56 protein-coding genes, 1 tRNA gene and 1 pseudogene (2 of these 58 cut by a window edge) are annotated in these 54,108 nt (G+C 67.8%); 28 read left to right on the top strand and 30 right to left on the bottom strand.

Annotated features, from left to right (window positions below):
• The 3 genes in view from ACW178_RS04630 to ACW178_RS04620 are tightly spaced (at most 31 nt apart) and all read left to right on the top strand, a layout consistent with a single transcriptional unit that may run on beyond the window.
• A protein-coding gene (locus ACW178_RS04630) for a tetratricopeptide repeat protein (RefSeq protein ID WP_492024908.1) crosses the window boundary here: on the top strand, positions 1-247 show its 3' end. It extends 1,328 nt beyond the left edge of the window; only the last 247 of its 1,575 coding nucleotides appear in the window; its start codon lies off the left edge, out of view; the stop codon is at positions 245-247.
• A 31-nt stretch (positions 248-278) separates the two neighbouring features.
• Positions 279-1,955 carry a peptide chain release factor 3 gene (locus ACW178_RS04625; RefSeq protein WP_492024907.1) on the top strand — a complete coding sequence of 559 codons (1,677 nt, stop codon included), beginning with the start codon at positions 279-281 and terminating at the stop codon, positions 1,953-1,955.
• Complete coding sequence (locus ACW178_RS04620) at positions 1,956-2,597, top strand: hypothetical protein (RefSeq protein WP_228185078.1); 642 nt, start codon at positions 1,956-1,958, stop codon at positions 2,595-2,597. It abuts the gene before it with no gap.
• A gap of 4 nt (positions 2,598-2,601) precedes the next feature.
• Here the strand turns inward: ACW178_RS04620 and ACW178_RS04615 are convergent, their stop codons facing one another.
• Entirely contained in the window at positions 2,602-3,222 is a 621-nt protein-coding gene (locus ACW178_RS04615; RefSeq protein WP_287105935.1) for an SCO family protein, read from the bottom strand.
• 44 nt (positions 3,223-3,266) lie between these two features.
• Here ACW178_RS04615 and ACW178_RS04610 point away from each other — a divergent pair, with 44 nt between their 5' ends.
• Together ACW178_RS04610 and ACW178_RS04605 are read left to right on the top strand one after the other, a co-directional pair.
• The gene (locus tag ACW178_RS04610; protein ID WP_224764455.1) at positions 3,267-4,757 is read left to right on the top strand and encodes an ActS/PrrB/RegB family redox-sensitive histidine kinase; all 1,491 of its coding nucleotides are present in this window, start codon (positions 3,267-3,269) and stop codon (positions 4,755-4,757) included.
• Positions 4,758-4,865: 108 nt separating this feature from the next.
• A complete protein-coding gene (locus ACW178_RS04605) occupies positions 4,866-5,423 on the top strand; it encodes an ActR/PrrA/RegA family redox response regulator transcription factor (protein ID WP_054764658.1) in 558 nt (185 codons plus the stop codon).
• 250 nt (positions 5,424-5,673) lie between these two features.
• Here ACW178_RS04605 and ACW178_RS04600 read toward each other — a convergent pair.
• Together ACW178_RS04600 and cpdR are read right to left on the bottom strand one after the other, a co-directional pair.
• Positions 5,674-5,748 (bottom strand) — tRNA-Val (locus tag ACW178_RS04600).
• A gap of 124 nt (positions 5,749-5,872) precedes the next feature.
• A complete protein-coding gene (gene cpdR, locus ACW178_RS04595; protein ID WP_054764657.1) occupies positions 5,873-6,229 on the bottom strand; it encodes a cell cycle two-component system response regulator CpdR in 357 nt (118 codons plus the stop codon).
• A 58-nt stretch (positions 6,230-6,287) separates the two neighbouring features.
• On the opposite strand from cpdR, the gene ACW178_RS04590 reads away from it, so the two are divergent.
• Entirely contained in the window at positions 6,288-7,169 is an 882-nt protein-coding gene (locus ACW178_RS04590; protein ID WP_152949442.1) for an N-formylglutamate amidohydrolase, read from the top strand.
• 261 nt (positions 7,170-7,430) lie between these two features.
• On the opposite strand, the gene ACW178_RS04585 is transcribed toward ACW178_RS04590, so the two are convergent.
• Entirely contained in the window at positions 7,431-8,117 is a 687-nt protein-coding gene (locus ACW178_RS04585; protein WP_054764656.1) for a DUF599 domain-containing protein, read from the bottom strand.
• Between the two features lie 127 nt (positions 8,118-8,244).
• On the opposite strand from ACW178_RS04585, the gene ppa reads away from it, so the two are divergent.
• On the top strand, positions 8,245-8,805 hold the full coding sequence (gene ppa, locus ACW178_RS04580) for an inorganic diphosphatase (protein ID WP_054764655.1): 561 nt from the start codon (positions 8,245-8,247) through the stop codon (positions 8,803-8,805).
• A 58-nt stretch (positions 8,806-8,863) separates the two neighbouring features.
• Here the strand turns inward: ppa and arsC are convergent, their stop codons facing one another.
• Together arsC and ACW178_RS04570 are read right to left on the bottom strand one after the other, a co-directional pair.
• A complete protein-coding gene (arsC, locus tag ACW178_RS04575) occupies positions 8,864-9,289 on the bottom strand; it encodes an arsenate reductase (glutaredoxin) (protein WP_191557921.1) in 426 nt (141 codons plus the stop codon).
• Between the two features lie 7 nt (positions 9,290-9,296).
• Positions 9,297-9,632, bottom strand: a complete 336-nt coding sequence (locus ACW178_RS04570) for an ArsR/SmtB family transcription factor (RefSeq protein ID WP_191557920.1) — start codon at positions 9,630-9,632, stop codon at positions 9,297-9,299.
• 78 nt (positions 9,633-9,710) lie between these two features.
• On the opposite strand from ACW178_RS04570, the gene ACW178_RS04565 reads away from it, so the two are divergent.
• Together ACW178_RS04565 and hslU are read left to right on the top strand one after the other, a co-directional pair.
• Positions 9,711-10,994 (top strand): arsenic transporter, encoded by a 1,284-nt coding sequence (locus ACW178_RS04565; protein WP_054764652.1) that lies wholly within the window; start codon positions 9,711-9,713, stop codon positions 10,992-10,994.
• A 63-nt stretch (positions 10,995-11,057) separates the two neighbouring features.
• Positions 11,058-12,359, top strand: a complete 1,302-nt coding sequence (gene hslU / locus ACW178_RS04560) for an ATP-dependent protease ATPase subunit HslU (RefSeq protein WP_287103493.1) — start codon at positions 11,058-11,060, stop codon at positions 12,357-12,359.
• On the opposite strand, the gene ACW178_RS04555 is transcribed toward hslU, so the two are convergent.
• Positions 12,349-13,680 carry a YihY/virulence factor BrkB family protein gene (locus ACW178_RS04555; RefSeq protein ID WP_492024906.1) on the bottom strand — a complete coding sequence of 444 codons (1,332 nt, stop codon included), beginning with the start codon at positions 13,678-13,680 and terminating at the stop codon, positions 12,349-12,351. The two genes, hslU and ACW178_RS04555, sit on opposite strands and share 11 nt — an antisense overlap.
• 9 nt (positions 13,681-13,689) lie before the next feature.
• Here ACW178_RS04555 and prmC point away from each other — a divergent pair, with 9 nt between their 5' ends.
• Positions 13,690-14,604: a peptide chain release factor N(5)-glutamine methyltransferase gene (gene prmC / locus ACW178_RS04550; protein ID WP_191554945.1), complete on the top strand. Its 915-nt coding sequence runs from the start codon at positions 13,690-13,692 to the stop codon at positions 14,602-14,604.
• A 17-nt stretch (positions 14,605-14,621) separates the two neighbouring features.
• On the opposite strand, the gene ACW178_RS04545 is transcribed toward prmC, so the two are convergent.
• Together ACW178_RS04545 and ACW178_RS04540 are read right to left on the bottom strand one after the other, a co-directional pair.
• Entirely contained in the window at positions 14,622-15,230 is a 609-nt protein-coding gene (locus ACW178_RS04545; RefSeq protein ID WP_183217575.1) for a DUF1134 domain-containing protein, read from the bottom strand.
• A 105-nt stretch (positions 15,231-15,335) separates the two neighbouring features.
• Positions 15,336-16,331: an alpha/beta fold hydrolase gene (locus ACW178_RS04540; protein WP_191554944.1), complete on the bottom strand. Its 996-nt coding sequence runs from the start codon at positions 16,329-16,331 to the stop codon at positions 15,336-15,338.
• 59 nt (positions 16,332-16,390) lie between these two features.
• Here ACW178_RS04540 and ACW178_RS04535 point away from each other — a divergent pair, with 59 nt between their 5' ends.
• Positions 16,391-17,227, top strand: a complete 837-nt coding sequence (locus tag ACW178_RS04535) for an aldo/keto reductase (protein WP_191554943.1) — start codon at positions 16,391-16,393, stop codon at positions 17,225-17,227.
• Positions 17,228-17,241: 14 nt separating this feature from the next.
• Here the strand turns inward: ACW178_RS04535 and ACW178_RS04530 are convergent, their stop codons facing one another.
• Positions 17,242-17,643, bottom strand: a complete 402-nt coding sequence (locus ACW178_RS04530) for an HIT domain-containing protein (RefSeq protein WP_191554942.1) — start codon at positions 17,641-17,643, stop codon at positions 17,242-17,244.
• A gap of 106 nt (positions 17,644-17,749) precedes the next feature.
• Here ACW178_RS04530 and mdh point away from each other — a divergent pair, with 106 nt between their 5' ends.
• Positions 17,750-18,712: a malate dehydrogenase gene (mdh, locus tag ACW178_RS04525; protein ID WP_191554941.1), complete on the top strand. Its 963-nt coding sequence runs from the start codon at positions 17,750-17,752 to the stop codon at positions 18,710-18,712.
• A 229-nt stretch (positions 18,713-18,941) separates the two neighbouring features.
• Here the strand turns inward: mdh and zapE are convergent, their stop codons facing one another.
• Positions 18,942-20,045 (bottom strand): cell division protein ZapE, encoded by a 1,104-nt coding sequence (gene zapE / locus ACW178_RS04520; protein WP_191557916.1) that lies wholly within the window; start codon positions 20,043-20,045, stop codon positions 18,942-18,944.
• A 147-nt stretch (positions 20,046-20,192) separates the two neighbouring features.
• Here zapE and ACW178_RS04515 point away from each other — a divergent pair, with 147 nt between their 5' ends.
• On the top strand, positions 20,193-21,239 hold the full coding sequence (locus tag ACW178_RS04515) for an aspartate-semialdehyde dehydrogenase (protein WP_191554939.1): 1,047 nt from the start codon (positions 20,193-20,195) through the stop codon (positions 21,237-21,239).
• 195 nt (positions 21,240-21,434) lie between these two features.
• Positions 21,435-22,358 (top strand): EamA family transporter RarD, encoded by a 924-nt coding sequence (gene rarD / locus ACW178_RS04510; RefSeq protein ID WP_191554938.1) that lies wholly within the window; start codon positions 21,435-21,437, stop codon positions 22,356-22,358.
• On the opposite strand, the gene ACW178_RS04505 is transcribed toward rarD, so the two are convergent.
• The 7 genes from ACW178_RS04505 to ACW178_RS04475 form a co-directional block, all read right to left on the bottom strand.
• Positions 22,355-23,488 (bottom strand): serine hydrolase domain-containing protein, encoded by a 1,134-nt coding sequence (locus ACW178_RS04505; protein WP_191557914.1) that lies wholly within the window; start codon positions 23,486-23,488, stop codon positions 22,355-22,357. The genes rarD and ACW178_RS04505 overlap by 4 nt on opposite strands.
• Positions 23,489-23,712: 224 nt before the next feature.
• A complete protein-coding gene (locus ACW178_RS04500) occupies positions 23,713-23,982 on the bottom strand; it encodes an ATP synthase F1 subunit epsilon (protein ID WP_054764641.1) in 270 nt (89 codons plus the stop codon).
• Positions 23,982-24,500, bottom strand: coding sequence for a hypothetical protein (locus tag ACW178_RS04495; RefSeq protein ID WP_191554937.1), 519 nt, complete (start codon positions 24,498-24,500; stop codon positions 23,982-23,984). The genes ACW178_RS04500 and ACW178_RS04495 overlap by 1 nt, the downstream gene beginning before the upstream one ends.
• Before the next feature lie 2 nt (positions 24,501-24,502).
• On the bottom strand, positions 24,503-26,038 hold the full coding sequence (gene atpD / locus ACW178_RS04490) for a F0F1 ATP synthase subunit beta (protein ID WP_191554936.1): 1,536 nt from the start codon (positions 26,036-26,038) through the stop codon (positions 24,503-24,505).
• Positions 26,039-26,075: 37 nt separating this feature from the next.
• Positions 26,076-26,954, bottom strand: coding sequence for a F0F1 ATP synthase subunit gamma (locus ACW178_RS04485; protein WP_191554935.1), 879 nt, complete (start codon positions 26,952-26,954; stop codon positions 26,076-26,078).
• Positions 26,955-26,987: 33 nt separating this feature from the next.
• Positions 26,988-28,520, bottom strand: a complete 1,533-nt coding sequence (gene atpA, locus ACW178_RS04480) for a F0F1 ATP synthase subunit alpha (protein ID WP_444581285.1) — start codon at positions 28,518-28,520, stop codon at positions 26,988-26,990.
• Between the two features lie 76 nt (positions 28,521-28,596).
• On the bottom strand, positions 28,597-29,151 hold the full coding sequence (locus ACW178_RS04475; RefSeq protein WP_409616667.1) for a F0F1 ATP synthase subunit delta: 555 nt from the start codon (positions 29,149-29,151) through the stop codon (positions 28,597-28,599).
• A 257-nt stretch (positions 29,152-29,408) separates the two neighbouring features.
• On the opposite strand from ACW178_RS04475, the gene ACW178_RS04470 reads away from it, so the two are divergent.
• The 3 genes from ACW178_RS04470 to ACW178_RS04460 all read left to right on the top strand — a co-directional run bounded on the left by ACW178_RS04470 (position 29,409) and on the right by ACW178_RS04460 (position 31,985).
• A complete protein-coding gene (locus ACW178_RS04470; protein WP_492024905.1) occupies positions 29,409-30,284 on the top strand; it encodes an endonuclease/exonuclease/phosphatase family protein in 876 nt (291 codons plus the stop codon).
• Positions 30,285-30,381: 97 nt separating this feature from the next.
• Positions 30,382-31,209, top strand: coding sequence for a TerC family protein (locus ACW178_RS04465; RefSeq protein ID WP_082382597.1), 828 nt, complete (start codon positions 30,382-30,384; stop codon positions 31,207-31,209).
• A gap of 2 nt (positions 31,210-31,211) precedes the next feature.
• Positions 31,212-31,985 (top strand): glutaminyl-peptide cyclotransferase, encoded by a 774-nt coding sequence (locus ACW178_RS04460; protein ID WP_464159764.1) that lies wholly within the window; start codon positions 31,212-31,214, stop codon positions 31,983-31,985.
• On the opposite strand, the gene ACW178_RS04455 is transcribed toward ACW178_RS04460, so the two are convergent.
• Both ACW178_RS04455 and katG read right to left on the bottom strand, forming a co-directional pair.
• Positions 31,972-32,553, bottom strand: coding sequence for a DJ-1/PfpI family protein (locus ACW178_RS04455; RefSeq protein WP_054764634.1), 582 nt, complete (start codon positions 32,551-32,553; stop codon positions 31,972-31,974). The two genes, ACW178_RS04460 and ACW178_RS04455, sit on opposite strands and share 14 nt — an antisense overlap.
• 116 nt (positions 32,554-32,669) lie before the next feature.
• Complete coding sequence (gene katG, locus ACW178_RS04450; protein WP_492024904.1) at positions 32,670-34,940, bottom strand: catalase/peroxidase HPI; 2,271 nt, start codon at positions 34,938-34,940, stop codon at positions 32,670-32,672.
• Between the two features lie 144 nt (positions 34,941-35,084).
• Here katG and ACW178_RS04445 point away from each other — a divergent pair, with 144 nt between their 5' ends.
• Positions 35,085-35,984 carry a hydrogen peroxide-inducible genes activator gene (locus ACW178_RS04445; RefSeq protein ID WP_191555127.1) on the top strand — a complete coding sequence of 300 codons (900 nt, stop codon included), beginning with the start codon at positions 35,085-35,087 and terminating at the stop codon, positions 35,982-35,984.
• Positions 35,985-35,989: 5 nt separating this feature from the next.
• Here the strand turns inward: ACW178_RS04445 and ACW178_RS04440 are convergent, their stop codons facing one another.
• From ACW178_RS04440 to acnA, 3 genes are all read right to left on the bottom strand, one after another.
• Positions 35,990-36,466: an RES family NAD+ phosphorylase gene (locus ACW178_RS04440; protein ID WP_191557912.1), complete on the bottom strand. Its 477-nt coding sequence runs from the start codon at positions 36,464-36,466 to the stop codon at positions 35,990-35,992.
• A gap of 2 nt (positions 36,467-36,468) precedes the next feature.
• On the bottom strand, positions 36,469-36,936 hold the full coding sequence (locus tag ACW178_RS04435; protein ID WP_191557911.1) for an antitoxin Xre/MbcA/ParS toxin-binding domain-containing protein: 468 nt from the start codon (positions 36,934-36,936) through the stop codon (positions 36,469-36,471).
• Between the two features lie 128 nt (positions 36,937-37,064).
• On the bottom strand, positions 37,065-39,791 hold the full coding sequence (gene acnA, locus ACW178_RS04430) for an aconitate hydratase AcnA (RefSeq protein ID WP_191557910.1): 2,727 nt from the start codon (positions 39,789-39,791) through the stop codon (positions 37,065-37,067).
• Positions 39,792-40,154: 363 nt separating this feature from the next.
• Here acnA and ccmA point away from each other — a divergent pair, with 363 nt between their 5' ends.
• The 6 genes from ccmA to ACW178_RS04400 all read left to right on the top strand — a co-directional run bounded on the left by ccmA (position 40,155) and on the right by ACW178_RS04400 (position 43,500).
• Positions 40,155-40,778 (top strand): heme ABC exporter ATP-binding protein CcmA, encoded by a 624-nt coding sequence (ccmA, locus tag ACW178_RS04425; protein WP_191557909.1) that lies wholly within the window; start codon positions 40,155-40,157, stop codon positions 40,776-40,778.
• Positions 40,775-41,482, top strand: coding sequence for a heme exporter protein CcmB (gene ccmB / locus ACW178_RS04420; RefSeq protein WP_191557908.1), 708 nt, complete (start codon positions 40,775-40,777; stop codon positions 41,480-41,482). The genes ccmA and ccmB overlap by 4 nt, the downstream gene beginning before the upstream one ends.
• A 191-nt stretch (positions 41,483-41,673) precedes the next feature.
• Positions 41,674-42,393, top strand: a complete 720-nt coding sequence (locus tag ACW178_RS04415) for a heme ABC transporter permease (protein ID WP_287106378.1) — start codon at positions 41,674-41,676, stop codon at positions 42,391-42,393.
• Between the two features lies 1 nt (position 42,394).
• Positions 42,395-42,613 (top strand): heme exporter protein CcmD, encoded by a 219-nt coding sequence (gene ccmD / locus ACW178_RS04410; protein WP_492024903.1) that lies wholly within the window; start codon positions 42,395-42,397, stop codon positions 42,611-42,613.
• Positions 42,610-43,176 (top strand): DsbE family thiol:disulfide interchange protein, encoded by a 567-nt coding sequence (locus ACW178_RS04405; protein WP_287106231.1) that lies wholly within the window; start codon positions 42,610-42,612, stop codon positions 43,174-43,176. The genes ccmD and ACW178_RS04405 overlap by 4 nt, the downstream gene beginning before the upstream one ends.
• 69 nt (positions 43,177-43,245) lie before the next feature.
• A complete protein-coding gene (locus ACW178_RS04400; protein ID WP_054764625.1) occupies positions 43,246-43,500 on the top strand; it encodes a hypothetical protein in 255 nt (84 codons plus the stop codon).
• On the opposite strand, the gene ACW178_RS04395 is transcribed toward ACW178_RS04400, so the two are convergent.
• The 3 genes from ACW178_RS04395 to ACW178_RS04385 all read right to left on the bottom strand — a co-directional run bounded on the left by ACW178_RS04395 (position 43,501) and on the right by ACW178_RS04385 (position 46,251).
• Positions 43,501-44,271 (bottom strand): M48 family metallopeptidase, encoded by a 771-nt coding sequence (locus tag ACW178_RS04395; protein ID WP_287106233.1) that lies wholly within the window; start codon positions 44,269-44,271, stop codon positions 43,501-43,503.
• 81 nt (positions 44,272-44,352) lie between these two features.
• Complete coding sequence (locus tag ACW178_RS04390; protein WP_287106235.1) at positions 44,353-45,891, bottom strand: cryptochrome/photolyase family protein; 1,539 nt, start codon at positions 45,889-45,891, stop codon at positions 44,353-44,355.
• Between the two features lie 3 nt (positions 45,892-45,894).
• Positions 45,895-46,251, bottom strand: a complete 357-nt coding sequence (locus ACW178_RS04385) for a thiol-disulfide oxidoreductase DCC family protein (protein WP_054764622.1) — start codon at positions 46,249-46,251, stop codon at positions 45,895-45,897.
• Positions 46,252-46,398: 147 nt separating this feature from the next.
• On the opposite strand from ACW178_RS04385, the gene ACW178_RS04380 reads away from it, so the two are divergent.
• The 4 genes from ACW178_RS04380 (at position 46,399) to ACW178_RS04365 (ending at position 50,326) form a co-directional block, all read left to right on the top strand.
• Positions 46,399-46,860, top strand: coding sequence for a DUF3429 family protein (locus ACW178_RS04380; protein WP_492024902.1), 462 nt, complete (start codon positions 46,399-46,401; stop codon positions 46,858-46,860).
• Positions 46,861-47,149: 289 nt separating this feature from the next.
• Positions 47,150-48,439, top strand: coding sequence for a tyrosine-type recombinase/integrase (locus ACW178_RS04375; protein ID WP_492024901.1), 1,290 nt, complete (start codon positions 47,150-47,152; stop codon positions 48,437-48,439).
• 143 nt (positions 48,440-48,582) lie between these two features.
• Positions 48,583-49,413 carry a type IV toxin-antitoxin system AbiEi family antitoxin domain-containing protein gene (locus tag ACW178_RS04370; protein WP_492024900.1) on the top strand — a complete coding sequence of 277 codons (831 nt, stop codon included), beginning with the start codon at positions 48,583-48,585 and terminating at the stop codon, positions 49,411-49,413.
• Positions 49,400-50,326, top strand: coding sequence for a nucleotidyl transferase AbiEii/AbiGii toxin family protein (locus ACW178_RS04365; protein ID WP_287103388.1), 927 nt, complete (start codon positions 49,400-49,402; stop codon positions 50,324-50,326). Before ACW178_RS04370 ends, ACW178_RS04365 begins: the two co-directional genes overlap by 14 nt.
• A gap of 31 nt (positions 50,327-50,357) precedes the next feature.
• Here the strand turns inward: ACW178_RS04365 and ACW178_RS04360 are convergent, their stop codons facing one another.
• The 4 genes and pseudogenes from ACW178_RS04360 to ACW178_RS04345 all read right to left on the bottom strand — a co-directional run.
• Positions 50,358-51,140 (bottom strand): hypothetical protein, encoded by a 783-nt coding sequence (locus tag ACW178_RS04360; RefSeq protein WP_492024899.1) that lies wholly within the window; start codon positions 51,138-51,140, stop codon positions 50,358-50,360.
• Positions 51,141-51,172: 32 nt separating this feature from the next.
• Positions 51,173-51,544, bottom strand: a pseudogene (locus tag ACW178_RS04355) (strawberry notch-like NTP hydrolase domain-containing protein); the annotation flags it as partial.
• A gap of 166 nt (positions 51,545-51,710) precedes the next feature.
• Positions 51,711-53,789, bottom strand: a complete 2,079-nt coding sequence (locus ACW178_RS04350; protein WP_112863196.1) for a ParB/RepB/Spo0J family partition protein — start codon at positions 53,787-53,789, stop codon at positions 51,711-51,713.
• Positions 53,786-54,108 carry the 3' end of a toprim domain-containing protein gene (locus ACW178_RS04345; protein ID WP_081836174.1) on the bottom strand. It continues 637 nt past the right edge of the window, so only the last 323 of its 960 coding nucleotides appear in the window; its start codon lies beyond the right edge, outside the window — the gene reads right to left on this strand; the stop codon is at positions 53,786-53,788. Before ACW178_RS04345 ends, ACW178_RS04350 begins: the two co-directional genes overlap by 4 nt.

Here is a 54,108-nt window from a genome sequence, read left to right as displayed (position 1 = left end):
TCTGAACTATGCCGACGCCCTGATCCAACGGGATCAAAAGGATGAAGCGATCGCCGTGCTGAAACCCCTGGCGAACAATCCCCACGGCGGGGCGGCGTCTGACCGGGCGGCGCAGATGATCGCGGCGCTCAACAACGGCGAGGCCGTGCCGACCCTCGACGGCCTTACGGAGGACGCCGCCGCCGTCGAGCCCGAGCCTTCGCCGGAAGACGAACCGGAATCGCCCCCGGCGCCCGCCGGCGAGTGACTTTCTGCGCCGGGCGCGCTAGTCGCGCGCCATGTCCACATTGACCCTGCCTGAAGAAGCGGCCAAATCTTCAAGAACCCTCGCCGCCGAGGCGGCGAGGCGGCGGACCTTCGCCATCATCGCCCACCCGGATGCGGGCAAGACGACCCTGACCGAACACATCCTGCTGGCCGGGGGCGCCATCCGGGCGGCCGGCGCCGTGCGGGCGCGGGGCGAGAACCGCCGCACCCGCTCTGACTGGATGAAGATCGAGAAGGAGCGGGGCATTTCCGTCAGCGCCTCGGTCATGACGTTCGAGCACGACGGCAAGATGTTCAACCTGCTCGATACGCCCGGGCACGAGGACTTCTCGGAAGACACCTATCGCACCCTGACCGCCGCCGACTGCGCCATCATGGTGCTGGACGCCGCCAAGGGGATCGAGCCGCAGACGCTGAAACTGTTCGAGGTCTGTCGTCTTCGGGACATTCCGATCATCACCTTCATCAACAAGCTGGACCGCGAGGCCCAGGACCCGATGGCCCTGCTGGACGACATCGCCTCGCGGCTGCAACTGGACCCGGCGCCCATCTGGTGGCCGGCCGAGAGCGGCAATCGTCTGCGCGGCATGGTCGAGGTCGGGACCGGCCGGTTCCAGCCCTATGCCCGCAAGGCCGCCGGCGCCGCCGAGGACCCCGACCATCCCCCGGCCCTGCCCCTGGACCAGGCGGCGCACTATTTCGAGGCGGGCGAGCAGGACGCGCTGAGCGAGGCGGTCGAACTGGTCGAGGGCGGCTATCCGGCCTTTGACCGCCAGGCCTTCCTGGAGGGCCATCTGACGCCGGTCCTGTGGGGCTCGGCCCTGCGCCATTTCGGCATAGACGAACTGCTGAAGGCCATCGGCGACTGGGCGCCGGCGCCCAAGGTCATGAAGGCCCGGAAGGAAGCCCCGCCTGAGACCCGCAACGCCCCGGCGCCCGTGGAGACGACGGTGGAGCCCGGCGCCGAAGAAGTCACCGGCTTCGTCTTCAAGGTCCAGGCCAATATGGACCCCAACCACCGCGACCGGATCGCCATGTTCCGCATGGCCTCGGGCGCCTTCAAGCGCGGCATGAGGCTGAAGGTCCAGAACACCGGCAAGTCCCTGTCGGTCAATGCGCCCATCATGTTCTTCGCCTCGGACCGCGAACTGGCCGAGGACGCCTTCGCCGGCGACGTGATCGGCATTCCCAACCACGGGGTGCTGCGGGTCGGCGACAGCCTGTCGGAAAGCGGGGTGGTGCGCTTCGCCGGCCTGCCGAACTTCGCGCCTGAAATCCTGCAACGGGTCCGGGTCAAGGATCCGCTGAAGGCCAAACACCTGAAGAAGGCGCTGGAGGGTCTGGCCGAGGAAGGCGTGACCCAGCTGTTCCGCCCGGAGATCGGTGCGGACTTCATCGTCGGCGCCGTGGGCCAGCTGCAGTTCGAGGTCATGGCCGACCGGCTGGGCGAGGAATACGGCCTGGACGTCGTCTTCGAACCCAGCCCCTATGCCGAGGCCCGCTGGATCGCCCCGACCTCCGACGCGTCCGACGCCGATCTGGAGGACTTCATGGGCAAATACCGCCCCCAGATGGCCCGCGACATCGACCAGGCCCCCGTCTTCCTGGCCAAGTCCAGCTGGGAGACCGGCTATGTCGGCGAACGCTTCCCCAAGGTGGCCTTCACCAAGACGAAGGAGCGGGGTTAGTTGAACGAAACATCGTCAGAGGCGGCTTCAGCAGCCCTCTCCGAAATGGAGCCTGCCCTTCGGACTTTGGCTCGCGAATGGGCCTTTTCGCCTCGACGACCCCGCCCCTCTGCCGAAGCGCTCAAGCGTTGGGATCTTGTGATCGAAGCTTGGGCTGAATCAGATTTGCCCCTGCTATGCCGCACGCCCAATTGGGGGCGCGGCGCTGAGGATGTCCATGATTCAGGTCGGCTCCTTACATGCGCCGATAACACTCCGGCGCACTGGGCCTTCGCCATGGCGCTGAAAGGCCAAACCCCCACGCTTGAGGAAATCTCAACGCTGTTCGACCGCGGGGAAATGCCTTTGGCTTTCGCGATCAAGGCCGCAGAGAAGCCTCGCCTGAAGTACGCGCGTGGAGGGCTTTCTTCCAAACTGAGGCTCAACAAGGACGGCTGGAAGGTCTGCCACGTTTCGCAAGCAGGTCTTCGCCTTCCCGGCCATCCGACCACTCACCCGTTGCCGATTATTAAGGCCCACTTCAAACGGTTCATGTCGCCCAGAAACATGTTTCTGGTGCCGCTCGCCCTTGGCGGTCTAGGAGAGACGCCGCAGATGATCGACGCGATCAGGGACGCCGACCAAACGCCGATCTACCTGTGAGGGCTCAGCCCCGCGCCATGGCGTCTTCGATGATCTTGGTCGCCTTGTCCGGGCCGAGGCCATAGGCGACGGCGGTGCGGAACTTGCCGTCCGGTCCCATCAGATAGACGGTCAGGGAGTGGTTCATCGTATAGCCCTCCCCCTCGCCGACCTTTTCGTAATAGGCGCGGTAGGCCTTGGCCGCCTGGGCCACCTGGTCCGGCGTTCCGGTCAGGCCGATGGTCCCCTTGGGGAAGCCGTCTGAGGACAGATAGTCCTTCAGCTGCTGAGGCGTGTCGCGTTCGGGGTCGATGCTGACGAAGACGATCTGGAGATCGTCGGCCTTGTCGCCCAGCCGCTGCTGCACCGCGGCCAGCTCGGCCAGGGTGGTGGGGCAGAACTCGGGGCAGTAGGTGAAGCCGAAGAAGACCAGGCTCCATTTGCCGTTCAGCATGGTCTGATCCACCGGACGCCCGTCCTGGTTCACCAGTTGGAAGTCGCCGCCGACCAGGGGCTGGCCGGTCGCGCCGATCTCGCCCCGGGTCGCGCTGGGCCGATTGCCGACCACCACCACGGTGACGATGGCCAGGGCGGCGGCGATGGCGAGACAGGCGCCGGCGAACAGCAGGATGGAACGACGCGGCATGACGACCTCTGACGAAAACCTCGGCCCCGGTCTATAGAAGGCCCGTGACCTCGACAGAAGACCACATCGCGCCGCACGGGCGGCCGTCCCTTTCAGAGGGGGCGGCCGTGGACAGCGCCCTGTCGCAGCCCGGCCCCGCCGACGGCGCCCGTAGGGGACGCGGCTTTTCCCTGCGGACTTTGATCGTCCTGCGCTGGCTGACCATACTGGGGCAGAGCGCGGCGATCCTGACGGCGTCTCAGGGGCTGCATTTCCCCCTGCCGCTGTGGCCCTGTCTGATCGTCATCGCCGTCAGCGCTGCGGTGAACGTGGGCGCCATGGCGCGGGTGCGGCGGCTGGAGGCCAGCCTGCCGGACGGACGCACCACGGCCCTGCACCTGGGGTTCGACATTTTTCAGCTCAGCCTTCTGCTGGGCCTGACCGGCGGGCTGGAGAACCCCTTCTGTCTGCTGCTGGTGGCCCCGGTGACGATCGCGGCCGCCGCCCTGCCCGCGCGCCAGGCCGTGGCGCTGGGCCTTCTGGCCCTGATCGCCGTGGGGGTGCTGTTCTTCTGGTCCGAGCCCCTGCCCTGGCGTCCGGGCGAGAATTTTCACCTGCCCCTGCTCTATCGGCTGGGGATGGCCATGGCCCTGGTGACCGGTGTGGTCTTCACCGCCGGCTACGCCTGGCGGGTGGCGGCCGACGCCGAGAAGCTGGAGCTGGCCCTGGCCACGACCCAGGACGTGCTGCAGCGCGAACAGAGACTGGCGGCCCTGGGCGGTCTGGCGGCGGCCGCGGCCCATGAGTTGGGCACGCCGCTGGCCACCATCCAGGTCGTAGCCAAGGAACTTCAGCGCGCCTCGGCGCCCGACAGCGACGCCGCCGAGGACGCGGCCCTGATCCTGCAACAGGCCGAACGGTGCCGGGGCATATTGGCCCAGCTGTCGCGCCGACCGGAGGGGGACGACGCCCTGTACGCCGACGTGGCCCTGAAGGCCCTGCTGGAGGAGGTGGTCGAGCCGCACCGGGGCTTCGACCTGGCCTTTGAGGTCCTGGTCAAGACCCCGCCCGGCCAGCCGGCCCCGCGCGTGCGCCGCCTGCCCGAGGTGGTGCACGGCCTGTCGACCCTGGTCGAGAACGCCGCCGACTTCGCCGCCTCCACCGTGCGGGTCCAGGCCCAGGTCGACGCCGGCTGGATCGAGATCGCCATTCTGGACGACGGGCCGGGCTTTCCCAGCGACATCCTGCCCCGGCTGGGCGAGCCCTATGTGACCAGCCGCCCGCACGGCAAGGCGCGCCTGGCCTTGGCGGCCCAGATCGCCGCTGCGGCCTCCGGCGCCGGGCGCGGCGGGCCGGAGACCACGGTCGCCCCCAGCCAGGGCGGCATGGGCCTGGGCTTCTTCATCGCCCGCACCCTGCTGGAGCGGACCGGCGGGGTGGTCAGCGTGGGCCAGGGCCTGCCGCGGCCGGGCGCCGCCCCCGACGGCCGCGCCCCCCTGCGCGGCGCGCGTGTGGCGGTGCGATGGGCCCGTCCGGCGCTGGAGGTGGCGGCCTGAGCGCGTCCAAACCCCGTCCCCGCCCGTATTGGGTCGAAGCGTCGCAGGCGGCCGCTCGCCCTTGACCGAACGACTTCCGGCCCCGACTTGATTCAGCAGGAGAACAGAATGCCCGAGCTTGAGACCCGCATCGCCGCCCTGCCCGACAAGTCCCTGCTGCTGCTGGACGACGACCAGGCCCTGCGCACCCGGATGGGACGGGCGCTGGAGGCGCGCGGCTTCGAGGTGACCACCGCCGCCTCGGTCGCCGAGGCTCAGCTGCGGCTGAACGAAAAGGCCCCGGCCTTCGCCGTCCTGGACATGCGGCTGGAGGACGGCAACGGGCTGAAGATCGTCGAGGCGGTGCGCGAGCGGCGCGAGGACGCCCGGATCGTGATGCTGACCGGCTACGGCGCCATCGCCACGGCGGTTGCGGCGGTCAAGGCCGGCGCCGTCGATTATCTGTCCAAGCCCGCCGACGCCGACGACGTGGTCAAGGCCCTGCTGGCGAGCGGCGACGCGGCCCCCGAGCCGCCCGAAAACCCGATGAGCGCCGACCGGGTGCGCTGGGAGCATATCCAGCGGGTCTATGAGCTGTGCGACCACAATGTCTCGGAAACCGCCCGCCGCCTTGGCATGCACCGCCGCACCCTGCAACGCATCCTGGCCAAGCGCGCGCCGCGGTAAGGGGCGGCGGGGCCGGGGGCTGAGAGCGGTCGAGCTCGCTTCCTGGCCGATCGGGGGCGAGCCTTCGGTCCGCCATCTGTAGCTGCTGTCGCGCACGCCCCAACCTTCGCCTCAGGTCCACGACGCCCTGATGAACCACGCCCGCGCGGCCTGGGCTACGACCTGACCCTGCTGCGACCGACACAACAGCCACAGCCCTGAACGGCGCATGCGCTGGGCTCGACAAGTCTTCGATTGTCTTGGGAAGGAATGGTGGACGCGACAGGGATTGAACCTGTGACCCCTACGATGTCAACGTAGTGCTCTCCCGCTGAGCTACGCGTCCGCCGTGGCGGCTCTCGATCGGTTCGAGAGCGGGAAGGGCGGTCGTATAGCGGCACGACCGGCCCGCATCAAGCGGCTTTGACCGCCGCAACGAGATTTCTGGAAAACCGTAGCGATTTCAACGCTCAGGCCGCCACCATCCGTTCGACCTCATTGACCAGGTCGCGCAGATGGACGGGTTTGGACAGGACCTTGGCCTGGGGCGAGGCCTGGGCGGCGGTCAGGGCGACGGCGGCGAAGCCGGTGATGAACATGATGCGCAGGCCGGGCTGGCGGGCGGCGGCGACGCGAGCCACCTCGATCCCGTCGGCGCCGGGCATGACGATGTCAGTCAGCAGCAGGTCGTAGGGGCCGTGCTCCAGGGCGTCGATGGCGTCGTCGCCGTTTTCGCAGTCGATGACCTGATGGCCCGCCCGCTCCAGGGCGCGGGTCAGGAACCCGCGCAGCGAACTGTCGTCTTCGGCCAGGAGGATGCGCGCCATTCGAAAAGGCCCCTTGAATTCAGAGGAGCGACGCTAGGCCCACAACGGTAAACCGGCGATGAAATTCGCCGGTCGCACGACTTCCTTCCACAGCGAAACGCGCTATGCGGTGGACATGACCCCGGCCGGCGCCAATTTCGCGATCACGACGCCGCCTGCGGACGCGCCCCAGACGGCCCTGGTCTTCGCCTCGCCCCATTCGGGCGATCTCTATCCGGCGGACATGGCGCCCGCCCCCGGCCTGGCGGACGCCAGTCTGAAGAGCGCGGAGGACGCCCGGGTCAACGCCCTGGTGCAGGCCGGGCCGGCGTGCGGCGCGCCCCTGATCGAGGGCCGGATCGGCCGCGCCTATGTGGATCTGAACCGTGACCCCGCCGAACTGGACCCCGAACTGATCGAAGGGGCTGACGGTGCGGTCGGGGCCAAGACCCGAGCCGGATACGGCGTCATCCCCCGCCGCAGCGGCGACGGCCTGCCGCTTTATGACCGGCGCCTGTCGCGGGCCGAGGCGGAGGCCCGGATCGCGGCGGTCCACCGGCCCTATCATCAGGCGCTGGAGGGCCTGATGCGTCAGACCCTGGCCCGCCAGGGGCGCGCACTGCTGATCGACTGGCATTCGATGCCGGCGCGGGCCGCCGGGGTGGAGGTGGTGCTGGGCGACCGACACGGCGCCGCCTGCGATCCGCGGCTGACGCGGCGGCTGCGCGACCTGTTCCAGGGGCTGGGCTGGCGGGTGGGCCTGAACCACCCCTACGCCGGGGGCTGGTCCACCCAGGTCTGGGGCCGGCCGAAGGAGGGGTTTCACGCCGTCCAGATCGAACTGAACCGCCGTCTGTATCTGGACGAGGGCCGCCAGGCGCCCAACGCCGCCTATCAGAAGACGCACAAGGCCCTGACCCGCGTCATCGCCGCCCTGTGCTCTGAGCCCTGGGGCGTTTAGGCCGGCGCGACTTATCGGCGATCAGCCAAAAAAAAAGCCGCGCCCGGAGGCGCGGCATGAAAGTCTATAGGGAGGAAACGCCCAGGAAGGGCAAGACGCCCGGAGGCGTCAGAGGAGAACTTAGGTTGCAACGCACAAACGGTCAAGGGCTCTGCGCGTCCTGACGGTCACAGGATGTTACGCAATTACGGCGGTTACGGTCCTAATTCGCCTCATAGGCGCCACACCGCGCGGGAAGCCCGTTGTGCGCCTGCACAATGATCAGCCTTCTCCCAGCAGACGGCGGGCGTTGCGAATGGCGCGCGCGGCCGGCGACGCCTCCTGGCGATAGATCAGAAGGCCGAAGGCCGAAGCCACGCCCAGGGCCAGCCACATCGGGCCGAACAGCCAGGCCGCCGCCGCCAGGGCGAAATAATAGCCCCTAACCCCCTGGCTGAAGGCGCTGAGCGCGGGGTTCAGCAACTCCCCCGCCGCCTGGCCATAGGCCTTGCGGTCCGTTTCGGACTGGATCTCGGGCGCCGCCCCGATCAGGGCCAGGGCGTAGTTCATCTGACGCAGGGCCCAGATGAAGTCCAAAAAGCCGCGCGCCAGGCACATCAGCACCAGGGCCAGCTTGGCCTCCAGAATGCGGATCGGCACGTTTTCGGCCCCCACGGCGGCGAAGCCTTCCAGCTTGCTCTCCCCGCCGAACAGAATCCCCCCCACCGCCGCGATCAGCAGCAGATTGGTCGAGGCGAAAAACGAGGCCGAATTGATCGAATGGCCCATCAGCTGGCTGTCCACCAGCCGGATCTCGCGGTGGGTCATGGCCGCCATCCACCGATTGCGGACATGGACCATGTCCTCGTTCAGGGCGCCGCCGTGCCGGGCGATGAATCTCAGGATCGGCCCATAGCCCAGCCAGCAGACGAAAAAGAGGGTCAGGGCGGTCCAGTCGATCCAGGTCATGGCGCCTAGTGAACCCGCTCCGACGCCGGGCGCAAGAGCCTGAACGCACGTCGCCCTTGCCCAGGCGGCCCGCCCGTCCTATCACCCCTCGCTTTCAAGATTTTCGCAGTCGCAGCAAAGACCCGCCATGAACCTCGACGCCATTCCGGTCGGCCCGAACGCTCCCTGGGACATCAATGTCATCATCGAGATCCCGCAAGGCGGTCTGCCGGTGAAGTATGAGATGGACAAGGAGTCCGGCGCCCTGTTCGTCGACCGCTTCCTGCACACGGCCATGTACTATCCCGGCAACTACGGCTTTGTTCCCCATACCCTGTCGGACGACGGCGACCCCTGCGACGTGATCGTGCTGAACCCGACGCCGGTGGTGCCGGGCTGCGTCATCCGCTCGCGCCCGATCGGCGTGCTGAAGATGGTGGACGAGGCCGGCGGCGACGAGAAGATCCTGGCCGTGCCGGTCGACAAGCTGAACCCCTATTACACCGAGATCGCCAGCTATCGTCAGCTGCCGGCCATCCTGATCGAACAGATCGAACACTTCTTCACCCGCTACAAGGACCTGGAGAAGGGCAAGTCGGTCACGGTCAAGGGCTGGGGCGACGCCGGCGAGGCCGCCGAACTGATCTCAGCCGGCATGAAGGCCCACCAGGACAAGCTGGCCGCCAAGAAGGCCGGCAAGGCCGCCTGAACCGGCGACGACGTCTGGCGCATTGAGACGTCCTCCGGTCCGGGGGACGTCTTTTTTGCTATCCGCCGACCCGGCGGCCGTCGGCGTCGATCACCACCTCGCCGTCCGCCTTGGTGAAGGGCTTCAGCCCCTCCTGGGGCAGCAGGTCCAGCACCGCCTCGGACGGCCGGCACAGTTTCACGCCGCGGGGCGAGACCACGATGGGCCGGTTCATCAGGATCGGATGGGCCTCGATCGCATCCAGCAGCTGATCGTCCGACAGGCCGGGGTCGCCCAGGCCCAGCTCCGCATAGGGCGTGCCCTTTTCGCGCAGGATATCGCGCACCGATCCGCCCATCCGTTCGACCATCTGCGCCACCAGGGCCCGGCTGGGCGGGGTCTTCAGATATTCGATCACATGGGGCTCGATCCCGACGTGGCGGATCAGGGCCAGGGTGTTGCGAGACGTCCCGCAGGCGGGATTGTGATAGATGACGACGTCCATGGGGGCCTCAGTCGCAGCAGGGGGCCAGTTCGGCCAGCAGGGGTCGGCAAAGTTCGGCGCGGCCCTGACAGCAGTCCTTCAGCAGGAACAGCACCAGGTCGCCCAGCCGATCCAGATCGGCGCGATAGACGATCGAGCGGCTGCGTCTCTGGGCGCGGATCAGCCCCGCCCGCGACAGCACGCCCAGATGGGCCGACATCGTATTGGCCGGCACCGCCAGCCGATCCGCCACCGCGCCGGCCGCCAGGCCCTCCGGCGCGCTGCGAACCAGCAGGCGAAAGGCCTCCAGCCGCGTGGGCTGGGCCAGGGCCGCGAGGGCGAGGATGGCGGGTTCGGATTCCATTATTCCAAGATACTAGAAATATGACGCGGCGCAAGCTACAGGTTCGCTGCGGACGCCGGTCCGCGCTAGGATCCGCCCATGATCGTCGCCCTTCTGATCTTCGCCGTCACCATCGTCCTGGTGCTGTGGCAGCCCAAGGGGCTGCAGATCGGCTGGAGCGCCCTGGGCGGGGCGGCGGCGGCCCTGCTGCTGGGGGTGGTGGCCCTGAACGACATCCCCGTGGTCTGGGGCATCGTCTGGAATGCGACGGCGGCCTTTGTCGCCATCATCGTCATCAGCCTGCTGCTGGACGAGGCCGGCTTCTTCGAATGGGCGGCCCTTCACATCGGTCGCTGGGGCGGGGGCCATGGGCGGCGGCTGTTCGGCCTGGTGGTCCTGCTGGGCGCGGCCGTCTCGGCCCTGTTCGCCAATGACGGGGCGGCCCTGATCCTGACGCCCATCGTCATCGCCATGCTGCTGGCGCTCGGCTACGGACCCAAGGCGACCCTGGCCTTCGTCATGGCGGCGGGCTTCATCGCCGACACGGCCAGCCTGCCGCTGGTGGTGTCCAACCTGGTCAATATCGTCTCGGCCGACTTCTTCGACATCGGCTTTGATCGCTATGCGGCGGTCATGGTTCCGGTGAACCTGGCCTCGGTCGCCGCCACCCTGGCGGTCCTGTTCGCCGTCTTCGGGCGCGACATCCCCAGGGCCTATGAGGTGGACCGCCTGCCCCGGCCGGAGACCGCGATCAAGGACCGGGCGACCTTTATCGCCGGCTGGCTGGTGCTGGGTCTGCTGCTGCTGGGCTTCTTCGTTCTGGAGCCCCGAGGCCTTCCCGTCTCGGCCATCGCCGCCGCCGGCGCCGTCGTGCTGCTGATCGTCGCCGGGCGCGGCTCCAAGATCAGCACGACCAAGGTCCTGCGCGAGGCGCCGTGGCAGGTCGTGATCTTCTCGCTGGGCATGTATCTGGTGGTCTATGGGTTGGGCAACGCCGGGCTGACGCGCCATCTGGCCCAGCTGATGGACGGCTTCGCCGAAGGCGGCGTCTGGGGCGCGACCTTCGGAACGGGCTTCCTGACCGCCGCCCTGTCGGCCGTCGCCAACAACCTGCCCACGGTCCTGATCGCCGCCCTGTCCATCGACGCCTCCTCGGCGACCGGTCCGGTGCGCGAGGCCATGATCTACGCCAATGTCATCGGCAGCGACCTGGGCCCCAAGATGACCCCCATCGGCTCCCTGGCCACCCTGTTATGGCTGCACGTCCTGGCCCGAAAGGGCGTCCGCATCGGCTGGGTCTATTACATCAAGATCGGCCTGATCCTGACCCTCCCCGTCCTCGCCGTCACCCTGACCGCCCTGGCGTTGAGGCTGGCGGTCTAGCGAAACAGCGCCGCGACGCCCTGCCCTCTCCCGCAACGGTTCTCGGCCTCCTATGTGAGCGCCATGACTGACCTCTCCCCCCGCGAAATCGTCTCCGAACTGGATCGCTATATCGTCGGCCAGGACGACGCCAAGCGCGCCGTGGCCGTGGCCCTGCGTAATCGCTGGCGCAGAAAGCGCGTGCCCGAGGATCTGCGTGACGAGGTGACGCCCAAGAATATTCTGATGATCGGCCCGACCGGCGTCGGCAAGACCGAGATCGCCCGGCGGCTGGCGCGGCTGGCGGGTTCGCCCTTTCTGAAGGTCGAGGCGACCAAGTTCACCGAGGTCGGCTATGTCGGCCGCGACGTCGATCAGATCATGCGCGACCTGGTCGAGAGCGCCCTGGTCATGGTGCGCGAGCGGCGGCGCGGCGAGGTGCGAGCCCGCGCCGAGGGGGCGGCCGAGGACCGGATTCTGGACGCCCTGGTCGGGCCCGGCGCGGGACCGGCGACCCGCGACAGCTTCAGGAAGAAGCTGCGGGCCGGCGAGCTGGACGACAAGGAGATCGAGATCGCCTTAGCCGACACCGCCTCGCCGATCCAGGGGCTGGACATCCCCGGCGGCGGGGCCGTGGGCCTGCTGAACCTTTCGGAGATGCTGGGCAAGATGGGCGGCGGCCGGACCAAGACGGTCAAGCTGACGGTGCGCGACGCCACCGCCCCCCTGATCGCCGAGGAGGGCGACAAGCTCTTGGATCAGGACAGCCTGACCAAGGAGGCCCTGATCCTGGCCGAGAACGAGGGCATCGTCTTCCTGGACGAGATCGACAAGGTCGCCGCCCGCCAGGGGGCCTCGGGCGCCGATGTGTCGCGCGAGGGGGTGCAGCGCGACCTCCTGCCCCTGATCGAGGGGACCACGGTCTCGACCAAATACGGGCCGGTGAAGACCGACCATGTGCTGTTCATCGCCTCGGGCGCCTTCCATGTGGCCAAGCCGTCGGACCTGCTGCCCGAACTTCAGGGGCGGCTGCCGATCCGGGTCGAGCTGAAGGCCCTGACGCGCGACGACTTCAAGCGGATCCTGACCGAGCCCGAGGCCAATCTGATCCGTCAGAACCAGGCCCTGCTGGCCACCGAGGACGTGACCCTGACCTTCACCGAGGACGCGATCGAGGCCCTGGCCGATGCGGCGGTGGCGGCCAATTCGGCGGTGGAGAACATCGGCGCCCGGCGGCTTCAGACCGTGCTGGAGCGGGTGCTGGAGGAGACCAGTTTCAAGGCCTCGGACCTGGCGGGCCAGACCGTCACCTTCGACGGGGCGGCGGTGCGCGACAAGTTGAGTCTGCTGACCAAGGACGTCGACCTGAGCCGCTTCATTCTGTAGCGGCCGCGTCCCGCTCGCGGCGGCTGCGGCGGCGCGTCAGCCGGTCGGCCATGGCCTCGGCGTGGCGCTGGGTGAAGGCCAGGGCGGCCGGATTGCCCCGGCGCGCGCCCACCGTATCGGCGACCTTGGCGCCCCGATCCCCGATCGGCTGAGGCTTGCCGGTCGTGGTGTCCATGGCCGTCTGGTGCTCGATCTCGGCGTTCAGCTCGGCCCCCATCAGGATCACCTGCACCGACAGCCAGGTCCACAGCAGAAAGCCCATAATGGCCGCCAGGGGGCCGTAGGAGTCGGTGCGGACGAAGTTGGTCAGATACCAGCTGAAGAGGAAGGAGACGGTCAGGCTGAGCAAGGCGGCGAAGAGGGCGCCCGGCGTCAGCCAGCGCCAGCGCGCCTTCTGCCGACAGGGGCCGAACCGATAGATCAGGGTCAGGGCCGCGACATAGCCGACCAGCAGCAGGGGCCAGCGCAAAAGGGCGAACAGGCCCCATTCCTCCTGAAGGCCGAACAGCCGGATCACCACCGGCGCCCCGACGACCAGGGCCGAGGTCAGCAACAGGGCCAGAATGGCCCCGATGGTGAAGCCCATGCACAGCAGATTATAGCGGACGATGTTACGCCGCTCGACCTCGTGATAGGCGACGTTCAGCCCGTAGAACAGCACCTTGACCGCCCCGTTGGCGGTCCACAGCGAGAGGGCCAGGGTCCAGATCAGGGTGAAGGTCAGCTGGCCGTTGGAGTTGGCGGCCAGCCGCTCCATCTCTCCGCCCAGGAACTGGGCGATGCTGTCGGGCATGACGGCGTAGAGGAACTGCAGCCGGCTCCAGGCGTCGGCCGGATCGGCGAACAGGCCGTAAAGGGTGACGAAACTCCCCAGCAGCGGAAACAGGGACAAGAGGGTGAAGAAGGTCACGCCCCCCGCGACGAAACCGACCCGGTCGCCGAAATAGGAGCCGCCCGTCCGCCACAGTATGTCGATCCAGCCCTTGTGCGGAATCTGTTCCGGCCGTCTGGCCAGCCGGCCCCGGCCCGGCTCCCTGGCCTCATAGTCTTCGGGCGTCGGCGGCTTGGGCGGCAGGGGTTCGGGGCGTTTGGGGCGCAGTTCCACCCCCACCTTATGCCCCTGGGTGTAGAGCAGATGGGCCGCGCCCGCCCCGGCGGTCAGGCCGCCCAGGGCGGCGGCGACGAACCTCCACCAGGGACGACGACGGGGCTGCGGCGAAGATCTGAACCTGAACATCAGCAGGCGAACGGCGAAGCCGCCCCCCGCGTTCCCAGGCCACGGCGCCCGGTCGCGCTTGAAATCCCCTGTGCGAAGGGCCAATCAGCCGTCATGACCCTCGAGCCCCTCTCCCCCAAGCCCGCCGACGGCGCCGCGACCCTGTTGACCGTGTGGAAAGCCGCCCAGGCCCGACTGAAGGACGGCCGCATCGACAGCCCGGCCATCGACGCCCGCCTGCTGCTGGAGGCCGCCGCCGGCGCCAGCCGCACCGACATACTGACCGACCCCTATCGGATCGTCTCCCCCGAGCAGCAGGCCGCCTATACGGCCATGATCGACCGCCGCCTGCGCCGCGAGCCGGTCTCGCGCATCGTCGGCAAGAAGGGTTTTTGGAAGATCATGCTGAACGTCACCCCCGACGTCCTCAGCCCCCGGCCCGACACCGAGACCCTGTTGGACGTCGCCCTCCTGGCCTTCGCCCGGCACGAAGCCTTCACCGCCGTCGACCTGGGCACGGGTTCGGGCGCCATTTTGCTGGCCCTGCTGGCCGAGCGGACGGCGGCCAAGGGGGTGGGCACCGACATCTCCACCGAGGCCCTGGCGGTCGCCAAGGAGAACGCCGCCAATCTGGATCTGAACGAGCGCGCCACCTTCCTGCGCACGGAATGGGCGGCCGGTTTCGGCGACGCGAGCTTTGACCTGGTGCTGTCCAACCCGCCCTATATCCCGACCGACCATATCCCCGGCCTGGACCCGGAGGTGCGCGACCACGACCCGCATCTGGCCCTGGACGGCGGCCCCGATGGCTTGCAGGCCTATCGCGACCTGGCCCCCGAGATCCGGCGCATCCTGAAGCCCGGCGGCGTCTTCGCGGTCGAGATCGGCTGGGACCAGGGCCCGCAGGTCAAGGCCCTGTTCGAGGCGGAAGGCTTTGCGGACGTCAAGATCGTCAAGGATCTGGGCGACCGCGACCGCGTCGTCACCAACGGCCCCGACCCCCGCACCAACCCCATTCCGCAGGAATAGGGTCGGCCTCGACTGGATCAGAAGGGCAGAAGATTGCGCTGGCGGCTGTAGCTCATGGTGCCGACATTGGCGCCCAGGCGCAGGCCCACGCCGGTGCGGATCGGGGCCAGGGTGATGCCGTCGGCCCGCTGATAGTTTACGCCCAGGCCCGCGATCAGATAGGCCGAGCCTTCGACGCCCGGATAGCGGCGATAGATCATGTCCGGGTGGTACAGGCCATAGACCAGGGTAAAGACGCGGCTGGCGTTGCCGCCCCAGTCCCAACCCACAGACGCCCCCTGCCAGAACACTTCCTGAGACGCCGACAGATCCTTCATGTGCAGGGCGCCGCGCCCGTAGCGGGCGCCGACGACCACGGCGCCGGAGCCTTCCTCACCCGCGATATAGGCGGTGGGGCGATCGCCCTGGTCGGCGAAGACCCGCTCGATCGCCCCGCCCACCACCTCGGCGGCGATGCCCAGCTCCTTGGACCCGGCCGCGACCAGTTCGTCGAAGGTGTAGGCGGGCGCCGTATTGTCGGAGCTGATCGGATAGTTGGGATTGGCCGGTGCCGAGGCGCAGGCGCCCAGAGACGAGGCCCCTGCGGCGGTGGCCAGGCCGGACAGGATCATTTGGCGGCGATGCATGGGGGCTCCGAGAACGGCAAGAAGACGGGTCGGCGGGTCCGCCGAGGTTCGCGGCACCGTCCCCGACCTTTACGGCAGACTTGCGGCTTCAAGGTTAACGCAGGCTTACGTCTGGCCCCCGTCCGCCTCCGGCAGATCCTTCAGAAAGGCCAGCAGCAGGGCGGTCACCGCCTCGGCCTTCTCCTGCTGAATCCAGTGACCGGCGCCGGGCACGACCACCGACCGGCTCAGGTTCGGAACCCAGTCCTTCAGCCCCGCCTCGGCCGATCCGGCGTAGTGGCGCACCGGGTCGTTCTCGCCGACGATGAACAGGGCCGGCTGGAGGATTCGCTGTTCCTGCGCAAAGGCCGTCAGCGACCAATTCAGGTCGATGGCGCGGTACCAGTTCAGCGGGGCGTCAAAGCCGCCGGCCGAAAAGGCCTCCACATATTCGGCGAAATGGGCCGGGCTCATCCACGGCGGCAGGTCGGCGGCGTCATCGATACTGTCCAGCAGGCCGACGCCCCGCGCCATGAGGCCGGTGGCCCGTTTCGACGCCGGAGTGGCCCCGTCATAGGCCCAGAACAGCTTCCTCAGCGTCGTCGCCGGATCGGCCTCCAGCGCCCGATGGGCGTCGGCCGCCTGGAACCGGTTGATATAGAGGTCGCCCATGCCGGCCCGTTCGGACAGAACCGCCATGACGGTCGTCGGCGGTCCCTGGGGTCGGCGCGGCTGGAAGGGCACGGACAGGCCGGCCACAGCCGTGAAAAGATCGGGCCGCAGCAGGGCGCAGTGCCAGGCGACCGGCGCGCCCCAGTCGTGGCCCACGACGACGGCGCTCGATTTGCCCAGGGCCCGCACCAGATCGACCATGTCCCCGACCAGATGCAGGATCGAAAAGGCGGCGGCGCCCTGGGGCTTGTCCGTGCCGCCGTAACCGCGCATGTCCGGGGCCGCGACATGGTATCCCGCCAGGGACAGGGCCTCGACCTGGGCGCGCCAGCTGATCCCCAGTTCGGGGAAGCCGTGGATCAGCAGGACCAGGGGCGCGTTAGGCTGATCATATCCCGCCTCCAGCACCTGTTGGACAAGGCCGTCGGTCTTGATAAGCCGGGTACGCATCTCAACCTCTCCATACCCAAGCCAAGGCGGCCTTTCGCCGCGAATGGAACAGGACCGACATGACCCGCCTCGTCACCTTTGCAGACGGTACGACCGTTCCCGCCCTGGGCCAAGGGACGTGGGAGATCGGCGACCATCCCGCCCGGCGCGACGCCGAACAGCAGGCCCTGGCGCGGGGGATCGACCTGGGCCTGACCCTGATCGACACGGCCGAACTGTACGGCGACGGCCGCTCCGAACGGCTGGTGGGCGAGGTGATCGCCGGCCGTCGCGACGAGGTCTTTCTGGTGTCCAAGGTCCGGCCCGAGAACGCCTCCGAACTGAAGATGATGCTGGCCTGCGAAAAGTCGCTGGAGCGGCTGGGGACGGACCGTCTGGACCTCTATCTGCTGCACTGGGAGGGCCGCGTCCCCCTGGAGGAGACGGTCGCCGCCTTCCAGGAACTGGTCGATGAAGGGATGATCGTCCGCTGGGGCGTGTCCAACCTGGACCTGCGCGCCATGAAGCGGCTGATGGAGATCGAAGGTGGCGAGGACTGCGCGGCCAATCAGCTGCTCTATCATCTAAGGTCGCGCGGGGTGGAGTTCGACCTGTTGCCCTGGATGCAGGCGCGCGACATGCCGATGATGGCCTATTCGCCCCTGGGGCGCGGCGGCCTGCTGGACCACCCGCTGATCCGCGACATCGCCGACCGCCACGACGCCGACCCGGCCCAGGTGGCCCTGGCCGCCGTCCTGCGCCAGGACGGGGTGATCGCCATCCCCAAGGCGAGCTCGGTCGAGCACGTGGAGGCCAACGCCGACGCCCTGGAGATCCAGTTCGACGCCGAGGACCTGCACCGCCTCGACGAAGCCTTCCCCCCGCCGACGCGGGAGACGCCGCTGGACATCATCTGAGGGCGCGCGGCGGCTCACCCGCCCGCGATCAAATCCAACAGCCGCGCCCGCTCCTCATCCGCATAGGGAACCGCCGGCCCCCGTCCCCAGACCGGATCGGGCCACAGGCCGTCGTCGCGGCGGCGCCCCACTACATGGACGTGCAGTTGAGCCGTGACATTGCCGATGGCCCCGACGTTCAGCTTCTCGACCGTTCCCAACCGCCGCACCAGGGCCCCGGCCCGCACGGTCTCCTCCATCAGCGCGGCCCGCTGTTCGACGCTCAGATCCTCCAGCTCCACCGCGCCTTCGACGCGCGGGATCAGGATCAGCCAGGGGAAGCGGGCGTCGTCCTGAAGCCGCACATGACACAGCGGCCATTCAGCGGCGGCGATGGAGCCGGCGGCGAAGGCGGGGTCTGGACGAAAGTCGGTCATTGGGGCTCCTGATCGAACGTCGGCCAGCCTTGCAGCGCCGCCCTTGCGGGTCTAGACCGCCCGCACGATTAATCCCCTTTCGCACACGCAATAACCGGAGACATCCATGGCTCGCGCGAAGATCGCCCTTATCGGCGCCGGCATGATCGGCGGCACCCTGGCCCACGTGGCCGCCCGCGAAGCGCTGGGCGACGTGATCCTGTTCGACATCGCCGAAGGCACCCCCCAGGGCAAGGCGCTGGACATCGCCGAGGCCACCGCCGTCTTCGGCTCGGACGTGGCCCTGAAGGGCGCCAACGACTACGCCGACATCGCCGGCGCCGACGTCTGCATCGTCACCGCCGGCGTGCCGCGCAAGCCGGGCATGAGCCGCGACGACCTGATCGGCATCAATCTGAAGGTCATGAAGGCCGTCGGCGAGGGCATCAAGGCCCACGCCCCCAACGCCTTCGTCATCTGCATCACCAACCCGCTCGACGCCATGGTCTGGGCGCTGCAGAAGTTCTCAGGGCTCCCCAAGGAGAAGGTCGTCGGCATGGCCGGCGTGCTCGACTCGGCGCGCTTCGCCTACTTCCTGGCTGAAAAGACCGGCGTCTCGGTTCAGGACATCCACGCCTGGACCCTGGGCGGTCACGGCGACGACATGGTGCCGATGGTGCGCCACTCGACCGTCGGCGGCCTGCCCCTGCCGGACGCCGTCGCAGCCGGCTTCCTGAGCCAGGACGAACTGGACGCCATCGTCGAGCGCACCCGCAAGGGCGGCGGCGAGATCGTCGCCCTGTTGAAGACCGGTTCGGCCTTCTACGCCCCGGCTGAATCGGCCATCGCCATGGCCAAGTCCTATCTGAAGGACGAAAAGCGCGTCCTGCCCTGCGCCGTCTGGCTGTCGGGCGAATACGGCCTGTCCGACCTCTATGTCGGCGTCCCGGCCCTGATCGGCGCGAACGGCGTCGAGAAGGTGGTCGAGTTCACCACCAATGACGACGAAAAGGCGATGCTGGCCAAGTCGGTCGCCTCGGTCCAGGGCCTGATCCAGGCGTGCAAGGACATCGATTCCTCGCTGGCCTAAGCCACATCTTGATTTCGATGACGAAGGGCCGCAGAGCGATCTGCGGCCCTTTTCTTTGGGATGCTCAGACCTTCCCCCGCTTGCGGGGGAAGCAGCAGGTCGTGGCGCGCAGCGACACGCCTGACGATGGGGGAAGTCGTCTTTCGGCCAAGCAAGACTCCCCTCTCCGACCCTGGTCCGCTGCGCGGACGCCGGGCCACCTCTCCCGCAAGCGGGAGAGGGTCTGCGCTTACTCCCTCACATGCGCCAGCCAGTCCCTGCTCTGCATCTCGTTGAAGCGCGACACGGTGCGTTCGAACTCGAAGGCCCCCACGCCTTCGGTATAGAGGGCCTCGGGCCGGGCGGCGGCCAGCACGATCAGCCTGGTCCGGGCCTCGTAAAGCGCGTCCACCAGGGTCACCAGACGGCGCGCCTCATGGTGGTTGGCGGGCCCCAGGATCGGCACATCCTCCAGGAACAGGGTGTGGAACCGCTCGGCGATCGCCAGATAGTCCTGCGGCCCCAGCGGCCGGCCGCACAGGTCCGCAAAGCTGGCCCGGGCCATGGCCCCCACGGTCCGCTCCACCACGACATCCCGCCCCAGGACGGTCAGGTGCGCCGGTTCTTCCGGCTCGCCCCCCTTCAGTTCGCGCCACAGGGCTTCGAACCCGGCGCGGTCGTCGGGCGTGTGCCAGACCTGGGCCGAACTGAGCCGGTCCAGCCGCCAGTCGCGCGCCCCCGCCGTCTGCACCACTTCGCAGCGGTCGCGGATGATGTCGATGAAGGGGGTGAAGAGCTGGCGGTTGATCCCGTTCTTGTAGAGGTCCTCGGGCGCCCGGTTCGAGGTGACGGCCAGCACCACCTTGTCCTCGAACAGGGCCTCGAACAGCCGGCCCAGGATCATGGCGTCTGCGATGTCGGTCACCTGAAGCTCGTCGAAACACAGCAGCCGGGCTTCCGAGGCGATCAGCCGGGCGACGGGCGGGATGGGGTCGTCGCCCCCCTTGCGGGAGTGCTGGGTTCCAAACACGGCCTTTCGGGCCTTGGCGTCCCCCTCGCGCCACTGGCGCACCAGGTCGTGGATCCGGGCCATGAAGGCGTGGAAATGGGCGCGCTTTTTCCGCGGCTCGGGCGTGGCCGAATAGAAGAGGTCCATCAGCATGGACTTGCCCCGCCCCGGCGGGCCGTAGAGGTAGATCCCCTTCACCTCGGGCGGGCGGCCGAACAGGCCGCGCCGGGCCAGATCCCGCTCCAGCCGCTCCAGGGCGAGCAGGACTTCGGCCTGAGCCGGATCGGGCGACAGAACGCCCTCGTCCACGCGGATGTCGTAGGCGTTTCGGATGCGGGAGGTCATGGCGGCGTTCTTAAAGCCCCATCCGCCGAAAAGCGATTGCTTCGCGGCTGCGAACGCCTAAATGCAGGACGCTTCTCCCCTCTATTTCGCGCTGAAGCAGCAGGGCCCCGCAGGCCGAGCGTCAGCGCGTCCGAAGGACCAAACATCATGGGTTATCGCGTCGCGATCGTCGGGGCCACGGGCAATGTGGGCCGCGAAATGCTGAACATCCTCGAGGAGCTGAACTTCCCCGTCGATGAAATCCACGCCATCGCCTCGCGCAAGTCCAAGGGGGTCGAGGTCTCGTTCGGCGACCGGACCGTCAAATGCCAGGACATCGAGCAGTTCGACTTCTCCAAGGTCGACATCGTCCTGATGTCGGCCGGCGGCGCTGTGTCGCGGGAGTGGTCCGAAAGGATCGGCAAGGCCGGCCCCATCGTGATCGACAACTCCTCGGCCTTCCGCAAGGACCCGGACGTGCCGCTGATCGTGCCCGAGGTGAACCCCGACGCGGTCAAGGACGCGAAGAAGAAGAACATCATCGCCAACCCCAACTGCTCGACCGCCCAGCTGGTCGTGGCCCTGAAGCCCCTGCACGACGCGGCCAAAATCAAGCGGGTGGTGGTCTCGACCTATCAGTCGGTGTCCGGCGCCGGCAAGGAAGGCATGGACGAGCTGTGGAACCAGACCAAGGCCATCTACGGCCTGGGCGACGCCACGCCCAAGAAGTTCCCCAAACAGATCGCCTTCAACGTCATCCCCTTCATCGGCGCCTTCAACGAGGACGGCTATACCGACGAAGAGCAGAAGATGTGGGACGAGACCCACAAGATGCTGGATCCGAACATCAAGCTGACGGTCACCTGCGTGCGGGTGCCGGTCTTCGTCGGCCATTCGGAAGCGGTGACGGTCGAGTTCGATCGCCCCATCGCGCCGGACGAGGCCCGCGCCATCCTACGCGAGGCGCCAGGCGTACTGGTCGTCGATAAGCAGGAGCATGACGGCTACATCACCCCGGTCGACGCCGCCGGCGAGTTCGCCGTCTACGTCAGCCGCATCCGCAAGGACCCGACGGTCGAGAACGGCCTGAGCTTCTGGGTGGTGTCCGACAATCTGCGCAAGGGCGCGGCCCTGAACGCCGTCCAGATCGCCCAGCTGCTGGACGAGACGGGCACGATCAAGCCGTCGTCGGGGTATCGTTCGATCACGGTGTAGCCTTCTTTCGTCATCCTCCGGCGCGCGTAGCGCGACCGGGGGACCCAGCGGCGCGCGTGAGCGCGAACCTGTCGCGGACACGATTTCGGACGCCATGCTGCTGGGAGATTTCGCCTTCGGCGCCGCTGGGTTCCCCGGTCTGCGCCGCGAAGGCGCGGCTTGCCGGAGAATGACGAAAGTGAAGTTGAGTCGCCCATGACCGCCTCCCCCTCCCCCAACGATCCCCGCGCGGTCGGCACGGCCATCGCCTGCTACACCCTGTGGGGTCTTCTGCCCCTGCTGTTCATGGCCATGGCGGCCCACGGCTTCGGCGCGCCGGAGATCCTGGCCCACAGGGCGGTCTGGTCGGTCTTCGTGGCAGGTCTGGTCCTGCTGCTGGCGGGCCAGTGGGGCGAGGCGAAACAGGCGCTGGCGACGCCGCGCGTCTTCGGCTGGCTGGCCCTGTCGGCGGCGATGATCGCGGTCAACTGGAGCCTCTATGTCTTCGCCACCACCCATCATGCGACGCTGGAGGCCAGCCTCGGCTATTACATCAACCCGCTCTTGAACATGGCCGCAGGGGCCCTGCTGTTCCGCGAGAAGATCGACCGCTGGAGCGGCGTCGCCATCGCCCTGGCCGCCGTGGGGGTGGCCGTCCAGACCGTCGCCCTGGGCCATGTGCCGATCATCGGACTGACGCTCGCCGTCACCTTCTGCGCCTATGCGGTGATCAGAAAGCGCGTGCCCGCCTCGGCCCAGACCGGCCTGTTTGTCGAGTGCCTGGTGTTGCTGCCCTTCGGCGCCCTGTTCCTGGCCTGGCTGGCGGCCCATGGGCAGGCGACGGGCTTTTCCTCGCCCGCCGGACTGGCCTGGGCCCTGGTCAACGGACCGGCGACGGTCATTCCTCTGGTGCTGTTCGCCTGGTCGGCGCGGCGTCTGCCCCTGTCCACCGTCGGCTTCATCCAGTTTCTGGCGCCGACGCTGCAGTTCGCCTGCGGCGTCTGGGCGGGCGAGCCCCTGACCCCGCTGCGGATCGTCTCCTTCGGCTTCATCTGGGCCGGAGCGGGCGTCTTCGCCCTGGGCGCCGCGCAGCGGTCGCGCGCCGCCCGACGCGCCGTCGCCCTGTCGGAAACCGTCTAGACGGCGGCGTACAGGGCCTCCAGCAGGCGCCGGGGCCGCGGGTCGCCGATCAGGTGCGGCGACTGGCGCGTCATCACATAGGCGGCCGACAGGCGCCGCGACGGATCGGCCATGGCCATGGATCCGCCCCAGCCGTAGTGACCGAAGGACTCGCCCGGTCCGAAGACGTTCAGCCCGTCGTTGCGCATCAGGCCCGCCGCCCAGCTGATCACATAGGGCAGCACCTTGTCCTGGCCGTGGATCCGCTCGCGCGTCAGGTCGCGCAGCACGCCCTTCGAAAGCAGCCGCCGCCCGTCCAGCATCCCGTCATTGGCCACGACGCCCAGCATCCGCGCCAGGCCCGCCGCCGTGGCGTGCATATTGGCCGAGGGGATTTCCATCTTGCGCCATTCGGCCGAGCCGCGCCCGCCCGGCGCCGAGCCCCGGTCCAGGAAGGCCGCCTGTTTGATCGGATCTATGGTCCCCAGGCTGGGCGCGGCCGAGGGTTTGCGCATCTGGGCCACCCGCCCGTGCTGGTCCTCCGGCAGGCCGATCCACAGGTCCAGGTCGGCGAAGTCGGCGCGCAGGGCCTGGCCCATGGTCCGGCCGGTCGTCAGGCGGAACACCTCATTGGCCAGATAGCCGACCGTGACCGGATGATAGCCCGAAGCCGTTCCCGGCGCCCACATCGGCGCCTGGGCTGCCAGCCGGGCGTTGACCGCCGCCGGATCGAACCACAGCGACGGCTCCACCGGCTCCGAGAAGCCGGGCAGGCCCGACTGGTGGCTCATCAGCTGGGCGACGGTGACCTTGTCCTTGCCGGCCTGGCCGAAGGCGGGCCAGATATGGGAGACCTTCTCGTCATAGGCCACCTTGCCCGCCTCGACCGCCGTGGCCATCAGCAGGGCCATCACCGCCTTGCCGGTCGAGAAGACCGGGGTCAGGGTGTCCTCGGCGAAGGGCGTCGTCTTGGCCGTATCGGCGTGCCCCGCCCACAGATCGACGACCGGCGCCCCCTCGATCATCAAGCAGAACCGCGCCCCCACCTCGTTCAGCCCCTCGGGCGCATCGGTGAAGTTGGCGGCGAAGGCGTCCTTCACCGATGCGAAACGCGGATCGCAGACGCCGTGGATGTCGAGAGCTTCGGTCATGGAGGCGTTCTAGCCCTTCCCCCGCTTGCGGGGGAAGTGTCAGCTCGTCGAGCGGAGCGAGACGGCTGACGATGGGGGAAGTCTTCTTCCGGAGTGAAACCTCCCCCTCCGTCGCTGGATCGCTTCGCGATCGACGCGACACCTCCCCCGCAAGCGGGAGAGGGCAAAGAAAAAGGCCCCCCGCCGAAACGGGAGGCCTCACTCTTTACGACCCTGAGAAAGGATCAGGCCGCGACGACCTCAGTCGCCTGTTCGGCCAGGATGGTCAGGCCTTCGCCGTTGACGTCGGCGAAGCCGCCCTTGACGTCGTACTGGGTCCTGGTCCCGCCGACATAGACGGTCACCAGGCCCTCGCGCAGGGCCGTCATGAAGGGGGCGTGGGCCGGCAGGACGCCGAAGTCGCCCTCGACGCCCGGCGCGTCCACCTGGTCCACGAGGCCGGAGAAGACCTCGCGTTCCGGCGAGACGAGGGAGAAGTTGAGTTTGCCAGCCATCAGTCCGATGTTCCGATTTGATAGGAGGCGATGGAAACCGGGTAAGCCGCACCCGTACCCCAAATCGCCAGATAGATCACGGCCCCGCCAGCGTTCCTCTCAAACAGGACGCCCTTTCCGTTGCCGTCGTTTGACTCGCTGTTGAACGCCCAGTCTGCCTGAGCGCGCGTCTTGGCGATGAATTCGTCCCCCGCTTCCGGCCCATTCAGGTCCAAAATAGAGCAGGTCTCCCTACCCGTTTCGGCCGGACGCCCGACCATGATCCGAACGGGATCGATCGGCGTGCCGGAACGGGTGTAGGTGCGGGAGACTTCATCGGCCTTGACGGTAGAAGCCGCGCCTTTGGAACCTCTCTGTTCAAAGAACGCGCCTTCATCGATCAAGGCCGGGAATCGACCATCAGCCAGAAAGGCAGCACAAGCTCCCGCCATAGCTTCAAAATCTCCATCAGCCTGTGCCCGCGCCGAAACGGGCGAGGCCAGACAAAAGAGAATGAGGCTGGCGAGAGCCTTGCGCATGATCAGGCTTCCGCCGCCATCTTCTCGGCCTTGGCGACGGCCTCTTCGATCGGGCCGACCATGTAGAAGGCCGCTTCCGGCAGGTGGTCGTACTCGCCGGCCACGATGCCCTTGAACGAGCGGATCGTGTCCTTCAGGTCGACGAAGGCGCCGGGGGTGTTGGTGAACTGTTCAGCCACGTGGAAGGGCTGGGACAGGAAGCGCTGGATCTTGCGGGCGCGGGCCACGATCAGCTTGTCCTCTTCCGACAGCTCGTCCATGCCCAGGATGGCGATGATGTCCTTCAGGCCCTTGTACTGCTGCAGGACTTCCTGAACCGAACGGGCGACCTGATAGTGCTCCTCGCCGATCACCAGCGGGTCCATGATCCGCGAGGTGGAGTCCAGCGGGTCCACGGCCGGGAAGATGGCCTGGGCGGCGATGTCACGGCTCAGAACGGTCGTCGCGTCCAGGTGGGCGAAGGAGGCGGCGGGCGCCGGGTCGGTCAGGTCGTCGGCGGGGACGTAGATGGCCTGGACCGAGGTGATCGAACCCTTCTTGGTCGAGGTGATCCGCTCTTGCAGGTTGCCCATCTCGGTCGCCAGCGTCGGCTGATAGCCCACGGCCGAGGGGATGCGGCCCAGCAGAGCCGACACTTCGGAACCGGCCTGGGTGAAGCGGAAGATGTTGTCGACGAACAGCAGGACGTCCTTGCCTTCCTCGTCACGGAAATATTCCGCGATCGACAGGCCGGTCAGGGCGACGCGGGCGCGGGCGCCGGGGGGCTCGTTCATCTGGCCGTAGACCAGGGCGCACTTGGAGCCCTCGGTCGAACCGCCGTTCTTGGCCGGGTCCACGTTCACATTGGACTCGATCATCTCGTGATACAGGTCGTTGCCTTCGCGGGTGCGCTCGCCCACGCCGGCCAGAACCGAATAACCGCCGTAAGCCTTGGCGATGTTGTTGATCAGCTCCTGCATGGTCACGGTCTTGCCCACGCCGGCGCCGCCGAACAGGCCGATCTTGCCGCCCTTGGTATAGGGGCACATCAGGTCGATGACCTTGATGCCGGTGACCAGGATCTCGGCCGAGGTCGACTGCTCGTCGAAGCTCGGGGCCTCCTTGTGGATCGGACGGTAAAGGTCGGTCTTGATCGGGCCGGCTTCGTCGATCGGCTGGCCGACGACGTTCATGATGCGGCCCAGGGTGCCGGGGCCGACCGGCGCCTGGATCGACGAGCCGGTGTCGGTGACGGGCTGGCCGCGGGTCAGGCCCTCGGTCGTGTCCATGGCGATGGCGCGGACCATGTTCTCACCCAGGTGTTGGGCGACTTCCAGCACCAGGGTGAAGGGCTCGCCCGTCTTCTGGTCGACGTTCTGGGTGTGCAGGGCGCTGAGAATGGCCGGCAGATGGCCGTCGAACTCGACGTCCACGACGGCGCCGATGACCTGGGCGATCCGGCCCGTGGCGACGGCGGAGACAGGGGCGGCGGGCGCGGCGGCCTTCTTGACGGCCGGCTTGCGGGCGGCGGGCTTCTTGGGGGCGACGGTGTCGGTCATGGCTGGGGTCCGTATCGGAATGTCTGTTCGGTCGGGATCAGAGGGCTTCGGCGCCGGCGATGATCTCGATCAGCTCGGTGGTGATCTGGGCTTGGCGCTTGCGGTTGTACTGCAGCGTCAGGGCGTTGATGAGGTCGCCGGCGTTGCGCGTCGCATTGTCCATCGCCGCCATCTGCGATCCGAAGAAGCCCGCCTGGTTCTCATAGAGGGCGGCCAGGATCTGGGTCGTCAGGTTGCGCGGCAGCAGGGTCTCGAGGATTTCCTCTTCCGAGGGCTCGTACTCATAGACCGCGCCGTTCAGGTCGACCGGGGCCGCGTCGCCCTCGACCACAGCCGGGATCAGCTGTTTGGCGGTCGGAACCTGGGAGATGACCGACTTGAACTGGCTGTAGAACAGGGTGACCACATCGGCCTGACCGTCCTCGAAGGCCGTGGCGATCATTTCGGCGATGGGCTGGGCCGAGGGCAGGCCCACCGTCTTGTGCTCGCTCAGTTCGAAGGTGCGGACCAGCTTGTCGCCGTACAGGCGCGACAGCTGATCGCGCGACTTGCGGCCGACGGCGATGATCTTCACGTCCTTGCCGTTCGCGATCAGGCTGTTGATCCGTTCGCGCGCGGCGCGGATGACGTTGGTCGAGAAACCGCCCGCCAGACCCTTGTCCGCCGTCGCCACCACGATCAGGTGACGCTGGTCCTGACCCGTGCCGGCCAGCAGGCGCGGCGCATCGGCGCCCGAGACGCCTGCGGCCAGATTGGCGATGACCGAGGCCATCTTCTTCGCATAGGGCCGGGCGCTTTCGGCCTGGTCCTGGGCGCGTTTCAGCTTGGCCGCGGCGACCATCTGCATGGCTTTCGTGATCTTCTGCGTGGCTTTCACGCTTCCGATCCGATTGCGCATTTCCTTGAGGCTGGCCATCCGGCGCTACTCTCTCAGCTTATCCGGTTGAACTCAGGCGAAGGTCTTGACGAAGGCGGCCAGGATGTCCTTCAGCTCGGCCTCGAGGTCGGCGGTCAGGTCCTTCTTGGTCCGGATGCCTTCGAGCAGCGAGGCGTGGTTCGCATGTATGCGCGCCAGCAGCTCCTTCTCGAACCGGCCGACGTCGCTGACCGCGATGCCGTCGATATAGCCGCGGGTGCCGGCGTAGACCGAGACGACCTGCTCTTCCATCGACAGGGGCGAGTACTGGGGCTGCTTCAGCAGCTCGGTCAGGCGGGCGCCGCGGGCCAACAGTTTCTGGGTCGAGGCGTCCAGGTCCGAGCCGAACTTGGCGAAGGCGGCCATCTCGCGATACTGGGCCAGTTCGCCCTTGATGGTGCCGGCGACCTTCTTCATCGCCTTGGTCTGGGCCGAGGAGCCCACGCGCGACACCGAGATGCCGACGTTCACGGCCGGACGGATGCCCTGATAGAAGAGGTCCGATTCCAGGAAGATTTGGCCGTCGGTGATCGAGATGACGTTGGTCGGGATATAGGCCGAAACGTCGTTGGCCTGGGTTTCGATGATCGGCAGGGCGGTCATGGAGCCCGAACCATAGTCCTCGTTCAGCTTGGCCGAACGCTCCAAGAGGCGGCTGTGCAGGTAGAAGACGTCGCCCGGATAGGCTTCGCGGCCCGGCGGGCGGCGCAGCAGCAGCGACATCTGACGATACGCAACAGCTTGTTTGGACAGGTCGTCATAGACGATCAGGGCGTGCATGCCGTTATCGCGGAAGAACTCGCCCATGGCGGTGCCGGCGAAGGGCGCCAGGAACTGAAGCGGGGCCGGTTCCGAGGCCGTGGCGGCGACGACGATGGTGTATTCCAGAGCGCCCGACTCTTCGAGGGTCTTGACGATCTGGGCCACCGTCGAACGCTTCTGACCGATGGCGACGTAGATGCAGTAGAGCTTGGCGCTCTCGTCGTCGGTCTTGTTGACGTTCTTCTGGTTCAGGATGGTGTCGACGGCGACGGCGGTCTTGCCGACCTGACGGTCGCCGATGATCAGCTCGCGCTGGCCGCGGCCGACGGGGATCAGGGTGTCGATGGCCTTCAGGCCGGTCTGCATCGGCTCATGGACCGACTTGCGGGGGATGATGCCCGGCGCCTTGACGTCCACGCGGCGGCGCTCGGTGAACTGGATCGGACCCTTGCCGTCGATCGGCTCGCCTAGCGGGTTGACGACGCGGCCCAAGAGGCCCTTGCCGACCGGCACGTCCACGATCTCGCCCAGGCGGCGCACGTCGTCGCCCTCGGCGATGGCGGCGTCGGCGCCGAAGATCACGGCGCCCACATTGTCGCGTTCCAGGTTCAGGGCCATGCCCTTGACGCCGGCCTTGGTGAATTCGACCATTTCGCCGGCCTGGACATTGTCCAGACCGTGGATGCGGGCGATGCCGTCGCCGACCGACAGCACGCTGCCGACGTCGGAGACATCGGCTTCGACGCCGAAGTTGGCGATCTGCGACTTGAGGATGGCCGAGATTTCAGCGGCGCGGATGTCCATGACGGGCTCTCTGTTCTTCAGTCTTTTTGCGGTTGCGCCGTTCAGGCGCCGACAATCGGGTGGACGGGGGCGGCGCTTACGCGCGCTTTAGGGCGAACTTCATCTGGTCGAGCTTGGTCTTCAGCGAGGCGTCGAACAGTTTCGAGCCGACCTTGACCTTCAGGCCGCCCAGGATGGCCGGATCGACCCGCGTGGTCAGTTCCGGCGCCTTGCCCAGGCTCTTGTTCAGAGCGGCCTTGATCGCGGTCAGCTGCTTGTCGTCCAGAGGCTGGGCCGAGACCACCTCGGCCGCGACGATTCCGGCGTGTTTGGCGTAAAGGCGCTCGAAACCGGCGATCACGGCGGCCAGATCACGGGCGCGGCCGTTCTGGGCCAGCAGGCCCAGGAAGTTGACGGTGTTCTGTTCGAACCGGGCCTTGGCGGCGACGGCGGTCAGGCCCTTGGCTTGGTCGTCGGCCGAAATGACCGGCGAGGTCGCCAGGCGGCGCAGATCGGCGCTCTCGGTCCAGGCGGTCTTCAGCGAGACGACGTCGGCGCGAACGGCGTCCAGGCGGCCGGTTTCCAGCGCCAGATCAAACAGCGCCTGTGCGTAGCGATCGCCGACTTCCGTCGTTCTGAAATCATCAGCCACTGATTAGGGTCCGAGGTCGTTGTGTCAGGGTCGCGACCGACTGCGAGGGTCGCAACGGTCAAAAGCTTGAAATGCTTGCGGAAAGCACGACAGAGGCCGTATTGGTGAATACGCCCCCTTCAAGCCGGGCGCCTGATAGCACGGGGTTTTGCCGCTCGCAACATTGCGTGAAGGGTGAAGAAGCCGCACCCGGCGTCGCACCTCGGTCATAGCCCCGTGCGACATTCGTCTTTCTCCTGCTGCAGTAAAGATCCGCCATGAAGTTCCGCGCCCTGATGATCGCCGTCGTCGCCGCCCTGACGGGATCGCACGCCGCCCGCGCCGAGCCCTTCGCGGCCCCCGAACCGCAGCCGATCCGGCTGATGAGCTACAACATCCGTTATGACGCCCCTGACGATCGGCCGAACTGGCCCGAGCGTCGCCCGCAGATGGCGCGTCAGATCGCCTTCTTCGCCCCGGACGTGCTGGGCGTTCAGGAGGCCCTGATTCCCATGGTCGCCTATCTGGCCGAACAGGCGCCGGACTACGACCACTACGGCCTGGGCCGCGACGACGGGGCCGAGGGGGGCGAGACCACCACCCTGTTCTGGCGACGCGACCGATTCGAGGTCGTCCGCAAACAGACTCTCTGGTGTTCGCCGACCCCGGATCGCCCTTCGAAGGGCTGGGACGCGGCCCTGCCCCGCACCCTGACGCGGGTGGTGCTGCGCGACCGTTCCGACGGTCGTCTGCTGGACGTCCGCAACGCCCATTTCGACCATGTCGGCGTGGTCGCCCGTGAACAGTGCGCCGCCCTGGCTGCGGACCTGCCGCCTGCGACCGCCGAGGGCGAAACGGCGGCCGTGGTCTTGCTGGGCGACTTCAACACCGGGCCCGACAGCGCCCCCTATCGCCGGATCGTGTCGGCCGGCCTGCGTGACGCCCGCACCGTCAGCCCCGTCGTCTTCGGCCCTTCGACCACCTATAACGGCTTCGACCTCGCCAAGGCCGCGGACGGGGCGCCCATCGACCATGTCTTCGTCGATCGCCGCCTGGCGGTGGAAAGGTTCGGCGTCCTGACGGACTCCTTTTCGGGCCAGGTGATCTCGGACCACTTCCCCTTGGTGGTCGATGTGACCTTCGCCGCGCGGTGAGCCAGGGTGCGACCATTGCGCCGCACCCCCGCGCTTGATCGGAACCTGAGCCGGGCCTAGCTGTTCCCGCCGACGCCTTTCCCCTCCTGGACATTCCATGCTCGACAGCATCCTGCCCCTTCTCTCCGACCCGGCCGCCTGGGCGGCCCTGGTGACCCTGGTGGTGATGGAGGTCGTGCTCGGCATCGACAATCTGATCTTCATCTCGATCCTGTCGAACAAACTGCCCGAGCATCAGCGCCAGAAGGTGCGGCGCATCGGCATCGGCCTGGCCCTGGTCATGCGCCTGGCCCTGCTGTCGATCATCGCCTGGCTGGTGGGCCTGGTTCAGCCGGTCTTCACCGTCGCGGGCAACGAATTCTCGTGGAAGGATCTGATCCTGATCGCGGGCGGCCTGTTCCTGGTCTGGAAAGCCACCAAGGAGATCCACCACACGGTCGATCCCACGCCCACCCATGACGTCATGGACAAGAAGGACGTGATGATCACCAACGCCGGGGCGGCCATCTTCCAGATCATCCTGCTGGACCTGGTCTTCTCGATCGACTCCATCCTGACCGCCGTGGGCATGACCGAGCACCTGCCCATCATGGTCGTCGCCGTCCTGGTCGCCGTGACGGTGATGCTGCTGGCCGCCGACCCGCTGGCGAACTTCATCAACGACAACCCCAGCGTCGTCATGCTGGCCCTGGGCTTCCTGCTGATGATCGGCATGGTGCTGATCGCCGACGGCTTCGGCTATCATGTGCCCAAGGGCTATATCTACGCCGCCATGGCCTTCTCGGCCGGGGTCGAGGCCCTGAACATGCTGGGCCGTCGCTCCGCCTCCAAGAAGGAAAAGGCCGAGGCCGCCCGCGCCGAAGCCGAACGCGCCGAGGCCCGCGCCCGCAAGGCCGAGGCGGAAGCCGCCGCCGAAGGCGCCTGACCATGCCGCGCCCGCCCCTGCGCTTCGCCGGCCTGATCGTCGGCCTGCTGCTGGCGGTGGGCGCGACCCTGCCCGTTCGGGCCGAGGTTCCGACCCAGGCCTATCAGGTGGTGCACGCCTATCCGCATGACCGGACGGCCTTCACCGAGGGCCTCTTCTTCCACGCCGGCGCCCTTTACGAGAGCACGGGCCTCTATCCGTCGTCGGTGCGCCAGGTGCGGTTGGAGGACGGCGAAATCCTGCGTCGGCGCGACCTGCCCACCGTCTATTTCGGCGAGGGTTTGGCCGCCCTGAACGGCAAGCTCTACAATCTGACCTGGCGCAACCACATCGGCTTCATCTTCAAGCTGGAGGACTTCTCGCCCCTGGGCGGCTTCTCCTATCCGGGCGAGGGTTGGGGGCTGACCACCGACGGACGCCGACTGATCATGAGCGACGGCACCGATCAGATCCGCTTCCTCGATCCCGACACCCTGGCCGAGACCGGCCGGATCTCCGTCACCGCCGACGGCCGGCCGCTGGACCAGATCAATGAGCTGGAATGGATCGACGGCGAGGTCTTCGCCAATCTGTGGCAGGACAACCGCATCGCGCGCATCGACCCGGAGACCGGGGTGGTGAAGGCCTTCATCGACCTGACGGACCTGGTCCCCAAGGACGCGGGCCTGGACCCGAACGACGACGTCCTGAACGGCATCGCCTGGGACGCGGCGGGCAAGCGGCTGTTCGTCACCGGCAAGCGCTGGCCCCAGCTGTACGAGATCAGGCTGCGCTGACCGGGGCGAGGTGTTCCGCGCCGAAAAGGCTGAGATAGGCGTCCAGCTCGGCGCTTTTCAGACCCAGCGAGTCCAGCACCGCCCCCATGAAGCTGACCGGCGCCGTGCCCGCCGCCGTGACGACCCGATCGGCCAGAACGGCGCGAGGCTGGTCGCGGTAATGGGCCGCCCCGCCGTAGCCGGTGATGGAGAGGCTGTCGGGCCCGTTGGCGGTATGGGGCCTCTGGTCCAGAAGCCCCGCGCGCGCCAGGGCCAGGGTTCCGTCGCAGATGCCGCCCACCGTCTTGCCCGCCCCATGCGCCCAACGCAGCAGGTCCGAGACGTCCGGCGCGCCGGGCTGACGCCAGATGGAGCCGCCGTTGACCAGGATGGCGTCCACCGCCTCGACGTCGATGTCTTCGATCGAAAGATGGGGAACGACCAACAGGCCGCCGGCCGACACCACCTCCTCCCCATCGGGCGAGGCGAAGAGGGTCTCAAACCCATAATGGCTGCGCGCCCCCGCCATGATCAGGGCGGTCTCCCAATCCGCATAGTCCGGCGTCAGAAGCGTTACGATGGTGGTCATGGCGGCGTCCCCTGCTGTCGCCCCAGTTTAACGGCGCTGCGTGACAGTTCATCAGACAAGGATAAGGGCGGACGTCTTGCGACGCCCGCCCCCTTCGCCTCTGCTTCAAAGCCCGATCAGCCGCGCAGGTCGAACCGGTCCAGCTCCATGACCTTGGTCCAGGCCGCCACGAAATCCTCGACGAACTTCTTCTGGGCGTCTGCGGCGGCGTAGACCTCGGCCAAGGCGCGCAGCACGGCGTTCGAGCCGAACACCAGATCCACGCGCGTCCCGGTCCAGCGCAGGGCGCCGGTCTGGCGGTCGCGGCCTTCGAAGACGTCGCGCGCCGCGCTGGTCGGGGTCCACTTCACCCCCATGTCCAGCAGATTGACGAAGACGTCGTTGGTCAGGACGCCGGGCCGTTCGGTCAGCACCCCGTGGGTCGAGCCGCGCACATTGATGTTGATGGCGCGCAAGCCCCCGATCAGCACCGTCATCTCCGGCGCCGTCAGGGTCAGCCGCTGGGCCTGGTCGATCAGCAGGGCCTCGGCCGGGACGCTGTAGCGGGCCTTCTGATAGTTGCGGAAGCCGTCGGCGACCGGCTCCAGATAGGCGAAGGATTCGACGTCCGTCTGGTCCTGGCCGGCGTCGGTCCGACCGGGATTGAAGGGCACGGTCGTCTCATGGCCGGCCGCCCTGGCCGCCGCCTCGATCCCGGCGTTTCCGGCCAGGACGATCAGATCGGCCAACGAGACCTTCTTGCCGCCGACCTGGGCCTGGTTGAAGGCGGACTGGACGCCCTCCAGGGTCTTCAGGACGCGGTCGAGCTGTTCAGGCTGGTTGACGTCCCAGTCCTTCTGCGGGGCCAGGCGGATGCGGGCGCCGTTGGCGCCGCCGCGCTTGTCCCCGCCGCGGAAGGTCGAGGCCGAGGCCCAGGCGACGCCGACCAGTTCGGACACGCTCAGCCCCGTGGCGAGGATCTGGGCCTTCAGGACGGCCGCGTCGGCGGCGTCGATCAGCGGATGGTCGACGGCCGGAACCGGGTCCTGCCAGACCAGCTCCTCCTTGGGGACTTCCGGCCCGATATAGCGCGAGCGCGGGCCCAGATCCCGGTGGGTCAGTTTGAACCAGGCCCGGGCGAAGGCGTCGGCGAAGGCCTGGGGGTTGTTCAGGAAGCGCCGCGAAATCTTCTCATAGTCCGGGTCGAACCGCAGCGACAGGTCCGTGGTCAGCATGGTCGGGCGACGCATCTTGGTCGGATCATGGGCGTCGGGGATGATGAAGCCCGCATCCTTGGCCACCCACTGGTGGGCGCCGGCCGGCGACTTCTCCAGCTCCCATTCGAAGGCGAACAGGTTTTCGAAGAAGAAGTTGCTCCACTGAGCCGGGGTCTGGGTCCAGGTCACTTCCAGGCCGCTGGTGATGGCGTCCCCGGCCTTGCCGCTGCCGAAGCTGGAGGTCCAGCCCAAGCCTTGCGCCTCCAGTTCGTCGGCCTCGGGTTCGCGGCCGACATGATCAGCCGGGCCGGCGCCGTGGGTCTTGCCGAAGGTGTGGCCCCCGGCGATCAGGGCCACCGTCTCCTCGTCGTTCATCGCCATCCGGGCGAAGGTGTCGCGGATGTCGCGCGCGGCGGCGACCGGATCGGGATTGCCGTCCGGTCCTTCCGGATTGACGTAGATCAGCCCCATCTGGACCGCCGCCAGCGGGTTCTCCAGGTCGCGCGTATGCTTGACCCCGTCGGCCGTGTCGTCGGCGACCAGAACCGCTTCGTCGGCCGGCTTGTCCACCCCGTGCGAGCCGCGCGCATAGCGTTCGTCGCCGCCCAGCCAGGTCGTCTCGCGACCCCAGTAGACGTCCTGATCCGGCTCCCAGGTGTCCTCGCGACCGCCGGAGAAGCCGAAGGTGCGGAAGCCCATGGTCTCCAGCGCCACATTGCCGGTCAGAATGAACAGGTCGGCCCAGGAGATGGCCTGGCCGTACTTCTGCTTGATCGGCCACAGCAGGCGGCGCGACTTGTCGATGTTGACGTTGTCCGGCCAGGAGTTCAGCGGGGCAAACCGCTGCTGGCCGCGCCCGCCGCCGCCCCGGCCGTCGCCGACGCGATAGGTGCCGGCGCTGTGCCAGGCCATGCGGATGAACTGCGGCCCGTAATGGCCGAAGTCGGCCGGCCACCAGTCCTGAGAATCCGTCATCAGGGCGCGCAGGTCGGCCTTCAGCGCCTCATAGTCCAGCTTGGCGAAGGCCTCGCGATAGTTGAACGTCTCGCCCAGGGGATTGGAGCGGGACGAATGCTGGTTCAGCAGGTCCACGCGCAGCTGGCCTGGCCACCAGTCGCGGTTTTGGACGCCGCCGCCCGCGACGGACTCCGTCGTACGGCCCGAAAAGGGGCATTTGGCTTCGGTGGTCATGCGGCGTGTCCTTCTGCTTCGAGACGGCGCCGGGCGGCGCGCCTCAATGGCCCCTGTGATGTGAGGGATATTGGACACGCGGCCGAGAATAACTCCAATCGATTGTCTTTGTATTTTGCATAGGCCGAGCCTATGTATCGCGCCATGCTCCCCACCCTGCGCCAACTCCAGTATCTGAAGCTTCTGGCCGAACACGGCAGTTTCTCCCGCGCCGCCGAGGCCGCCCACGTCAGCCAGCCCGCCCTCAGCGCCGGGGTGCAGGAGCTGGAGCGGATCCTGGGCGCACCCGTGGTCGAGCGGGCGCGCGGCGCCGTCATCATGACCGCCGTCGGCGCCGAGGCCGTGCGCCGGGCCGAGGACGTCCTGGCCCGGACCGAAGATCTGGTCGAGGCTGCCCAGAACGCCGGCCGTCCGCTGTCGGGGCGGTTCCGGCTGGGCGTCATCCCGACCGTCGCCCCCTTCCTGCTGCCCGCCAAATTACCGTCGCTGAAGACGGCCTATCCGAACCTGAAGCTCTTCATCCGCGAGGATCTGACGCCGCGTCTGATCGCCGCGCTCAAGGCGGGTCAGATCGACGCCGCCGTCATCGCCCTGCCCTATGAGGCGCCGGGGATCGAACACGCCCGGATCGGCGACGACGAGATCCTGGCCGCCGCTCCGGCCGACCATGCCCTGGCGGCCCCCGGCCCGATCCGTCCCGGTTCGCTGAAATCCCAGGACCTGATCCTGCTGGAGGACGGCCATTGCCTGCGCGACCACGCCCTGGCGGCCCTGGACATAGAGGCGCCGCGCGGCGACGACGTCTTCGCCGCCACCAGCCTGCACACCCTGATCCAGATGGTCGGCTCAGGGCTCGGCGTCTCCTTCCTGCCCAAGATGGCGGTCCAGGCCGGCCTGGCCGACACCCCGTCCGTCGTCATCCGCCCCTTCGAGAACCAGGCCGACGGCGTCCCGCCCCACCGCGAAATCGTCGTCGCCTGGCGCTCCGGCTCCAGCCGCGCGGCCGAGGCCCGGTTGCTGGCCGAGGCGCTGAAGCTGGATTGAGGGCGTCAGCTGAACAGCCGGCGGTCCCACCAGACAGGGATTTCGAGCCCGACCGTGACCTGCCCGAAATCTGGGTGGGCGGCGTTGAAGATGAAGTTGCGCTCCATCCGGGCGACGACAGACGGAACGATCAGCACGGCCGACCGCGCTTGCGCAAACCAGTCGCGGCCGAAGGCGCGGGCTGCAGCGCCGCCCGGCTCAGCCCAGCCTGGAACGAGATCGGGATTAACCACCTCGTAGGACAGGCCGACGGGCAGATCGATTTCGACATAATGCTGGCCGTTCGGCAGTTCCCCGCCAAAATGAACCAACTTCTCCAGCATGGCGGTCGAATAGTGTTCCGCAGCGTAGATCACCCGCTGACCCGCCTCATGCCACCGTCCCGACGCCAGGCGGGCGCCGCCGTCGCTCCAGATCGGGTGTTCTCCACGCGGATCGCCAATGCGATAGGCTTTCAGCGCGTCCCTCAGAACGCGAACCATCGCTAGACGGCGAAACCGGCGTCCGCGCGACGGACCAGATTGATGACAGCGTCTGCGCCGGCCGAACTGGACTGAGCCATCGTCAACGGGGTCCGACCGCCCAATAACGGATGCGGGCTGTTCAGAAACCGAGCAATGGCCGAAGTATCGCCGTGATAGATTCGGCTGACCACATCGACCACGCGTCCGACTTCATAAAGCCGCTCGCTCATTTCGCGCGACAGCGGCTTTCGGCTGGTACGGGCGCGCCGCAGGGTCGCTTCTGGGATCAGCTTGCCGACCACCTGCGGCATGCCGATGACGTGACCAAGCGCAGCGGCCGAGGTGGGCTTCAGCCCGCGCGACACCCGGTCCGCCAAGCCTACGTCGTCGAGGGCGGCGTCGTCGCTCAACCCCAACAATCGACCGATCCGCGCGGCGTCGCTGGCCGGGAGAGCCTCAGGCTGGGCGTAGATGTCGAGAACGGTCATGGGTTCAATCCATTCGTCACATGACCATGATATAGTCGTCAGATGACGAGTACGCCAGCCCGGTGTTTAATAGAAAAGGCCGGCGGATCGCTCCGCCGGCCCTTCTTGTTTCAGCGATCAGCCGCCGACTATTCAGCCGCGATCGGCGCCTCGGTTTCCGGGCCGCGGGCCAGGTTGCGCAGGACGTAGGGCATGACGCCGCCGGCCAGCAGATAGTCCATCTCGGTCTGGTTATCGATGCGGCAGCGGACCGGGAAGCGGGCCATCTTGCCGTCCGACGGGCGGAACAGCTCGACCCACAGGTCCTGACGCGGGCGCAGCTTGCCGACATTGGCGTCGGACAGGCCGCGGATGGTGACGATCTCCTCGCCGGTCAGGCCCAGCTTCTGCCAGCCGTCCTGTTTGAACTGCAGCGGCACCACGCCCATGCCGACCAGGTTCGAGCGGTGGATGCGTTCGAAGCTTTCGGCGATGACGGCGCGAACGCCCAAGAGGCGCGTGCCCTTGGCCGCCCAGTCGCGCGACGAGCCGGTGCCGTATTCCTTGCCGGCGAAGACGACCAGCGGCCGGCCTTCCGACTGATACCGCATGGCGGCGTCATAGATCGACATGGTGTCGCCCGACGGGAAGTGCTTCGTCACGCCGCCCTCGATCTCGGGCGTGATCCGGTTCTTGATGCGGATATTGGCGAAGGTGCCGCGCATCATGACTTCGTGGTTGCCGCGGCGGGCGCCGTAGCTGTTGAACTCGGCCGCCTCGACGCCGTGGTTCGTCAGATAGACGCCGGCGGGCGAGGTCTTCTTGATCGAACCGGCCGGGGAGATGTGGTCGGTGGTGATCGAGTCGCCGAAGATGGCCAGGACGCGGGCTTCGACCACGTCCTGAACCGGGGTCAGCTCCATCGACAAGCCGTCGAAATAGGGCGGGTTGGCCACATAGGTGGAGGCGTCGTCCCACTCATAGGTCTGGCCCCCCGCGACCTTGATCGCCTGCCAGTGCTTGTCGCCCTTGAACACGTCCTTGTAGCGTTTGGCGAACATGGCCGGGGTGACCGACTTGCGCTGAATGTCGGCGATTTCCTGGGTGGTGGGCCAGATGTCCTTCAGGAAGACGTCATTGCCGTTCTTGTCCTGACCGATCGGATCCTTGGTGATGTCGATCCGCATCGAGCCGGCGATGGCGTAGGCGACGACCAGAGGCGGCGAGGCCAGATAGTTGGCCTGGACGTCGGGGTTCACCCGGCCTTCGAAGTTGCGGTTGCCCGACAGGACCGAGGTGGCGACCAGGGCGTTGTCGTTGATCGCCTTGGAGATCGCCGGGTCCAGCGGGCCCGAGTTGCCGATGCAGGTGGTGCAGCCGTAGCCGACCAGGTTGAAGCCCAGGGCGTCCAGATCCTTTTGCAGGCCGGCGTCGGTCAGATAGTCGGTGACGACCTGCGAGCCGGGGGCCAGCGAAGTCTTGACCCAGGGCTTGGCCTTCAGGCCCAGGGCGTTGGCCTTGCGCGCCACCAGGCCGGCGGCGATCAGGACCGAGGGGTTGGAGGTGTTGGTGCAGGAGGTGATGGCGGCGATCACCACATCGCCGTCGCCGACGGTGAAGCCTTCACCCTCGACGGCCGCGCGCGGAGCGTCGGCGGGACGGTTGAAGACCTCGGTCAGGGCGGTCTCGAAGGCCGGGGCGGCCGTGGTCAGTTCGACGCGGTCCTGGGGACGCTTGGGGCCGGCCAGCGACGGCACGACCGTGGCCAGGTCCAGCTCCAGCACGTCGGTGAAGACCGGGTCTTCGGAGGTCTCGTCGATCCACAGGCCTTGCGCCTTGGCGTAGGCTTCGACCAGGGCGACGCGCGCCTTGTCGCGGCCCGTGGCGGTCAGATAGCCGATGGTGGCGGCCGAGACGGGGAAGAAGCCGCAGGTGGCGCCGTATTCCGGGGCCATGTTGGCGATGGTCGCCTGGTCCTCGATGGTCATGTTCGGCAGGGCGTCGCCGAAGAATTCGACGAACTTGCCGACCACGCCCTTCTTGCGCAGCATCTGGGTGACGGTGAGCACCAGGTCGGTCGCGGTCGTGCCTTCCGGCAGACGGCCGGTCAGTTTGAAGCCGATGACCTCGGGGATCAGCATCGGGATCGGCTGGCCCAGCATGGCCGCCTCGGCCTCGATGCCGCCGACGCCCCAGCCCAGGACGGCCAGGCCGTTGATCATGGTGGTGTGGCTGTCGGTGCCGACGACGGTGTCGGGATAGGCGACGGTCTTCTTGCCCTCTTCCAGGGTCCAGACGGTCTGGGCCAGGTTCTCCAGGTTCACCTGGTGGCAGATGCCGGTGCCGGGGGGCACGACGCGGAAGTTGTTGAAGGCCGACGAACCCCAGCGCAGGAAGTTGTAGCGCTCGATGTTGCGCTCATATTCGCGCTCGACGTTCTGGCCGAAGGCCTTGGGCGTGCCGAAGTGGTCGACCATGACCGAGTGGTCGATGACCAGATCGACCGGCACCAGCGGGTTGATCTTGGCGGCGTCGGCGCCCAGGGCGCTCATGGCGTCGCGCATGGCGGCCAGATCGACCACGGCGGGCACGCCCGTGAAGTCCTGCATCAGGACGCGGGCGGGGCGGAAGGCGATCTCGTGTTCGACCGCGCCCTTGTTCTCGACCCAGGCGGCGACGGCCTTCAGGTCGTCCTGGGTGACGGAGACGCCGTCCTCGTTGCGAAGCAGGTTCTCCAGCAGCACCTTCATCGAGCGCGGCAGGCGGGAAATCCCGGTCAGACCCGCTTCCTCAGCGGCCGGAAGGCTGTAATAGGCGTATTTCTTGCGCCCGACGGAAAGGTCCTGGCGGGTGTTGAAGCTGTCGATCGACGGCATGGAGAGTTTTCCTCTGGTCAGCGCCGCCCGACAATCCGGTTGCGCCTTCGCGCGGCAGACGCAGCGGCTCACAGGGCCCCTGCGCGCGCGGCGAAAGCCTGCTGCGGCAAGCGTGCCTATAGACCCGCTCGATCGCACCGTCCATGTGTCCACACCCCCGACGTGGACATTGAGAAAGGTTCTCAAAACAGCGGCCTGGCTCTCCCTCCCCCGCCGGGGGAGGGTGGACGAGCGAAGCGAGGCCGGGTGGAGAGGGCCAGGCGACACATCGCCCTGCAAACGCTTGGCATCCTCGCCGGGCCGCCCCCACCCGGTCGCTCCGCGACCACCGTCCCCCGCCGGGGGAGGGAGAAGTTCGGCGCCATGATCCACGCCCTCACCCTCTCCGGCCTGACCGTCTCACGCGGCGAGCGTCGCCTGTTCTCGGACCTGAGCCTTGATCTGCGCGCCGGAGAGGCCGTGGCGCTGACCGGCGCCAACGGGGCGGGCAAGACCAGTCTGCTGCGGACCGTCGCCGGCCTGCTGCGCCCCGACGCGGGCGAGATCGCCTTTCACGACGGCGACGGCAATCGGCTGGACGACCATCTGGCGCGCGGGCGCGAAGTGCATTTCCTCGGCCACCAGGACGGACTGAAGACCGGGCGCACAGCGCGCCGGGAGCTGGGCTTCCAGTGCGACTGGCTGGGCCACACCCAGACCGGCTTCGATCACGCCGTCGAGGCGTTCGGCCTTGAGCCCCTGCTGGACCTCGAAGTCCGCCGCCTGTCGGCCGGCCAGCGCCGTCGTCTGGCCATGGGCCGGCTGATCGGATCGCCCCGCGCCCTGTGGCTGCTGGACGAGCCCATGGCCCCGCTGGACGCCCGCTGGCGCGCCGTCTTCGCCGACCAGATGCGCCGTCACCTCGACGCCGACGGCCTGATCCTCGCCGCCGTCCACGACCCCCTGCCCATCCCGGCCCGCACCCTGGACCTGGGAGGTCTGGCGTGAGCCGGCCGGTGGACGCCGAACCCCGCCCGCCCGGCCTGCGGGGCGCGACGCGCGTCTTGCTGGAACGGGAGCTGGACCTGGCCTGGAGCGGCGGGGGCGGCCCGCTTCTGGCCTGCGGCTTCTTCGCCTGCCTGACCGCCGTCCTGCCCCTGGCGGCGGGGGGCGATCCGCGCACGCTTTCGCCGGTGGCCGGCGGGATCGCCTGGCTGGCCCTGGCGCTCGCCTCGCTTCTGTCTCTGGAGCGGCTGTTCGAACGGGACCTGGAGGACGGGGCGCTGGACCTGTTGGCGATCGGCCATCTGCCGCTGGAATCGGTGGTTCTGATCAAGGCCCTGGCCCAGTGGATCGCCGTCGGCCTGCCCCTGGCCCTGACCGCGCCGGTCGCCGCCCTGGCCCTGGGCCTGCCGGTTTCGCTGGCGCCCCTGGCCGCCCTGTCGGCCCTGATCGGCGGGGCGGGCTTCGCCTTGACCGGCGCCCTGGGCGCCGCCCTGGCCCTGGGCGCCAAGCGGGGCGGCCTGCTGATCGCCGTCGTGGTGCTGCCCCTGTTCATCCCGCCCGTCGTCTTCGGCGCCGGCGCGCTGGAGCGGGCGGCGTCCGGCCAGTCGCCCGCCCCGGCCCTGGCCTTCCTCACCGCCTACGTCCTCTTCGCCGGGGTCGTCGCCGCCTTCGCCGGGGCGGCGGCGGTCAGGAACGCCCAAGGCTAGAGCATGATCGTTTCGGACGGAACCGCTTCGCGGTTCCGACAGAAGCGTGAATCATGCTCTCGCTTTAATCTGGAGCCTGATTCACCGTTCAGCGGAACCGCGAAGCGGTTCCTCCTCAACGGATCAGGCTCTAGAGGACGCCGTGACACGCCGCTTGCCCGCCGCCGTCCCGCCGCGTAATCGCTGACACCATGTTCGGCCTGTCCAATCCGCAGCGGTTCATGCGCTTCACCGGCCCGCTGACGCCGGTGCTGTGGACGGCCGCCGCCGTCCTGCTGGCGGTCGGAACCTGGCTCAGCTTCACCGTCCCCGCCGACTATCAGCAGGGCGACACGGTGCGGATCATGTTCGTCCATGTGCCCGCCGCCAGCCTGGGCCTGGGGGCCTATGCGGCGCTCGGGATCTCCAGCTTCTTCGCCCTGGTCTTCCGCCACGCCTTGGCCGACGCCGCCGCCCGGGCCGCCGCCCTGCCCGGCGCCGCCTTCACGGCCCTGGCCCTGTTCACCGGCTCGCTGTGGGGCCAGCCCATGTGGGGAACCTGGTGGGTCTGGGACGCGCGCCTGACCAGCGTCCTGGTGCTTTTTCTCTTCTACCTCGGCTATATGGCGCTTCGGGCCTCGATCGACGACGAGCAGAAGGGCGCCCGCGCCGCCGCCGTCCTGGGCCTGGTCGGGCTGATCAACCTGCCGATCGTCAAATTCTCGGTCGACTGGTGGAACACCCTGCATCAGCCGGCCAGCTTCCTGACGCCGGGTGCCTCGGGCCTGGACCCGGCCTATCTGCCCGCCTTCCTGACCATGCTGGCGGCCTATGGGGTGTTGTTCGCGGCCCTGTGGCTGACGGCGATCCGCACCGAAATCCGCCGCCGCCGCGTCCTGTCCCTGCGCGCGCGAAAGGCGCTGGAGGCCTAAGATGCTCGACCTCGACATGAGCCCCTACGCCGCCTTCGTCTGGCCCGCCTGGGGCGTCAGCGCCCTGGTCCTGGCCGCCCTGACGGTCCGCGCCGTGATCGCCTCGCGCAAATGGAAGCGGGAACTCGAGCGTCTGGAAAAAGACCAGAGCGCGACATCAGACGCGGCTGTCTCCCTGCGTCCTCAAGCAGCGCAAAGCGCGATAGGGCCCTTAAAATGAACCGCTGGCTGGCCCTGCTGCCGCTCGTCGTGGCGGTCGCCCTGTTCGCCCTGTTCGCCGGCTGGTCGCTGAAGCGCGACCCGGCCTTCAAGCCCGACGCCATGGTCGGCCAGCCCATCCCCGAGACCGTCCTGCCCATGCTGGAGGGCGACACGGCCGGGCCGGGCAATCTGGACCTGAAGACCGCCGGGGTGGGACGGCCCATGCTGGTCAATGTCTTCGCCTCCTGGTGCGCCCCCTGCCGGATCGAACACCCCAAGCTTCTGGCCCTGAAGGCGCGCGGGATCGCCGTCGTCGGCGTGGCCTATAAGGACGAGCCGGTCGCCACCCGCGCCTTCCTGGACGAGCTGGGCGATCCCTATGCGATGGTCCTGGTCGATCGCGAGGGGCGGGCCGGGCTGGACCTGGGCATATCCGGCGTGCCCGAGACCTTCGCCGTGGACGCCATGGGCCGGATCACCGCCAAACAGTCCGGCCCCCTGCTGAACGACGCCGACATCGAGCGGCTGGTCGCCTCGATGCAGGCCCCAGGCCGGTCCCCGCCTTCGAAAAACAGTCGTTAGGCCGGGATTAACCTTCTTTCCTGAGATCTTGTTAACGATTGTCGCCCCGCGATGCGTTAACGGTTGGCTATGAGCGCGATTCGTCCAGGTTTGCCCCAGACCCTTCCGCCGTCCGGCGGCGAGACCTCGTCGGCGCGCAACGCCCAGGCCGCCTTCTTCCGCGCGGCCCTGAACCAGGTCCAGACCAATCCGATCCAGGCTGCTCCGATCCAGCCTCAGACGCCCGCCGCAAGCCCGACGCGGCCGACCCCGCCCTCGCCGTCGACCGACGGACAGCCGCCCCGGATCATGCGTCCGGGGACCTATCTCGACATCAAGGTCTGATCAGCTCCAGCCCTTGCCGGCGATATATTGCTGCAGCAGGTCGATCCGGGTCGCGTCCGACGGGTGGGTCGAGGCGAACTGCGGAATGCTGGCCTGACGCTGGGCCGCCATCAGCCGCCACAGGGCCACGGCCTGGGACGGGCGGAAACCGGCGGCCTGCATATAGTCCACGCCCAGCCGGTCGGCCTCCAGCTCGTCGCGCCGTGAATAGGGCAGCAGCAGACCGTACTGGGCCGCCAGACCGCCATAGGCGTTGACCGCGTCGCCGTAACGCCCCGCCGCCCCGCCGACGGCCGCCAGGCCGATGGAGGTCGCCGCCTGGCTCGACGCCCGCTCGGCGGCGTGGTTGGCGACGACATGGCCGATCTCATGGCCGATCACGGTCGCCAACTGGTCGTCGTTCTGGACCAGGGCCAGCAGGCTGTCGGTCACGCCGATCTGGCCGGACGGCAGGACGAAGGCGTTCGGGCTCTTCTCGCTGAAGACGGCGTAGTCCCAGCTGCGCCCGCCCAGGCCCGCCGCCTGAACCAGGCGGTCCCCGACGCGGCGGATGCGGTCCACCTGGGCGCCCGTGGTCTGGACGCCCGGCTTGCTGATCGCTTCGCGCCAGGCGGCGGTCGACTGCTGGGCCAGAGCGGCGTTGTCGACCAGAAGCAGCTGGTTGCGACCGAGCGCCTCATTATAGGCGCAGGCCGACAGGGCCGAGGCCGCGACGGCGGCGGCCAGCAGACGGACAGGAAGACGGGAGGCGGGGCGGCGAAGGGCGATCATGGAGGCGACCTCTTTGGCTCGAACGGGGAAACAGCCAAGCAAATCCCGCAGCTCCCGTCGAGGTTCCCGCCAAGCTGCCCCTCAGTCCCTGGGCGTCGCGCCCAGCAGGGTGCGACACGCCTCGGCTTCCGCCGCCAGGGCCGCCCGTTTCGCCTCGCCGAACCCGTCCAGGGTCCGATAGGGCATGGCCAGCCGCACATTGTCCCTCAGCCGCCCCCGATTGCGCTCCAGAAAGCCCCAGTACAGCCGGTTGAACGGGCAGGCCGCGTCGCCGCTCTTGCTCTTCACATCATAGCGACAGCCGCCGCAGTAATCGCTCATCCGGTCGATATAGGCCCCCGAAGCCGCATAGGGCTTCGACCCCACGATCCCGCCGTCCGCGAACAGGGCCATGCCCCGCGTATTGGGCATCTCCACCCACTCATAGGCGTCGGCGTAGACGGCCATATACCAGTCGTCGACCGCATCCGGATGCACGCCCAGCAGCAGGGCCAGGTTGCCCGTCACCATCAGCCGCTGGATATGGTGGGCGTAGGCGTTCTCCCGCGTCGTCCTCACCACATCGGCCACGCAGGCCATGTCGGTTTCGCCCGACCAGTAGAACCAGGGCAGATTCCGGTCCGCGTCCAGGAAGTTCCTTGCCCGATATTCCGGCGCCTTCAGCCAGTAGATTCCGCGCACGAACTCCCGCCAGCCCAGGATCTGGCGGATAAAGCCCTCGGCCGCGTTCAACGGCGCCCGTCCGGCGCGATAGACCGCCTCGGCCCGGCGGCAGACGTCCATCGGATCAAGCAGGCCCAGGTTCAACGACGTCGAGATCAGCCCGTGCCACATCCACGGCTGATCCTCCGCCATGGCGTCCTGCCAGTCGCCGAAGCCGGACAGGATGTTCGCCAGGAAATCCTCCAGAACCGTCTCGGCCTCCTCGGCCGTCGTCGGCCAGCCGAAATCGTGCAGGGCGCCGAAATGATCGGGAAACAGGCAGGCGACGTCCGCCATGGCCGCCTGTGTTATCGCGTTGGGCGTGATGCGCAGGCGTTTGGGCGGCCTCACCCCGCGCGGCAACTTCTTGCGGTTCTCGGCGTCATAGTTCCAGCGCCCGCCCTCCGGCTGATCGCCGTCCATCAGCAGACCGGTCGCGCGGCGCATCTCGCGATAGAAGAACTCCATCCGCAGCTGCGACTTGCCCGAGGCCCAGCGTCGGAACCGGTCGTGTGAGCACAGGAACCGCCGGTCCTCGCGGATCTCCACGGGCAGGCCCGCCCCTTCGGCGAAGGCCGCCAGATGTTCGGCCAGGCGCCATTCCCCGCATTCGGTCAGGACGGCGCGGTCATAGACGCCCGCATCCAGGGCCCGCGCCAGTTCGCCGGTGATCGAGCCGCTGTTGTCCGGATCGTCGATCGCCACATAGCGCACCCGCACGCCCCGAGCCCTCAGCCGTTCGGCGTGGTTCCGCATGGCGGCGAAGACCAGGGCGATCTTCTGTTTGTGATGGCGGACATAGGTCGCCTCGTCGCGCACCTCGGCCATCAGCACCGTGTCGGCGGCGGGATCCAGCCCCTCCAGGGCGGTCAGCCTGTCCGACAGTTGATCGCCCAGCACCAGTCTCAGAACCGCCACGCCTCAACCTGCCCTTCGCGCCAGGGCCTGAAGCCGGGGCCGCACCTTCAGAAACAGGCGATAGGCCGCCTCCAGCCCCGCCAGCACAATCGGCGACCGCGCCGCGAGGCCCAGCGGCCGCAGCAGGGGAATGGCCCGCCACATGGCCGCAAAGGCCGCCGCCCCCGACAGGATCCGCCCGTCCTCGCGTGCATGAAACCGGGCCAGCAAGGTTTCGCGATCCAGCGGGCAGGCGACATCCCCGTCGCCCGCCACATCGACGAATTCGATGACGCCGCGGCGATCCAGCCGTCGCATCAGGACGATCTCGCGGCGGCACAGGGGACAGGCCCCGTCGTGCCAGACGACCAGCCGGCTCATCGGCTTGGTTCAGAACAGGGCGCGGGGCGGGCTGAACGTCGGATCATCGGGGAGGAGAGCTTCCGGAGGGCGCGGCGCGCGGTGATCGTGATATACGAACCGGCGCCGGGGATCGGATTTGCCTCCCCGCACAGACGCCGGATCGAGATGGACACGAACGCCCCCGCCCGCCTTCCCTCCCTCGCCCGCCAGCTGGGCTTCTCGGGCCTGCTGCCCCAGGCGGCGGCGGTCGCCCTGCTGGTCGGCGGCGGGGCCGAATTGCGCCCCCTGGCCCTGGGTCTGGCCTTTGGTTACGCCGCCCTGATCTTCAGCTTCCTGGGCGGGGTCTGGTGGGGACTGGCGGCGGCCGCGCGCGGCAAGGCCCCCGCCTGTGTCTGGGGCGTGGCGGTGCTTCCGTCGCTGCTGGCCCTGGCTGCGGCCTGGCCCCTCGCGGCGGGCGAGAGCGATCTCCGACTGTCGCTGGGCCTGCTGGGCGGCTTCATCGCCCTCAGCGTCCTGGTCGATGTCCGGCTGAAGGCCTTAGGCCTGACGCCCGAGGGCTGGCTGGGGCTGCGGCTACCCTTGTCTCTAGGCCTCGGCGCCCTGACGCTGGCGGCCGCCCTGCTCTGAGACATCGTTGGGTTTCAGGCAAAAAATCGGGGCCTGCCGAGAACGACAGGCCCCTGATTTTGCATCCCGACATGGAGCGGGCGAGGCGATTCGAACGCCCGACCCCAACCTTGGCAATGTTGGGGATCAGCATTTCCGGGCTTTTCAGGGCGCTCCAAAATGCGCTCTTACTAACTGTTTTTCATAGGTTTTTACGTTCATCCGATTGCGGAGCGTTTCGGCCGGTTTCGTTTGAGTTGGTAGCGGAGTGGTAGCGGTGGCTCGGAAATGAGCGTATATTTCTATCACCATGACGAAGCAAAAACTCACCAAGCGCGTGGTTGAGAGCGCGCCCGTTCCGGAGACCGGCGAGGGTCGAATCTGGGATAGCGAGATCGCTGGCTTCTGCCTTCGTATCTATCCCGGAACCGAGACCCGACAGGGTCATGCCGCCAAGCCGGTCCGAAAAATCTTCGCCATCAAGTACCGGGTCCGCGGGATCCAGCGCTGGCTGACGCTCGGCGAGCATGGAGACGGGCCGGACAAGCTCACGGCGGATCGGGCTCGCAGGGAGGCGGCGTCGGTCGTGGTCGATGCCCGGCGCGGCATCGATCCCGGCGAAGCCCGCAGGCGCATCGAGGGGCTCACCGTCAAAGGCCTGGTCGAGCTTTATCTGGAGAAGGGGCCGAACGACAAACCGACCAAACGGGACTCGTCGTGGGCCATGGATCGGACCAACCTCGAGCGCCATGTCGTCCCCCTGCTTGGGAAGATGGCTCTTGATACGGTCACTCGGGACCACATCACCGGGATGATCCGATCGATCTCGGCCGGGAAGACGGCCAAGGATGTGAAGACCAAATTTCGAGGTCGTTCCATCGTGAAGGGTGGCGCCGGGATCGCTGACCGGACCTATTCCACCCTGCGGGCGACCTTCAACTGGGCGATCGACAAGGGGCATTTCGCCGGGCCGAACCCCTGCGCCAAGGTCGAGCGCAAGCTCCGGCCGGCGGTCGAACGCTTTCTGTCAGAGGCCCAGGCCCAAGACCTGATCGCCGCCCTCGACGCCCTGGAAGCGGATGCGACGATTTCGGAGCGGCAGGGCGCGGTCTATCGCCTTCTTCTGCTGACCGGCGCGCGGCGCAACGAGATCGCTGGCCTGCGCTGGACGGAGGTCGACTTCGACCGGCGCCGGCTCGTCCTGCCGCCGAGCCGCACGAAGGCCGGCGGCCGCACCGGCGATCGGCGGATTTCTCTGAACGACCTAGCGTATGGAATCCTGCAGCGTCTCTACAAGACCCGCGGTCGAAGCCAGTTTGTCTTCCCGGCCACCAAGGGCGACAACGGATATGCGACGTCCGAATCCAAGATCTGGCGCGACAAGGTGCTGCCCAAGGCCAAGCTGGAAGGGGTGCGCATTCATGACCTGCGCCACAGTTTCGCGAGTTTCGCCCTGGCCGACGGGGCCAGTCTGCCCATGATCGGCAAGGCGCTCGGACATGCCAACAGTCGCGCCACGGAACGGTATGCGCATCTGAGCGACGATCCGGTTCGGGCGCTTGCGGAGCGGATTGGTGAGCGCTTCAGCCCCAAGGCTTGAACCTCGGCCGACGCGCTGGATTCCTTCGATTCAATGCTTTAGTTTGACTTTATGGATATGAAGACACTGTGAGTGTCTTGATATGCTTTTTCCCAAACCTGTAAGTTTGACAATATTCATATTAGGACACTAATAGTGTCCAAATGCCAGGAAAGCTAAACAAACTCGAGCGCATTCTGCCGGAAGGCCTTCTGGTCGATTCCGGCTGGATGAACGAGAACGGCTATCCCAATTCTCTCCGTGCCAAATACGTCGCGTCGGGACGCCTGGAACGGACGGCGCGGCGGGTCTATCGCCGTCCACGCGGAACCCTCGACTGGCCGACAGCCGTCCTCTCGCTCCAGGCCCTCCTCGACTATTCCATTGTGATCGGAGGCCGCACCGCGCTCGAGTTGCAGGGCTATGCCCACTACCTTCCTGCCGCCCGCAAGGAAGTTCATCTCTATGGCGACGAGACCCCGCCGACCTGGCTCGCCGACCTGCCGTTGGACGTAGAGTTCAAATATCACCCGTCCCAAAGGCTCTTCCGGAACGCCCGATACTTCGAGGTCGCCCGGCTCCGAGACGACTCCGGCGAAACCGGCCTCCTGGCGGACTGGGCCCGCACCGCGGTGGTCGACACACCGCTGGGCCACTGGCAATGGCCCTTGCGCCAGTCGACGCCCGAGCGCGCCATCCTCGAGCTTCTGGACGAACTGCCGGATCATGAGAGCTTCGACCAGGCGGACCAGTTGATGGGCGCCCTGGCCACCCTCAGCCCGCGACGGCTCCAGCGTCTGCTTGAGGATTGCGTGAGCGTGAAGGTCAAACGCCTCTTCTTCTATTTCGCCGACCGGCACGGTCACGCTTGGCTCAAGGCCCTCGATCGCAACACGATCGATCTGGGCAGCGGCAACCGTGTGCTTGTCAGGAGCGGCCGCCTCGACCCGACCTACAGGATCACCGTGCCGAGGTCGCTCGATGCCGGTCAATGACGTCTACGCCCGACAGGTCCGCCTTCTCGTCCGCACCCTTCCGCTCGTGTTCCAGGAACCCTGCTTCGCCCTTAAGGGCGGCACGGCGATCAATCTGTTCGTCCGCGATCTGCCGCGTCTGTCGGTGGACATCGACCTGACCTATCTCCCCGTCGAGGATCGTGATGCGTCTCTCGCCGCGATCGATGCGGCCCTGCGGCGGATCGCCGACGCGATCGAACAGGCCCTGCCGGGGTCTGTCGTTGTCCGCGGCAAAGGCGGAGCTCAGGCGGTGATAGACAAACTGCTTGTTCGGGCCGACGGGGCAGTGATCAAGGTCGAGGTGACGCCCGTCCTGCGCGGCGTGGTGTTCGAGCCCGAGGTCAGGCCGGTTTCAGGGGCGGTGGAAGAGCGCTTCGGCTATGCCGAGGCCCGGATGGTCTCCCACGCGGATCTCTACGCCGGCAAGATCATGGCGGCGCTGGACCGCCAGCATCCCCGCGACCTGTTCGATGTCCGCGATCTTCTGGCCAATGAGGGAATCACCCCGGAGCTCAGACAGGCCTTCGTGATCTATCTGGCCAGCCACCACCGGCCCATGGCCGAGGTGCTCCGCGCCCATCCCAAGGACCTGGCCCAGGAGTTTGAACGCGGGTTCGACGGGATGACCGAAGACCCGGTGGACCCGGAGGATCTTATCGCCGCACGCACGGCTCTGATCACCGCCGTTGTGGATGACATGCCCGAGGCGCACCGCACCTTCCTGATCGGGTTCAAGGCCGGCGCGCCCGACTGGGACCTGATCGGCCTGCCCGAAGCCGCCCGACTTCCCGCCGTGCGCTGGAAACAGTTCAACCTCGACAGACTGGAGCCGGCACGCCGCGCCGATATGGTGGACCGACTTCGACAGACCTGGCCTTCGCCCCCCGGCTGAAAATCCCCGAGCCGGCTCAGCCGAGCTTCAGTCAATCGTGTCTCGCACTGACCCGCCGGGCGAGGACGCCCAGCGCTCCGGGTTGCATACGCCAAAGACGACTTGGCCGGGACGCGACGATGACGAGGGCCTCCTCCCCGCTACCAGGCGCATAATATTCGACGCCATCGGTGTCGGGCGGCGCCGATAGAAGGCTTCCCGGCACGTAAGGATTGCTTTTGATCGCCCGGTCGATGCGCGCATTTCGGACCCGCGCCGGCAACCCGGTGGTCGCCGCATGGAAGGCGTCGACATAGAGCCATTGCGGTCGATCATCGTCCGCACAATGCGCCCGGAGCCCCTCGAAACCCGCCAGATCACCGGCTAAAATCCGGCAGGCGCCGAGCAAGGGCGCGGCCTCAAGGGAATCGCAGGCGTCCATGATCAGCAGTCGACGGCATTGGGCGATCGCCGCGTCGTATTCGCGCCGGTCAAAACAGCAGGCGGCGTAACCGGCGCAGGCGCGCAGATAGGGCCGGGCATGCAGATTGCTCCAAAGGACCCCGTGGTCCGCGTCCAACCGGGCGCCGGCCTCGCGACGTGCCAGCTCCCGGGCGGCGAGCCAGGCCGTCGCCGCCTCCGTCGTTCCCGGCGGCGCGACGTCCGCGGCGGCCAGATAGCCGTCGAGCAGGGTCGGGTCGGCGCGGATGGATTTCAGAGCCAATGCGGGCCTATCGCCTGGCGGCGCGGCGTCCATGGCGTCGAGGCAAGCATAGGCCGCCTCGCGCGCCTCCTCGGGGTCGTCTTCCAGAACCCTCATCGGCATGCGGCTCATCCCTTTCCAGCCTCCTCCGGGTTCAGTCCACGGGTGGAGAATTGGTCCAGCGCGACCTGTTCCTCGCTGCGCCGGCTGTGGGTCAGGCCAAGCGCTGAGACCCCGGCGAGCAGAGCGGCGATCTCGGCCGGGGCGTCCTCGAGCCGGGCAATCTGCGGCGCGAGGCGGCGGATCTGAAGCACCGTCGCGGCCTCGATAGCGTCATAGGCGTCACGCCAGGTCCAGCCCCCCTGGGCGTCGGACACCCCGAACGCGGTGGTCATGACGTCGGCCACCAGACGTCGATCCAGCGCGCGCGAGCGGGCCAGATGAATGGCCAATGCACGGGCGGCGGCCAGGATGTTGGTGGGGAGATTCCCGACGGCGACGTCGGCGAACAGCGACAGGTTGCGGGTGGTCGACATTGGGAAGGCTCCGATCGCCTGGAGCGGAGGGCTCCTCCCTCTCGGTCCTCCAGGCTCGCTTCGCCCCGCCCTCCCTTCGTCTCCCCGACAGTCGCATCGACGCGTACGACGACAGAGAAACACCGCCCCGGCAGGTCGCCGGGGCAGTATTTCCGTGTGCGGATAATCAGGCGGCGGCGACGTCCAAGGCCGCCTTGCCCGCCGGAGTGACGACGAAGGCGCCGGCCCCTTCGTCGTCCTCATCGACGCCATCGCCGGCGGCTTGGTCCTCGATGTCCGGGGCATCCTGATCGGCGTCGATCGGGGCGGCCCATGACAGGGCGGCCGGAGCCCAGGTCCGTTGCGCGGCCTGTTCGGCCACCCAGTCGACCAACTCGGTCTTGCGGAGCGTCTTCGCCCGCTCGTCCTCGGCGCCCATGGTGTCGAGCATGCAGGTCAGCAGGCCCTTGGAGTGGGGCTGCAGGAAGGGGGCGTCGGGCGTCCAGTGGAGAGTGATGTCCGCTTGGCAGAGAGCGGCCAGCTCCGCCGCCTCGGCCCGGGCGCTGCGGCGGATGGAGAAGGTCTTCTCCTCCCGGACGTCGAGGCTGATGGCGGTCAACTCCGCCAGCAATCCCATCTTCTCGCCGTGGGCAAGGCCGTGGACCCAGGCGATGACGGTCTCGCCGGACGCTTCCCAGGCCGTGCGACGATCCTCGAGCCGTCGACGAACGTCACCATCCAGAGCCTCGATGACCCGGCTGTTCGCGGGATTGAACCCGCTGGCGGTGATGGCCAAGGCCGAGTCCGACCGCGCGACGTGCGCGCGTCGAACGAGGACGGTGAACAGCCGCGCGATCAAGGCTGTAAGCGCCGCCCCGGGATCGTCGGCCAGCGCGCGGATCAGACCCCGCGTCGCCACATCGGTCCGCACGGCGTGAAGGGCATGGTTGACGCCTTCTGTCTCCGGCTCCGGAGCCTCGACTTCCGGCGGAACATAGGCCGGTGGCGCCGCGGTCCGACGCGCGGCCTCCGGCGCGGCGTCCTGATCCTCTTCGTCGATCTCGGGTTCCTCCGGCGTGTAGCAGCGGACTTCGACGCCTGCCTCCGCGGCCGGCCACAGGACCATCGTGGTCACGACCCGGCCCCCGCATCCAGTCTGGTCTGATGCAATCTTGGCGTGGATCATGTCGACGATCGCCAGATCAGCCACGTCGGGGTGCTCGACGTCTGCCAGGGCGATGCGGGCCTTCTCGGTCCGGTCGTTGAACACCTCCCTCTGCGCCCGGTAGCGCGCCATCTCTTCGGCGGGGAGTGAACCGCCATACACATAGCCGAGCGCCTCCAGATCGTCGGGAAGCTCTGGCTCCGGGCCGGCGGTCACGTGAACCGAGATCCCTTCGGCCTCGAACACGGCCGCGATCCCACGTGCGCGACGGGTCCAGACCTCGGTCAGGATGTCGGGGTCGAGCAGGACCGGCGGCAGTTCACCGAACAGATCGCTCTCCGTCCGCCCCCCGGCGTCAGCATAGGCCTGAGGATCGACCAGGGCGCAGCGGCGATCGCGCGTGGTGACCCGGCTGTCGTCGAGCCGCTCCTTCACCCGCCATTCCTGGAAGCCCTGGCCGTCCAGCGTCATCTGGGCGATGTCTTTCTGCTCCTGAAGGTCCGGCAGGCGCGCCAGCAGCCGGGTCTGGCGAAGCGTGATCCGGCCCGCTTTCAGCGCCACCAGAGCGGCCGGCGCGACCCCGGACAAGGCGGCCAGCCGTTTGATCTCGATCTCGTCATAACCGAGCGCCCGCGCCATGGCGGTGATCGTCAGTTTCGACTTCAGCATCCGGCCAATGGCGGCGATGACATCGGCCACATGGACCGGCACGGCGGTGTTGGTCAAAAGCACCGCCGCCGCCTGGCGCGCCGGATCGGTCTCGACATAGGTCCGGACAGGATAGTCCTCGTCGATGTCGCCGGCCTCCAGCAGGCTCGCCAGCGCCAGACGACGACGACGACCGTCTAGGGCCATGAACGGCTGCTCCTTTTTGCCGCGACCGGGCCTGACGGTCACGGGCTGCAACTGACCGGCCGCCTTCAGGGTGGCGGCCAGGGTCGGAATATCGTCGTCGGGCGGTTCGCCATAGCGCAGGTTCTCTCGCGCGATGCCGAGATCCCCGAGGCGGACGATGCGTTCCACGGGCGTGAAGATGACGGCCGGGGTTGGGGTTTCAGGAACAGAGGTTGTTGAGGTGATGACGGGAACGAGGTCGGTCATGAGGTCTCTCCTGCCGGGCGACGGGGGCCATCCCCGTCACTCCGGCGCCCCTCAGAGCCCTCGCTCCCCCTTTGCGACGCCGCCGCGACCGCGACCTCGTTCCAGTCGCCGAACGGCGGCTCGGGCCATGACACCTCAACCTTGAGACCGTCATTCACCAGGCGGCGGCGGAGCCGGGCAGCCGCCGCCTCACCGGCCTCGCCACGGTCAGCGGCGATCAGGACCCGGCGCACCCAGGCGGGCGGGCTCCAGGCGACGAGGTTATTGGCGGCCATAAGAGCCCAGCCGGGAAGACCGAAGCGGTCGATGGCCGACAGGG

The organism is Brevundimonas sp. AVps4 (assembly GCF_058681525.1).
Note: the sequence above shows the minus strand (reverse complement) of the source record. Positions and strands in the feature narration are given on the sequence as shown.

What these genes read in the sequence shown, in the direction of transcription:
- arsC (WP_191557921.1), bottom strand. Translation starts at nt 9,289, where the DNA reads ATGGACGTCGTCATCTATCACAATCCCGCCTGCGGGACGTCTCGCAAC.
- ACW178_RS04380 (WP_492024902.1), top strand. Translation starts at nt 46,399, where the DNA reads ATGGACACGAACGCCCCCGCCCGCCTTCCCTCCCTCGCCCGCCAGCTG.
- ACW178_RS04590 (WP_152949442.1), top strand. Translation starts at nt 6,288, where the DNA reads ATGAAATTCGCCGGTCGCACGACTTCCTTCCACAGCGAAACGCGCTAT.
- rarD (WP_191554938.1), top strand. Translation starts at nt 21,435, where the DNA reads ATGACCGCCTCCCCCTCCCCCAACGATCCCCGCGCGGTCGGCACGGCC.
- ACW178_RS04365 (WP_287103388.1), top strand. Translation starts at nt 49,400, where the DNA reads ATGCCGGTCAATGACGTCTACGCCCGACAGGTCCGCCTTCTCGTCCGC.
- ACW178_RS04570 (WP_191557920.1), bottom strand. Translation starts at nt 9,632, where the DNA reads ATGGAATCCGAACCCGCCATCCTCGCCCTCGCGGCCCTGGCCCAGCCC.
- ACW178_RS04485 (WP_191554935.1), bottom strand. Translation starts at nt 26,954, where the DNA reads ATGGCCAGCCTCAAGGAAATGCGCAATCGGATCGGAAGCGTGAAAGCC.
- ACW178_RS04625 (WP_492024907.1), top strand. Translation starts at nt 279, where the DNA reads ATGTCCACATTGACCCTGCCTGAAGAAGCGGCCAAATCTTCAAGAACC.
- ACW178_RS04500 (WP_054764641.1), bottom strand. Translation starts at nt 23,982, where the DNA reads ATGGCTGGCAAACTCAACTTCTCCCTCGTCTCGCCGGAACGCGAGGTC.
- ACW178_RS04615 (WP_287105935.1), bottom strand. Translation starts at nt 3,222, where the DNA reads ATGCCGCGTCGTTCCATCCTGCTGTTCGCCGGCGCCTGTCTCGCCATC.
- ACW178_RS04415 (WP_287106378.1), top strand. Translation starts at nt 41,674, where the DNA reads ATGTTCGGCCTGTCCAATCCGCAGCGGTTCATGCGCTTCACCGGCCCG.
- ACW178_RS04460 (WP_464159764.1), top strand. Translation starts at nt 31,212, where the DNA reads ATGCCGCGCCCGCCCCTGCGCTTCGCCGGCCTGATCGTCGGCCTGCTG.
- zapE (WP_191557916.1), bottom strand. Translation starts at nt 20,045, where the DNA reads ATGACCTCCCGCATCCGAAACGCCTACGACATCCGCGTGGACGAGGGC.
- ACW178_RS04405 (WP_287106231.1), top strand. Translation starts at nt 42,610, where the DNA reads ATGAACCGCTGGCTGGCCCTGCTGCCGCTCGTCGTGGCGGTCGCCCTG.
- ACW178_RS04435 (WP_191557911.1), bottom strand. Translation starts at nt 36,936, where the DNA reads ATGACCGTTCTCGACATCTACGCCCAGCCTGAGGCTCTCCCGGCCAGC.
- acnA (WP_191557910.1), bottom strand. Translation starts at nt 39,791, where the DNA reads ATGCCGTCGATCGACAGCTTCAACACCCGCCAGGACCTTTCCGTCGGG.
- atpA (WP_444581285.1), bottom strand. Translation starts at nt 28,520, where the DNA reads ATGGACATCCGCGCCGCTGAAATCTCGGCCATCCTCAAGTCGCAGATC.
- ACW178_RS04565 (WP_054764652.1), top strand. Translation starts at nt 9,711, where the DNA reads ATGATCGTCGCCCTTCTGATCTTCGCCGTCACCATCGTCCTGGTGCTG.
- ACW178_RS04440 (WP_191557912.1), bottom strand. Translation starts at nt 36,466, where the DNA reads ATGGTTCGCGTTCTGAGGGACGCGCTGAAAGCCTATCGCATTGGCGAT.
- prmC (WP_191554945.1), top strand. Translation starts at nt 13,690, where the DNA reads ATGACCCTCGAGCCCCTCTCCCCCAAGCCCGCCGACGGCGCCGCGACC.
- ACW178_RS04465 (WP_082382597.1), top strand. Translation starts at nt 30,382, where the DNA reads ATGCTCGACAGCATCCTGCCCCTTCTCTCCGACCCGGCCGCCTGGGCG.
- katG (WP_492024904.1), bottom strand. Translation starts at nt 34,940, where the DNA reads ATGACCACCGAAGCCAAATGCCCCTTTTCGGGCCGTACGACGGAGTCC.
- ccmA (WP_191557909.1), top strand. Translation starts at nt 40,155, where the DNA reads ATGATCCACGCCCTCACCCTCTCCGGCCTGACCGTCTCACGCGGCGAG.
- ACW178_RS04455 (WP_054764634.1), bottom strand. Translation starts at nt 32,553, where the DNA reads ATGACCACCATCGTAACGCTTCTGACGCCGGACTATGCGGATTGGGAG.
- ACW178_RS04370 (WP_492024900.1), top strand. Translation starts at nt 48,583, where the DNA reads ATGCCAGGAAAGCTAAACAAACTCGAGCGCATTCTGCCGGAAGGCCTT.
- ACW178_RS04400 (WP_054764625.1), top strand. Translation starts at nt 43,246, where the DNA reads ATGAGCGCGATTCGTCCAGGTTTGCCCCAGACCCTTCCGCCGTCCGGC.
- ACW178_RS04515 (WP_191554939.1), top strand. Translation starts at nt 20,193, where the DNA reads ATGGGTTATCGCGTCGCGATCGTCGGGGCCACGGGCAATGTGGGCCGC.
- ACW178_RS04585 (WP_054764656.1), bottom strand. Translation starts at nt 8,117, where the DNA reads ATGACCTGGATCGACTGGACCGCCCTGACCCTCTTTTTCGTCTGCTGG.
- hslU (WP_287103493.1), top strand. Translation starts at nt 11,058, where the DNA reads ATGACTGACCTCTCCCCCCGCGAAATCGTCTCCGAACTGGATCGCTAT.
- ACW178_RS04605 (WP_054764658.1), top strand. Translation starts at nt 4,866, where the DNA reads ATGCCCGAGCTTGAGACCCGCATCGCCGCCCTGCCCGACAAGTCCCTG.
- cpdR (WP_054764657.1), bottom strand. Translation starts at nt 6,229, where the DNA reads ATGGCGCGCATCCTCCTGGCCGAAGACGACAGTTCGCTGCGCGGGTTC.
- ACW178_RS04545 (WP_183217575.1), bottom strand. Translation starts at nt 15,230, where the DNA reads ATGCATCGCCGCCAAATGATCCTGTCCGGCCTGGCCACCGCCGCAGGG.
- ACW178_RS04535 (WP_191554943.1), top strand. Translation starts at nt 16,391, where the DNA reads ATGACCCGCCTCGTCACCTTTGCAGACGGTACGACCGTTCCCGCCCTG.
- ACW178_RS04530 (WP_191554942.1), bottom strand. Translation starts at nt 17,643, where the DNA reads ATGACCGACTTTCGTCCAGACCCCGCCTTCGCCGCCGGCTCCATCGCC.
- ACW178_RS04505 (WP_191557914.1), bottom strand. Translation starts at nt 23,488, where the DNA reads ATGACCGAAGCTCTCGACATCCACGGCGTCTGCGATCCGCGTTTCGCA.
- ACW178_RS04470 (WP_492024905.1), top strand. Translation starts at nt 29,409, where the DNA reads ATGAAGTTCCGCGCCCTGATGATCGCCGTCGTCGCCGCCCTGACGGGA.
- ACW178_RS04445 (WP_191555127.1), top strand. Translation starts at nt 35,085, where the DNA reads ATGCTCCCCACCCTGCGCCAACTCCAGTATCTGAAGCTTCTGGCCGAA.
- ccmD (WP_492024903.1), top strand. Translation starts at nt 42,395, where the DNA reads ATGCTCGACCTCGACATGAGCCCCTACGCCGCCTTCGTCTGGCCCGCC.
- ACW178_RS04350 (WP_112863196.1), bottom strand. Translation starts at nt 53,789, where the DNA reads ATGACCGACCTCGTTCCCGTCATCACCTCAACAACCTCTGTTCCTGAA.
- ACW178_RS04395 (WP_287106233.1), bottom strand. Translation starts at nt 44,271, where the DNA reads ATGATCGCCCTTCGCCGCCCCGCCTCCCGTCTTCCTGTCCGTCTGCTG.
- atpD (WP_191554936.1), bottom strand. Translation starts at nt 26,038, where the DNA reads ATGACCGACACCGTCGCCCCCAAGAAGCCCGCCGCCCGCAAGCCGGCC.
- ACW178_RS04360 (WP_492024899.1), bottom strand. Translation starts at nt 51,140, where the DNA reads ATGAGCCGCATGCCGATGAGGGTTCTGGAAGACGACCCCGAGGAGGCG.
- ACW178_RS04375 (WP_492024901.1), top strand. Translation starts at nt 47,150, where the DNA reads ATGACGAAGCAAAAACTCACCAAGCGCGTGGTTGAGAGCGCGCCCGTT.
- ACW178_RS04385 (WP_054764622.1), bottom strand. Translation starts at nt 46,251, where the DNA reads ATGAGCCGGCTGGTCGTCTGGCACGACGGGGCCTGTCCCCTGTGCCGC.
- mdh (WP_191554941.1), top strand. Translation starts at nt 17,750, where the DNA reads ATGGCTCGCGCGAAGATCGCCCTTATCGGCGCCGGCATGATCGGCGGC.
- ACW178_RS04495 (WP_191554937.1), bottom strand. Translation starts at nt 24,500, where the DNA reads ATGCGCAAGGCTCTCGCCAGCCTCATTCTCTTTTGTCTGGCCTCGCCC.
- ppa (WP_054764655.1), top strand. Translation starts at nt 8,245, where the DNA reads ATGAACCTCGACGCCATTCCGGTCGGCCCGAACGCTCCCTGGGACATC.
- ACW178_RS04540 (WP_191554944.1), bottom strand. Translation starts at nt 16,331, where the DNA reads ATGCGTACCCGGCTTATCAAGACCGACGGCCTTGTCCAACAGGTGCTG.